We start from the raw sequence: 56,703 nt of genomic DNA on the forward strand, positions 1-56,703 counted from the left end.
GTGGACGGGTGGACGCTCACCCGTCCACGACCACCGCGGGGAGGGGGTCAGAGGAGGGTGTAGCCGCCGTCGACGACCAGCGCCTGCCCGGTGACGAAGCGCGAGGCGTCGGAGGCCAGGAAGGCGACGACGCCGTCCAGGTCGGACGGCTCGCCCATCCGCCCCATGGGCGTCAGCTCCTCCCAGCGCCGGCGCAGGTCGGGGTTGGCGTCGGTGAACTGCCGCGTCATGTCGGAGAGCATGTACCCGGGGGAGACGGCGTTGACGCGCAGCCCGCGCGCCGCCCACTCCACCGCCAGCGAGCGGGTCAGGTGCTCCACGCCGGCCTTCGCGGCGTTGTAGGCGGCCTGGTGCTGCGGCACGTTGACGATGCTCGCCGACATCGAGCCGACCGTGACCACGGCGCCGCGCCCGGCCGGCAGGGCGTGCCGGGCGAACGCCTGGCAGGCGAGGAACGTCCCGGTGAGGTTGACGTCCACGACCCGGCGCCACTGCTCCGGCGGCTGGTCCTCGGCGTCCGCCCACGCGGCGATCCCGGCGGCGGTGACGAGCACGCGCGGGGTGCCCAGGCGTTCGGCGACCGCGCCGAACGCCGCCCGCAGGTCGTCGGCGTCGGTGACGTCGGTGCCGCGCCCCAGCGCCGGCAGGCCCGTCTCGGAGGCCAGTTCGGCGCCGGTGTCCTCGACGTCGGCCAGCACGTCCAGCAGGGCGACGTGGCAGCCCTGCCGGGTCAGCGCCCGCGCCGTGGACAGCCCGAGGCCGCGCCCGCCGCCGGTGACGACGGCCACCGCCCCGGCCAGGTCGGGGTGGACGGCCTCGGCCCCGGCTCCCGCCCCGCTCACCGCTCCAGCCCCGCCTTGGCGAACGCCAGGGCGTCGCGGGCCAGCGCCCGGTTGTCCGTCCACAGGTCCCGCCAGATGGCCAGGGAGTTCGACAGCGTGGGGTGCACGACCCGCGAGGAGAACGACTCGAACGTCACGGTGCCGTCGTAGCCGACGTCCCGCAGGGCCGTGAAGAACTCCTGCCACGGCACGGTGCCGGTGCCCAGGGCCCCGCGGTGCGACTCGCCGATGTGCACGTACCCCAGGCGCCCGGCGTCGGCGGCCGCGTGCACGGCTTCGCGGAACGAGCTCTCCTCGATGTTCATGTGGTACGTGTCCACGTGGACGACGACGTTCGGGCGGTCGACGGCGGCGATGTAGTCGAGGGTCTCGGCGACGGTGTTGACGATGTTGGTCTCGTACCGGTTGCAGAACTCGATGCCCAGCGCGATGCCGGAGGCGGCGGCCTCGTCGGCCAGCCACGCGATGGTCTCGCGGGAGTTCTCCCGCCCCCGCTCGGTGGCCGGTCCGGCGTACTTGCCGAGCTTGGAGTAGATGACGCCGCACAGGGTGTCGCCGCCGACGTCACGGACGATGCGCAGGGCCTGCCCGAGGCGCTCGCGGCCGCGGGCGACGACCTCGGGGTCCTCGCTGGAGACGTCGGTGGACTCGTCCAGGCCGAGGGAGGCGCTGGCGCGCAGGCCGTGCTCGGCCAGCAGGCGCGCCGTCATCGCCGCGTCGAACCCGGAGGGGTCGATGGGGGCGAGCTCGACGAGGTCGTAGCCGGCCTCCGCGGTCGCCTCCAGGGCGGCGCGCGCCTCGTGCTCGGACCACCCGCCCGTCCAGACGAGGGCGTGCACGCCGTAGGTGATGCTCATGGTTCCTCTCCCGTGGTGCCGGTCGGTGGGGGGTTCGGGGCGGCGGGGTGGCCGCCGGGGACGCCGAGGACGCGGCGCCGCTCGGCGACGTCGGCGCGCGCGGAGAAGCGCTCGACGGAGGCGGCGGGCAGCGGGGCCAGACCGCCCGCGGCGTAGGCGGCGGCGCGGACGCGGGCGCCCTTGACGGCCATCTCGGTGACGGCGTCCACGGCGGCCGGGGTGGCGGCGTTGACGACGATCCCGTGGTTGCCGAGCAGCACGAGCTGCGGCACCTGCCCGTGCTCGGCGTGGTGGCGGGCCAGGGCGGCCAGGTAGGCGCGGCCGAGCTCGATGCCGGGGGAGGCGTAGGGCACGAACAGGGGACGGCCGACGACGACGGCCTCGTCGGAGTAGACGTGCCGGTCCCACGCGGTGGCGGCGTGGACGCTGGCGAGGACCCCGACCACGGCGGTGGGGTGGGTGTGGCCGACGAACGGCGTGGCGCACAGGCGCTGCACGGCCACGTGGACGAGCGTCTCGATCGACGCGCGCCGGCGCCGCCCGTCGTGCTCGCCGGCGTCCAGGGCGGCGGTCAGGGCGTCCTGGTCGGCGGCGGGGTCGTCGGCGAGCGCGAGCAGCGCGCCCGGGTCGACGACGACGAAGTCCGCGGCCGTCGCGGTGCGCATCGAGGACCCGGACGCCTTGACGACGACGCGGCCGTCGGGCAGCAGCTGGGAGGTGTTGCCCTCGGCGAGGACGACGAGGTCGCGCGCCGGGTCGCCGAGGCGGTGCGTCAGCGCCAGCAGCTCGGCGGGGACGAGGTCCGGTTCCCAGGTGGTGCTCACGCGGGCACCTGCCGCGTCCCGCCGGTCGCCCCGGCGGTGCGCCGGGCCAGCCGCCGCCAGCGCTGCGCCGCGTCGCCCCAGCGCTCGGCGGAGCCGGCCGCGGGCTCGACGACGCGGTGGCAGCGGGGGTCGGCGGCGACCAGGCGCCGCACGTCGGCGGGGCCGGCCAGCTCGCCGCGGGCGACCAGCTGCGCGCCCGCGTTGCCGGTGGCGGTGGCCTCCACGGGCCCCAGGCGAACGGGCAGGCCGGTGGCGTCGGCGGTGGCCCGCACGAGCAGCTCGTGCTGGGAGCCGCCACCGGTGACGGTGATCGAGGGCGCGCGCTGCCCGGTGACGCGCTCCAGGGCCGCGGCGGCGTCGCGGTGCGCCAGGGCCAGGGAGTCCACGACGCAGCGCGCCAGGGCGCCGGGGGTGGCCGGGACGGGCTCGCCGTGGCGGGCGCAGGCCGCCCGCAGGCGCGCGGGCACGTCCCCGGGGGCCAGGAAGCCGGGGTCGCCGGGGTCGACGAGGCTGCGCAGCGGCGGCTCGGCGGCCGCCAGCGCGGCCAGGTCCGCGGCGCTCAGGTGCAGGCCCTCGCGCGCCCAGGTCCGGCGGCACTCCTGCAGGAGCCAGTCGCCGGTGAGGTTGCGCAGCAGCAGGACCGTGCCGCCGTACCCGGCCTCGTGGGTCAGCTCCGCGTCCCGCGCGGCGGGGCCCACGAGGGCGTCGCGCCGCTCGGTCCCCAGCAGCGACCAGGTGCCGCACGACAGGAACAGGGCGCCGTCCTCGACGCCGGGGGTGGCGGCCACCGCGCTGGCGGTGTCGTGGGCGGCGGGCAGGACGACGCGGGTGCCGCGCAGGAGCCCGGCCAGGTCCCCGCCCGTGCCGCCGCCCACCGGCCCGGTGTCCGTGCCGGCGGGGACGACCTCGGGCAGCAGGTGCGCGGGTACGCCGAGCTCCTCCAGCAGATCCCGCACCCACGTGCCGGTGGTGACGTCGAGGAGGGCGCTCGTGGACGCGGCGGTGCGCTCGGTGACCACGGGCACCGGCGGAGCGCCGCGCAGCAGGTGGTGGAACAGGTCGGGCAGCATGACCAGCTGCGCCGCGTCCCGCAGCCGCTCGCGCTCGGCCGCGCTGCCGCGGGCGTCGGCCAGGAGGGCGAACAGCGTGCTGATCGGGGCCACCTGGGTGCCGGTCGCCGCGTACAGGCGCTCGCGGCCGACCTCGGCCACCGCCCGGTCCACCGCCGCCGACCGGCGGGGGTCGCGGTAGCAGGCGGGCTCGGCGGCCAGCGTCCCGTCGGCGCGCAGCAGGGCGTGGTCGACGCCCCAGCCGTCGACGCCGACGGACGCGGGGACGCCGTCGGCGGCGGTGAGCGCGGCCAGCCCCTCGCGCACCCCCGCCCACAGGGTCGCCACGTCCCAGCGCAGGACGCCGTCGACGGTCCGCGGGGCGTGCTCGAAGCGGTGGACGGTGCGGGTGCGCAGGCGCTCGCCGTCGAAGGCGGCGGCGACGACGCGACCGCTGCCGGCGCCGAGGTCGACGGCGGCCACGGTGGTGGCCGCGGAGCCGGTGGCGGGGCTCACGAGGTCCCGCCGTAGCGGCGGGTGGCGACCCCGTTGAGCAGGGCGGCGACGACGAGGACCACGCCGAGGGACAGCAGCTGGAACTGGGCGCCGGCGTTGCCCGGGACGGCGAGCAGGATGCCGGCGTTGAGCCAGACCACGAGCAGCGCGGCCAGCACGACCCCGCCGACGCGGCCGATGCCGCCGGTGATGGCGACCCCGCCGAGGACGGCGATGGTGATGGCCGGCAGGGCCATGCCGTTGCCGGTGGTGCCCGCGTCGGGGCGCGCGGAGGCGAACTGCGCCACGGTCACCACGGCCACCAGCCCGGAGATCGCCCCGGCGGCGACGTAGGCGCTGAACCGGGTGCGGCGCACGTCGATCCCGGCCCAGCGGGCGGCGACGTCGTTGGTGCCCACGGCGTACAGGCGCCGGCCCCACGTGGTGCGGGCCAGCACGACCCACACGAGCAGGGCGGTGGGCAGCAGGAACGTGAACACGCCCAGCGGCACGCGCGGGAACGCCTCCGGCAGCAGCGGGAGGTCGACGGCCGCGGCCGCGGAGTACAGCTGCTGCACGGGCTCGGAGTTGATGGGCTGCTGGCGGTTCACGACCAGCGCCAGCGAGCTGAACGCGTAGTAGGTGGCCAGGGTCGTGATGAGCGCCGGGAACCCCAGGTAGGCCACGAGCGCCCCGTTGACCGCGCCGCACAGCCCGCCGAACACCACGGCGAGCAGGAGCGCCGCGGGCAGCGGCCAGCCCCACAGCCCGTACGCGAACCCGAACACCATGCCGGTCAGCGACACGATCGAGCCGACGGACAGGTCGATGCCGCCGCGGCCGGAGGTGATGACCAGCAGTTCCGCCAGGCCCAGCATCACCAGCGGCACGGCGTTGATGAGGGTCGCGGCCAGGTAGCCGGTGTCGTAGGGCGCGGTGAGGTAGTTGCGCCGGCTGAGCGTCGTCATGGTGACCAGGACGGCCACGAGCAGGACGACGAGCAGCGCGGTGCGCTGGGTGAGCAGCACCCGCAGGGCCTTCGCGGGCAGGGACTCCGGCCGGTCGGTGCCCGCGTCGGCGGGGCGGGCGGCGGTGGCGGTCACGTCGACCTCCTGGTGCGCTGGCGGATCAGGTCGGTGCCGACCGCGACGATGATGGAGACGCCCACGAACAGCGCCGACAGCTGCGAGGGCCAGCCGAGCTGGGTGACCCCGGTGGCGACGGTCTGGACCAGCAGCGCTCCCAGGACGGTGCCGAGCACGGAACCGCGGCCACCGGTGATGGACGTCCCGCCGATGACGACGGCGGCGATGACGGCCAGCTCGGTGCCGGAGCCGACGTTCGCGGCCAGGCTGGAGGTGCCCTGCGCGAGGACGAAGCAGGCGGCCAGACCGGCCAGGACGCCGGTGAGGACGTAGGCGGACAGCACCCGCCGGCGCACGGCCACCCCGGCGAGCCGGGCCGCGTCCGCGTCGCCGCCGACGGCGTAGAAGTGCCGCCCGCCCGCGGTGTGCCGCAGGTACCACCAGGCCGCGGCGGCGAGCACGAGCGTGATGGCGAAGCTGTGCGGGACGCCGAGGGTGCGCCCGGCCTCACCGCGGCCGAACACGGCCAGGGTGGCGGGGATCCCCTCCACGGTGGCCGAGTCGAACACCCGCAGGCCGACGAACCGGAACAGGTTGAGGGTGCCGAAGGTGATGATGATGGCGTGCACGCGCCCGTAGGCGATGAGCACGCCGTTGACGAGCCCGAGCAGCCCCCCGACGGCCACGGACAGCGCCACGGCGGCCGGCAGCGGCACCCCCGTGGCGACCATCGTCTTGGCGACGACGACCGCGCTGACCATCACCGTGCTGCCGACGGACACGTCGATCCCGCCGGTGACGATGACGACGGTCATCCCGATGCCGATGAGCGCGACGGGCGCGGTGGCCACCAGCAGCGGGACGATCGAGCCGGCGGACAGGAACGCGGGCGTCGCCAGCCCCAGGACGAGCCACAGCACGGCGATCAGCGCGACGAGGACGACCTCCTGGCCGGTGACGGGCGGCGGCAGGACCCGCCCGCGCGAGGGCGCGCCGTGCGCGGGGGCGGCCGGTGCGGTGGCGGTCACGGCGCGACCTCCCCGGTGCTGGCCCCCGCCACGTCCCCCGCCACGTCCCCCGCCACGTCCCCCGCCACGTCCCCCGCCACGCCCCCGGCCCCCGCCGCGGCGGCCAGGACGTCGACCTGCGTGGCGCCGCGCCCGAACTCGGCGGTGGTGGTGCCGGCGCGCACGACCTGCACGCGGTCGGCGAGGCGCAGCGCCTCGGGCAGGTCGGAGGTCACGACGAGCACGGCGGTCCCCTCGTCGGCGAGTCCGGTGACGATGCGGTGGATCTCCTCCTTGGCGCCCACGTCGACCCCCTGGGTGGGTTCGGCGAGGACGAGGACGCCGGGGCGGTCCACGAGCTGGCGGGCCAGGACGACCTTCTGCGCGTTGCCGCCCGACAGCGCCGAGACGACCTGCCGCTCCGAGGGCGTCTTGACCGACAGGCGGCGCACCATGTCCCGCGCCACCTCGCGCTCGCGGGCCCGGTCCACCCACACCCGCGCCCGCGACAGCAAGCCGAGGTGGCCGGCGGAGATGTTGAAGGAGATCGGCTGGAAGGTGAACAGGCCCTGCTGCTTGCGGTCCGCGGGCAGCATCGCGATGCCCAGCGCCTTGGCGTGCGCGGGGTTGCGCGGGCGCACGGCGCGCCCGTCGACGACGACCTCGCCCGCGGTGGCGGCCGCGATGCCGTAGACGGTCGCGCCGATCTCGGCGACCCCGGAGCCGACGAGGCCGTAGAGGGCGACGATCTCCCCGGGACGGACCCGGACGTCGACGCCGGAGAACCTGCCCTCCAGCCCGAGGCCGCGCAGCTCCAGGCGCGGCGGGGCGTCGGCGACGGCGCGCTCGGCGCGCTCGGTCTCCACGAGCCCGCCGACCATGAGCTCTACGAGGCGGCGCACGGTGACCTCGCCGATGGGGTACGTGCCGGTGGTGCGCCCGTCGCGCATCACCGTCACCTCGTCGGCGATGAGCGGCAGCTCGTCGAGGCGGTGGGAGATGTAGACGATCGACACCCCGCGCGCGGTGAGGCGGCGCACGACGCCGAACAGGACCTCCACCTCCGCGTCGGTGAGGATGGCCGAGGGCTCGTCGAGGATGAGGACGCGGGCGTCGCCGGCGAGCGCCTTGGCGATCGACACCTGCTGCTGCTCGGCGATGGACAGGCTGCCGACGGCCGCGGTGGCGTACCGCTCGGGCAGGCCGAGCAGGGTCAGGAGCTCCACGACCTTCGCGTGCTGGGCGGCCCAGTCCACCCGTCCGCGCCGGCGCAGCTCGCGGCCGGTGAAGACGTTCTCGGCCACCGTGAGCTCCGCGAACAGCTGGGGCTCCTGGTAGACGGTGGCGATGCCGAGCGCCATGGCGTCGGCCGTGGAGGAGATGGTGACCTCCTCGCCGTCGACGGCGATCGTCCCGGTGTCGGCGCGCTCGGCCCCCGAGAGGATCTTGATCAGGGTCGACTTGCCGGCGCCGTTCTCCCCGACGACGGCGTGGACCGTCCCGGGGGCGACGACGAGGTCCGCCCCGCGCACGGCGCGCACGGCGCCGAACCGCTTGGTGGCGCCGCGGACGGCCAGGCGCGGGATCGGCCGCGCCCGGTCGCGCGGGTCGTGCGGGTCGTGCGCGGGGTCGGTTCCCACGGGTGCGCCTCCCGTCAGTAGTCGAACTCGCCGACGTTCTCGGTGGTGATGACCAGCGGCGGCCCGAGCAGCAGGGTCCCCGTCGACTCGTCGTACTCGACAGCGTCCAGGTCCTCGTTCACCTGGTTCGTCGCGGAGAACTCCGCGCCCTCGTGCAGCTGGACGCCGGCCCAGGCGGTCAGCCACCCCAGGGCCTCGACGTCCCACAGGACGCTGGCCGAGCTGGAGCCGTCCTCCAGGTAGGGCGCCATCGACTGGGGGGTTCCCAGGCCCACGGTGGAGACCTGCCCGATCCGGCCGGCGTCCCGGACCGCCTGCGCCACACCGGGTGCGGAGGAGGTGCACTCACCGACCAGGCCGGTCAGCGTCGGGTCGGCGTTCATCAGGTCGGTGGCCAGCTGGGTGGCGACGGCCTGGTCCTCCCCGGCGTACACGACGTTGGTGATCTCCGCCTCGGGGTACTGCTCCGCGGTGTACGCGCGCTGCACCTCGATCCAGCTGTTGAGGTTCTCCGCGGTCTCCCCGCACGAGACGATGGCGTAGCGCCCGCTGCCGCCCATCGCCTCCAGCAGCTGGTCGGTCAGCGTCTGCCCGATGCCCTCGGCGCTGGCCTGGTTCACGAACACCTCGCGCACCGAGCCGGGGGCGTCGGTGTCGGTGGTACCCACGGCGATGCCGGCGTCGGCGGCCTCCTGCAGCAGCGGCGCCATGGAGTCGGGGTCGTTGGGGGCCACGAACAGCACGTCGACGCCCTGCTGGACGTAGGAGCGCACGATGTCGGCCTGCGCCGCGGCGTCGGCCTCCACCGGGCCCTGGTACAGCCACGTGCAGCCGAGCTCCTCGCAGGCGGCCTGCCCGCCCGTGTTCATGGCCTCGAAGTACGGGATGCCCTGCAGCTTGGGGACGAACGCGACCGTGGGACCGCCGCCGCCGTCCTCACCGCCGCCCCCGCCACCTCCGCCGCCACCGGCGGACCCCCCGCTGCCCTCGCCGCACGCGGTGAGCACGAGCGCGGCGACCCCGAGCGCGGCGGCCGCCGCGCGGGTGCGTGTCGAGATCACGGTTCCTCCCTCCCCGGGCGCGACGGTGCGCCCGGAACGTTGACGGTGACGCCGGCGGCGGTCAGCGCCGCCACGGCGCCGGGGTCCGCCCCCGCCGTGGTCCACACGGCGGTGAGGCGGTCGGCGGGGATCGAGGTGCACAGCGACAGCCCGCCGAACTTCGACGGGTCGACGAGGGCGTGCACCTCCCGGCACGGCGCGGCCAGCACCTGCTTGGCGTGCGCCTCCTCGGCGGTGAACTCGGCCAGCCCCGCGCCGGGGGAGATGCCCGTGCCGCTGAAGAACCCGCGGTCGATGCGGCCGCGGCCGGCGAGCGAGGCGCCGACGTCGCCGACGAGCGAGAACGAGGGGCGGCGGACCGTGCCACCGGGCACGAGCACGGTCGCGTCGGTGCGCTCGGCCAGCAGGGTGGCGGTGCGCAGGCTGTTCGTCACGACGACGAGGCCGTGGCGGTCCAGCAGTCGGCCGGCGAGCAGGTGGCAGGTGGTGGAGGAGTCCAGGGCGATGACGTCGCCGTCGGCCACCAGCGGGGCCACGGCGTCGGCGACGGCCTCCTTCTCCGCGCGCCGCAGTCGCATCCGCGCCTCGAAGGGCCCCTCGTCCCGCGCGGCAGGGTCGGCGTCCCGCTCGACGGGCACGGCGCCACCGCGCACGCGGCGCAGCGCCGCGCGCGCCTGCAGCGCCTCGAGGTCCTTGCGGATGGTCACGTCGGAGACCCCCAGGCGCCGGGCGAGGTCGCGCACGCGGACCTGGCCGTCGGCGTCCAGCGCGCCCAGGATGGCGGCCGTCCGCGCCGAGTCCACCGGTGTCGTCACGTCGTCGCCTCCCGTCTCGTCGTCGAGCGCACCGGCGTCGTCGCCGGTGCGGGGCTGCCGCGTGCCGATCACCGTAGGGAGGGCGTGCGGGAGCGACAAGGTCCGCAAGGTCACGGAAGCGTTCCGACATCGTCCGGAACCCGTCCGGAACTCCTCCGGAACCCGCCGGGTGCCGTCGGGGCGGTCGGGACCGTCCGTCCGGGCCGTGCTCCCGGCGTGCCACCCTGGGCGCCGTGCCCGACCAGCCCGACCAGCCCGACCAGCCCGACCAGCCCGACCAGCCCGACCAGCCCGACCAGCCCGACCAGCCCGACCAGCCCGACCAGCCCGACCAGCCCGACCAGCCCGACCAGCCCGACCAGCCCACCGCGGCGACCGCCCCCGACGTCGGCGACGGCATCCTCGTCGTCGACAAGCCCGCCGGGTGGACCAGCCACGACGTCGTGGGCCGCTGCCGGCGGCTGCTGCGCACCCGGCGCGTCGGCCACGCGGGGACCCTGGACCCGGCCGCGACGGGCGTTCTCGTGCTGGGCGTGAACCGCGGCACGAAGTTCCTCACCCACCTCGTCGCCCACGACAAGGCGTACACGGCCACCGTGCGCCTGGGCGCCGCGACGGTGACCGACGACGCCGAGGGCGAGGTGCTGGGGGAGCCGGTGGACGCGACGGTCCTGGCGCCGGACGCGCTCGCGGCGGCCGTGGCGGCGCTGACCGGCCCGATCGCCCAGCGGCCCAGCGCGGTGAGCGCGGTCAAGGTGGACGGGCGGCGCTCCTACGCGCGGGTGCGCGGCGGTGAGGAGGTCGAGCTGCCGCCGCGGCCGGTCGTGGTCGCCCGCTTCGACGTCCTGGCCCGGCGCGACGCCGCCCCCTTCGTGGACCTCGACGTGGCCGTGGAGGTGTCCAGCGGCACCTACGTGCGGGCGCTGGCGCGCGACCTGGGCGCCGCGCTGGGCGTGGGCGGGCACCTGACGGCGTTGCGGCGCACCCGGTCCGGGCCGTTCGACCTGACCGCGGCGCGCACGCTGGAGGAGGTCGAGCGCGAGCCGCGCGTCGAGCCCCTGGCCGACGTGGCCCGCCGGCTCTTCCCGGTGCGGGAGCTGGACGCCGCGCAGGCCGCGTCGGTCGCGCACGGGGGTTTCCTGCCCGCCGGCGGTGCCGCGGGGCCGGTGGCGGCGTTCGGGCCGGACGGGACGCTCGTGGCGCTGCTGGGCGACACGCCCCGCGGTGCGAAACCCCTGCTCGTGGTGGCCCCGGCCTGAGGAGCGGGGACCGCTGCGCGCGTCCCGGCGCTCAGGCGACCGGGCCGCGCGAGCGGTGTTCCTCGAACACCGCGACGATCTCGGCGGCCGCGCGCTCCAGCTCCGCGATCTCCCCGGGGCCGAAGTCGTGGGGTTCCACGCCGATGACGCAGTGCGCCCCGACGACCTGTCCTTCGGGGGTCCGCAGCGGCACCCCCGCGTAGGCGCGGGCTCCCCCCTCCTCGGTGACCGTCGGCTTGTCGCGGTGACGGGGGTGGGTGCCGGCGTCCTGGACGACGTGGACGGAGTCCTCGACGACCGTGGTGGTGCAGAAGGACCACTCCGCGGGCAGGGCGCCGACCTCGGCGATCCAGCCGACCAGGCCGTGGCTGCCCGCGAAGAGCACCGAGGAGTCCAGCACGAGGCTCACGAGGCTGATGGGGAAGCCGAGCCGCTCGGCGGTGCGGGTCGCCACCTCGTCCAGGCGGCGCTTGAGCTCCGGGTGCTCGCCGTCCCAGGCGGCGACCGCCGTCAGGCGCGCGCGGTCGGTCAGCACGCCGGCCTCGTCCATGGTCCGCTCCTCGTCCTCGCGGCGGGCCCGCGCTGCTCGGAGACCCGCACGGCACACCCATCGGCACTCCCGGTGCCTCCCCGCAGGGCTGTCGCGCAGGACCACCCGGTCGCCGCGGGCGCCGGCGCACCGGCTGCCCGGAGGAGGGGGCGGGAGGGCGACGGGTGGACGGCCGGTGACGGGCACCGCCCGTCCGCCTCACCCGCTCGGACCCCTGCGCGCGGTGGCCGGTCGTGCCGATGATCGTGGACGTGGACGCAGCAGGGGTGAGGGCGGGCGCACCGGGCCGGTCCCCGTCGCCCGCGGTGGAGGCGCCGTCGGCGGTGGAGTGGCTGCGGCGCCTGGCCGACGTCTCCGGACCCGTGCGGGCGCTGGAGCTGTGGACGCAGGCCGCCCTGGCCACGGGGTGCCTGGGCATGGCGCTGGACGCCTCGCAGCTGCAGCGGGTGGCGGAGTGGCTGGTGGAGCACTGCGAGGACCTGCCGGTCCGGATGGCCGCCCGCAGCTGCCTCGTGCGGCTGCGCGTGCACCGGGTGCTCAACCCCGGCTGAACGCTCGCCTCAGCGCAGCTCCACCCGCACCACCTCGTACTCGGCGGTCGACGGGTCCTCGACCTCGAAGCGGCCGTTGACGAGGTACAGCGCACCGGCGGCGAGGATCCCCGTGGTCGGGCGGTCCAGCAGCGGGGAGGACACCTCGCCGACCACCAGGCCCGCACGCCCGCCGGGGGTCAGCAGGACGACGGCGGCGCTGTCGCCGGAGAAGCCGTTGACGACGTACAGGAACGGCCCGCGCAGGACGAGGCCGTCGCCGCCGGTGAGGTCGCGGCCGCCCACGGGCACGCGGACGCTGACCCCGGTGGCCGGGTCGACCCGGAACAGGTCCCCGGTGCTGCTCTGCGTCACCAGCAGCTCGCCGGTGGGCAGGGCGCGGATCCCATTGGCGTTGAACCCCTCGCCGTAGACGAGGTCCCCGGTGATCGGCAGGGTGCGCGCGCCGTCGGGCCCGGGCAGCGCCCCACCAGGTCCGAGGGGGACCACGACGAGCCGCTGGACGGCGGAGTCGGTGACGTGCACGGCGCCGGGGGTGACCTCGACGTCGTTGAGGAACCCGCTGCCGGGCACCTCCCAGCGCCCCAGCTCCTCACCCGTGGTGCCGTCGTAGGCGGTGACGGTGCCGGTCGCGCCGCCGGCGACCCACAGCCGGTCGGCGCCCTCCTCGTAGCGCATGCCGACCGCGACGCGGCCCTCGACGCCGGGCACGAACGGGGTGGTCGCGCCCGTGCGGAGGTTGCCGCGCACGACGCTGCCGTCGGCGCGCGAGCCGGCGTAGAACGTGGTGCCCGGGCCGTCGGCGATGCCTTCGGGCAGCGATCCGGTGGGCAGCGGCACGGTCGCGGGGAACGGGCGCCCGGGGGGCGACCACGCGGCGGTGGCCGTCTGCCCGGAGGGGGCGACCGGCGCTGCCGCACCAGCGACCGCGGGGGTGGTGACCAGCAGGAGGGCGGCTGCGGCCGCGACGGCGGCGGCGCGTCGCGCGGGAGGGGTCATGTCCGCACGGTAAGCGCGCGAGCGCGCAGCGCCACTCGATCACGGGGAACCCCGTTGACCGCGGGGAACAGCGCCGAGCACGATCACCGCGTGGACCGACCGCCGCGCCGCAGGGAGCTCGTCTACTACGTGGCGGTGAGCCTCGACGGGTTCATCGCCGCCCCGGACGGCTCCTCCGACGACTTCCCCCTCGAGGGCGACCACATGGACGTCGTCGTCGGCGAGTACACCGACGCGCTGCCCGGCCACGTGCAGCGCGCCCTGGGCGTGCGGGGCGACCTGTCGCGCTTCGACACCGTCGTCATGGGCTGGAACACGTACACGCCCGCGCTGGCGGTGGGGATCGACAGCCCCTACCCGCACCTGCGCCAGTACGTCGTCGGTTCACCGGAGCGCCGCACGGGCGCGGAGGTGACGCTCCTGCAGGACCCGGTCGCCCTGGTGCGGGAGCTGAAGGCCGAGGAGGGCGGCTCGGACGTGTACCTGGCCGGCGGCGGCCAGCTGGCCGGGTCGCTGCTGGAGGAGGTGGACCGGCTGGTGCTCAAGGTGAACCCGCTGCTGCTGGGGGACGGGATCCCCCTGTTCGGCCGGCGCGGGCACCGCGCCACCCCCCTGGAGGTCCTGGACCGGCGCGCGTTCACCTCGGGCGTCACGATCGTCGAGGCCCGGCCGCGGCGCTGACGGCCCCGGACGCGGCAGGACCCGCCGCGCCGGGTGGCGCGACGGGTCCTGCGGGCGGTGGGGGAGCGGGTCAGACCGCGACGGTCTCCTTCGTCGTCTCCTCCACGGGGCGGTGCGAGCGGTAGCGCTCCAGGTCGAGGATGCCCTCGCGCTTGGCGACGATCGTCGGCACGAGCGCCTGCCCGGCGACGTTCACGGCCGTGCGGCCCATGTCGAGGATCGGGTCGATCGCCAGCAGCAGGCCGACGCCGGCCAGCGGCAGGCCCAGCGTCGACAGGGTCAGCGTGAGCATGACGGTGGCGCCGGTCAGGCCCGCGGTGGCGGCCGAGCCCACGACGGACACGAAGGCGATGAGCAGGTAGTCGGTCACCGACAGGTCCACGCCGAAGAACCCGGCGACGAAGATCGCCGCGAGCGCCGGGTAGATCGCCGCGCAGCCGTCCATCTTCGTCGTCGCGCCCAGCGGCACGGCGAAGGAGGCGTACGAGCGCGGCACGCCGAGGTTCTCCTCGGTGACGCGCTGCGTCACCGGCAGGGTGCCGATGGAGGAGCGGGAGACGAACGCCAGCTGGATCGCGGGCCAGGCGCCGGCGAAGAAGCGCCCGACGGGCAGGCCGTGCAGGCGCAGCAGCACCGGGTACAGGACGAACAGGACGATGGCCAGGCCGACGTAGACGTCGGCGACGAACACGGCCAGCGGGCTGATCGCGTCCCAGCCGTAGCTGGCGACGGCGCGGCCGAGCAGGCCGACGGTGCCCAGCGGGGCCAGGCGGATGACCCACCACAGGACCGTCTGCACGACGGCGAGGGCGCTGCGGGAGAAGGTCAGGAACGGATCGGCCTTCTGCCCGACCTTGAGGGCGGCGACCCCGATGGCGATGGCGACGACGATCAGCTGCAGGACGTTGAAGCTCAGCGAGGTGGACGCCGAGCCGTCCTCGACGGAGGTGGAGGCCTGCAGGCCGGCGATGTTCACCGGGACGATGCCCTGCAGGAAGTCCAGCCAGGAGCCCGAGCGGCCCTCGTAGGTCGCGGCGTCGGCCGAGACCGAGGTGCGGTTGCCGGGGTCGGTGACCAGGCCGATGGCCAGGCCGATGCCGACGGAGACGAGCGCCGTGATCGCGAACCACAGCAGCGTCTGCCAGGCCAGGCGGGCGGCGTTGGTGACCTCCCGCAGGTTCGCGATCGAGGTGATGATCGCCAGCAGGACGAGCGGCGGCACGAGCGTGCGCAGCAGCGTCACGAACGTCGAGCCGATGGTGTCGAGGGTGGTGGTCAGCCAGTTCGGGTCGTCGGCCGTGCCGCCCATCGAGCGGGCGAGGCTGCCGAGGACGACGCCGAGGACGAGACCGATGAGGACCTGGACGCCGAACGGCGTCCTGCGCAGGGCGCGGAGCATGGAGGGACCTTCGGGTAGGGGTGAGCTGACGGACCGGTGCGCCGGTCCCCCTATCGGGAGCTCGCCGTCCGCCCGAGGTCGATGTGGCGCCGCTGGGTGAACAGCCAGCCCGCGCTCGTCGTCGTGTCCATGCCGCAGGACACAATGCCGCACGCCGGCCCCGTGTTCCCGCGCGGGCGGCCCCGCCGCGCCCGGGTGCCCCGGGTGGTCACCGTGCGCCGGGGCGGTCCTCGGCGAAGTCCGCCGGCCGGAAGCGTCCCTCGGACAGCCGCCTCTCGACCTGCTCCAGGCTGCGGCCGGAGAGCTCGGGCATCCGCAGGTACAGGAAGACGAAGGCGAGGACGTTGAACGCCGCGTACAGCCAGAAGGTCTGCCCGGTGCCGATCGTGTCGATGAGGCTCAGCAGCGTCAGGGTGATGAGCAGGTTCGTGGCCCACAGCGACGCCGACTGCGCGGCCGCACCGGCGGCGCGCGTCGCGAGCGGGTAGATCTCCGAGCCGGTCAGCCAGCCCATCAGCTGGATGCCCCCGGCGGTGAAGGCCATGAAGACCACCAGCGTGGCGATGATGTACGGCACGTGCTCCCGGCCGCTGTTGCCGGTGACGAAGAAGGTGCCCAGCACCGCCATCGCGAGGGCGGCTCCCGGCAGGGTGATGAGCGTCAGCCGCCGCCGGCCCACCCGGTCGACGATCGCCAGGCCGATGAGCTGCGTCACCAGGTAGGTGGCCCCGAGGGCGACCGAGACGCGCAGCGCCGTGCTGTCGGGGAAGCCGTTGTCGGTGAGGATCGTGGGGGAGTAGTAGACGATCATCTCGATGCCGGACAGCTGGGTGAAGACCGCCAGGCCGCACCCGACGACCAGCGCGGGCCGCACCCACGCCGCCCGCAGCCCCCGCCAGCCGCGGGTGCTCGCCTCCCGCTCGGCGTGGACCCGGTCGCCGATGTCGTCCAGCTCGCCGGAGACGTCCGCGCCGCGGGGGCGCACGCGTCCCAGCGCCTCGCGCGCGCGCTCGACCTGCTCCGCCCGCACGAGCCAGCGGGGACTCTCGGGCAGGCGGAGCATGAGGGCGAGCATGAGGGCCGACGGGACCGCGGCCGCTCCGATCGCCCAGCGCCAGTCGACCACCTCGCTGGCGCCGACGATCGTGGCGGTGAGGATCCCCGCCCCGATGGCGATCTGGAAGCACAGCACCAGGCGGCCCCGGTACTTCGTCGGCGCCAGCTCGGCGACGTACACCGGGGCGGTCTGGGTGGCGCCGCCCACGGCGAAGCCCAGCACCAGGCGCGCGGCGGCCAGCGTCACGGGGTCCGGGGCCAGGGAGGCGGCGAGGGTGCCCACGACGAACACCACCGCCACGACCAGCAGGGTGCCCCGCCGGCCGCGCCGCTCGCTGAGCCGGCTGCACACCAGCGCCCCGACGACGGCACCGGCCAGGATCGAGGCCGCGATCACCTGCTCCCAGCCGATGCCGATGCCGAACTCGTCGCTGATCTGCAGCAGGGCGCCGGAGATGATGCCCGTGTCGTAGCCGTACAGCAGTCCGGAGATGGCCGACACCAGCGCCACGACGACCACGGCGCCGGTCAGGCCGCCGCCCTCGTCCGCGCCGGGAGCGTGCTCGTGGGGTGGGGTCACGGGGGCCTCCGACGTCGGCGGTTCGGGGTCAGCGCGTCGCTCGCCCGGCGCGTCGCTCGACCGGCTCGTCCTCCGACGGCTCGCCGCCGGACCGGTTGGCGGCCCGACGGCGCCATGCAAGCACCCGGCCGGGCGCGGCGCCCGTCGGGACGCGGCGGTGGCGCGGCGGTGGCGCGCCCCGGGTGGTGCCGGCACCGCCGCTCGCCGCGCCCCGCCCCTGGCTCAGAAGAGCGTGTAGCCGCCGTCGGTGACCACCACCGAGCCCGTGGAGAAGGACGAGGCGTCCGAGGCCAGGTAGACGACGGTGGCCGCGACCTCGTCCGGGGTGGCGTAGCGCTGCATGGGGGCGTCCTCGATCCACATGCGCCGGAAGCGCGGCTCGTCCACCGGCGCCATCTCCGTCTTGACGTAGCCGGGGGCGATCGCGTTGACGCGGATCCCCAGCGGTGCCCACTCCGCCGCCAGCGACCTCGTCAGCTGGTGCACCGCGGCCTTGGAGGCGTTGTACGCCGGCTGCATCTGCGGCCGGTTGACGATCGAAGCGCTGATCGAGCCGACGTTGACGATGCTGCCGCCGCCGTGCTCGGCCATCCAGCGCGCCGTGACCTGGCTGGGCAGCCAGACGCCCTTGACGTTGGTCGTCATCACCTCCTCGTACTCGGCGTCGGTGACCTCCAGCGCCGGCCGGTGCACGCAGGCGCCGGCGTTGTTGACGAGGACGTGCAGCCCGCCGAGCTCGGCGGTGGTGCGCTCGACGGCGGCCTCGACCTCGGCGCGGGAGGTGACGTCCAGGCGCAGGCCCAGCGTCCGCCGTCCCGTGGAGGCCGCGATCTCCTCCGCCGCGGCGACGGAGCGCGCCTCGTCGCGGGCGGCGACGACGACGTCCGCGCCGGCCTCGGCGAGCGCCTGCGCGAACGCCCGGCCCAGCCCGCGGTACCCGCCGGTGACCAGGGCGGTCCGCCCGGTCAGGGAGAAGCGCTCCAGGACCCCGCTCACGCGGCACCGCCCGCGGGGGAGGTGGAGGACGTCGTGGTGGGGTGCACGACGACGACGGCCTTCATGCTCAGCGGGTCGGAGTCGGCGTTCAGCGCCTCCTCCACCTGCTCCAGGGAGTACCGGTGGGTGACCATGTCGTCCAGGTGCACCGCGCCGGACGTGGTCAGCGCGATCCCGCGGGGCCAGGTGTCCACGTAGCGGAACACCCCGGTGAGGGTGATCTCCCGGCTGGCGACCAGCGACACGGGGACGGGCATCTCGTCGGCGCCCATCCCGACCAGGACGGCGGTGCCGCCGGGGCGCACCGAGCGGATCCCGGACAGCACGGCCGGGGTGGCGCCGGTGCAGTCGACGAACGCGTCGGCGCGCATCGCCGCGAGCTCCTCGGCGTCGGCGACGGGGTGCAGGGCGCGGGTGGCGCCGAAGGAGGTGATGCGCTCGCGGCGCGAGTCGACGAAGTCGGTGACGACGACGTCGGTGGCGCCCCGCGCGCGCACGGCCTGCGCGACCATCGCGCCGATCGGCCCGGCGCCCGCGACGAGCACCTGGTCGCCGGGGCCGACCTGCGCCTTGTGCGCGGCCCAGATCCCCACCGACAGCGGTTCCAGCAGCGCCGCGGACTCGTCGGACAGGCTGTCCGGCACCGCGAACGCCATGTCGGCGGGGGCGGTGACGTACTCGCAGAACGTCCCGTCGACGGGCGGGGTGGCGTAGAACTCCATGAACGGGCAGAGGTTGAACCGGCCCGTCTTGCAGGCGCGGCACTGCCGGCAGGGGCGCTGCGGGTCGACCGCGACGCGCTCGCCGACGCGGGCCGCGTCGACGCCCTCGCCCACGGCGACGACCTGCCCGGAGATCTCGTGGCCGAGCACGAGGGGCTCGCGGACGACGAAGTCCCCGATGGCCCCGTGCTGGTAGTAGTGCACGTCCGAGCCGCAGACGCCGACCGCGGCGACGCGGACCAGCACCTCCCCGGGCAGCGGCCGCGGCACCGGCCGCTCCTGCAGCTCGATGACGCCCTTCTCGACCAGGACGCTGGCCCTCATCGTCGCCGGGACGTCCGGGACGGCTCGATCGCTCACTGTCGCTCTCCTCCATGCGTCGCGCGCGGGGTGCTGCGCCGGACCAGGGTGCCCGGTGCCGCTCTCGCCGCCCAGCCTCCCCCTCTTGTACAACGATGGAAGTCTGGGGCAGGGTGAGGGGACCCCTCGCACCCCGGTGCGCTCGACGACGAGCGGAGGACCAGGATGACCCGCACGACCACGACCCCCACCACCCCCGGCGCGCGCCGGTCCCGGCTGCGCTGGACGACCGCGGCGGCGGCCGCGCTGGCCCTGCTGGCCGCCCCCGTCGGCGCCGAGGCCGCCGGGCCCGCCGGGCCGCCGCTGACCGGCAAGCTGACGATGACCGGCGACGTGGGCGACTACGTGCCCGGCGTCGTCGACGACCCCGTGCACGACCCGACGATCTTCTCCGACCGCGGCACCCACTACGTGTTCTCCACCGGTATCGCGGACCCCGACGACCCGGGAGGGGTCTTCGTGCGCCGCTCCACCGGCACGCTGGCCGGTCCGTGGGAGAGCGTGGGCGCGATCCCCCTGCCGGAGTGGACGCGCGAGTACGGCGTCGCGCACCTGTGGGCCCCGCACGTCGTCGAGCGCGCGGGCGTGTTCCACCTGTACTACTCGGCCTCCAGCTTCGGCACGAACCGCTCGGCGATCGGCCACGCCACCAGCCGCACCCCCGGCGACCCGGGCAGCTGGGTCGACCACGGGCCGGTCCTCACGTCGGAACCCGGCGACGACTTCAACGCCATCGACCCGATGGTCTTCCGCGACGGCGGTACCTGGTGGATCGCCTACGGCTCCTTCTGGTCCGGGATCCAGCTGCAGCGGCTGGAGGGCATGGACACCCCGGTCGGTGAGCGGATCCGCCTGGCCAGCAACGCCGAGGTCCCGCCCAACGCGATCGAGAACCCGCAACTGTTCAAGCAGGGCCGCTGGTGGTACCTGACGACCGCGTGGGACCTGTGCTGCCGCGGCGCGGACAGCACGTACAAGACCGTCGTGGGCCGCTCGACCAGCCCCACCGGTCCCTTCGTCGACCGCGACGGCACTCCGATGACCGAGGGTGGTGGCGAGGTCCTGCTCGAGCGGCGCGGGAACCAGGCCGGGCCCGGCGCCCTGGACGTCGTGCGCGAGCGGGGCCGCTGGTACGGCGTGCACCACTACTACGACACCGGCACCGGCGGCACCATCCGCATGCAGGTGCGCGAGGTCGAGTTCCGCGACGGCTGGCCGTACTTCTCGTACGGGCCCGGCGACCGCTGAGGCGGTCGTGGGCGGGGGACCCGGAGGGCTGAGCGCGCAGGAGCTCAGCCCTCCGGGACCCGCCCGGCGTGCACCTGGACGTGGCCGCCGCGGAACTCCCGGGCGCTGACGTCCACCAGGTCAGCGCGCACGGCCGTCCACGGCCGCGCCCGCACGTCGGAACCGCCCAGCGCGCACGCCGCCCGCGCCAGCGGGCGCGCCCACCCGTGCGGCAGCCCCAGGTCGACGAGCACCACCCGCGCACCGGGGCGCGCGCACGCCAGCGCGGTGGCCCACGCCGCGCGCCACGGGCGCATCAGGGACAGCGAGTAGGTGAACAGGACCGCGTCCGCGGCCGCCGGCGCTCCCGGCTCACCCAGCGCGGCCCGCAGGTCGGCGGGCGCGACGGTCGTCGCGTCGGCGCGCAGCAACCGCACCCCCTCCCAGCGGTTCCGCTCGACCCGCCGTGCGGCCCGCCGCAGCATCGCGGGGCTGGCGTCCACGCCCACGACCCGCCCCCGCGGGCCGACAGCGGGGCACAGCAGCGGAAGGTCCATCCCCGTGCCGCAGCCGAGCACGAGGACCCGGTCCCCGGGGGCCGGCGCCAGGGCGGTGGTCCCCGCCAGCCGCCCCACCCGGTACAGGGGCCGCTCGCCGGACAGGACGTCGTACCCCGCGGCCAGCAGGCGGTAGCGGCCGAGGCCGCCGGCACCCTCCACCTCCGCCGTCAGCCCGTCCGCTCCGCCAGCCAGCGGGCGACCTGCCGGACGAACGCCCGCAGGTCCCCGGCGGCCGCCGGCACGGCGGCCGCGACCCGGTCGAGGTCCGTGCGGGCGTACTCGTGCACCAGCAGGTTGCGCATCCCGACCGCGGCGACCAGCGAGGAGGCCAGCGCGGGCTCGACGACCCCCAGCTCACCGGCTGCGGCGACCGCCTCGCGGTAGGTCGTCGGGGTGCGCCCGTGCGCTCCGGCGACGTGGCTGCACACCGCGACGACCGTGTCGACGCTGTGGGTCAGCATCCGTTCCAGCGCCAGGCGGAACCACGTGTCGGTCCGCAGGCGCTCCGCCGTGACCGGGCCCGCGCCGTCGAGCGCGGCGAGCAGTTCCTCCAGCAGGCGCAGCTTCGCCTGTACCGTGTCCGGTTCCAGCTCGCGCGGGCTCACGCGGACATCCTGCGCAGGTCGGCGGCGCGCATCCAGGCGGTCTCGTAGAACTCCAGGGCCGCGGCCATCTGCCGGCGGGCGAACAGGCCCGGTTCGGCCTCGACGAGCAGCCGCGCCCCCGTCAGCGCCCGGTGCCGGGCCGTCGGGGACGCAGCCGCCAGGTCCAGCACGTCGACGCCGTCGAAGCCTGTGAGGTCGACCAGGTCGCCGACCAGGCCGAGCAGGTCGGGGGAGGGCCCGGCTGCCCCAGGACCCGGCGGGGGAGCGCCCAGCACGGCGACGTCGACGTCCCGGGCCCGCGCCGGGTCGCGCGCGCCACTGCCGAACAGGGTCAGCAGCCGCACCCCCCACCGGGCGGCGACCTCCTCGAGGCGGCCGTCGCCGCCCGCCTCGAGGAGCCTGCCCACCGCCGCGCTCGCGTCCACGCGGCGATCGTAAGACGGGGGACCGCTCAGGAGCGGTGCTGCCGGTAGTACCGGATCAGCGCGGCGGTCGAGGGGTCCTGCGCGGCCAGCGCCTCCTCGTCGCCGGTCAGCGCCGGGGCGATCTCCAGCGCGAGCTTCTTGCCGAGCTCCACGCCCCACTGGTCGAAGCTGTCGATGCCCCACACGGCGCCTTGCACGAACGTGACGTGCTCGTACAGCGCGATGAGCTGGCCCAGCACCGACGGGGTCAGCGCCGGCGCCAGGACCGACGTCGTCGGGCGGTTGCCGGAGAACACGCGTGCGGGCACGACCGACTCGTCCGTGCCCTCCGCGCGCACCTCATCGGCGGTCTTGCCGAACGCCAGCGCCTTGGTCTGGGCGAAGAAGTTCGCCAGGAACAGCGCGTGCACGTCGGTGCCGCCGTCGCTGAGCGGGTGCGCCGGCTCGGCCACGGCGATGAAGTCGGCCGGCACGATCCGGGTGCCCTGGTGGATCAGCTGGTAGAAGGCGTGCTGGCCGTTGGTGCCCGGCTCGCCCCAGAACACCTCGCCGGTGTGGGTGCCCACCGGTGTGCCGTCCCAGCGCACCGACTTGCCGTTGGACTCCATCGTCAGCTGCTGCAGGTACGCCGGGAACCGGTGCAGCAGCTGCGAGTACGGCAGGACGGCGTGCGTGTGGGCGCCGAGGAAGTTCACGTACCAGACGTTCAGCAGGCCCATGAGGACCGGGACGTTGCGCTCGAACGGCGTCGTGCGCACGTGCTCGTCGACGGCGTGGAAACCGGCGAGGAACTCGCGGAAGCGCTCCGGGCCGATCGCCACGGCCAGGGACGTGCCGATGGCCGAGTCGACCGAGTAGCGACCGCCCACCCAGTCCCAGAACCCGAAGGCGTTCGCCGGGTCGATGCCGAACGCCTCGACCTTCTCCAGCGCCGTCGACACCGCCACGAAGTGCTTCGCGACCGCCCCGCGGCGCGCCTCGTCGTCGTCGGCCAGGGCGCCCGCGGCGGCCAGGCCGTCCCACAGCCACTGCCGCGCCAGGCGCGCGTTCGTCAGCGTCTCCAGCGTGCCGAACGTCTTGGAGGCCACGACGAACAGCGTCGTCTCCGGGTCCAGGCCGCGGGTCGTGCGCGCCACGTCCGTGGGGTCGATGTTGGAGACGAACCGGCACTCCAGGCCGTCCTGCACGTACGGCGCCAGCGCCTCGTACGCCATCACCGGGCCGAGGTCGGAGCCGCCGATGCCGATGTTCACCACCGTCGTGATGCGCTTGCCCGTGACACCCGTCCACGCGCCCGAGCGCACCGCGTCGGCGAAGGCGAACACCTTCTCCAGCTCGCGCTGCACGTCGGCGTCGACGTCCTGGCCCTCGACCACGAGCGGCGGCTGCGCGCCCGGCGGGCGGCGCAGCGCCGTGTGCAGGACGGCGCGGTCCTCGGTGACGTTGATGCGCTCGCCGGCGAACATGGCGCGCAGGCGCTCGCCGACGCGGGTCTCCTCGGCCAGCTGCAGCAGCAGGCGCAGCGTCTCGTCCGTCACGAGGTTCTTCGACAGGTCCACGTGCAGGTCGGCCGCGTCGAAGGTCAGGCGCTCGGCCCGGCCGGGGTCGTCGGCGAACCACGCCCGCAGGTCGGGGGTGGTGGCGGCGGCGTGGTCGGTGAGCGCCGCCCAGGCGCTCGTGCCGGCCGGGTCCACGGGATTCGTGCTCACTGCTGACCTCCAGGTCGCGCGGGTCTCGTCGGTGCTGCGTGTCGGTGCGTCTGGCTGCGTCGTCGTCGGCGCCCAGAACGCTAGCCAGCCGCCCGCCCGGGCGCCCGGGGACCCGTCCACCGGCCGCGGCGGCCCCGGCTGGCACAGTGGCAGCGTGCAGCGCTGGCGGGGTCTCGACGACGTCCGGGCGGCGCGCGCCGCCGACCAGGAGTGGGCCGCGCGCCCCTCGGTCGTCACCGTCGGCAACTTCGACGGCGTGCACCGCGGGCACCGCGCGGTCCTCGGGCGGGTCGTCGAGACGGCCCGGTCGCTGGGCGCGGCCGCCGTGGCGGTCACCTTCGAGCCGCACCCGCTGCGCGTGCTGCAGCCCGAGCGCGCCCCCGGCCTGCTGACGGAGCTGGAGCACAAGCTGGAGCTGCTGGCCGCCACCGGCCTGGACGCCGTGCTCGTCCTGCCCTTCACGCGCGAGCTGGCCGCCTGGAGCCCCGAGCGGTTCGTGCGCGAGGTCGTCGTCGAGGCGCTGCTGGCGCGCGCCGTCGTCGTGGGCCACGACGTGCGCTTCGGGCACCGCAACGCCGGCGACCTGTCGACGATGCAGGAGCTGGGCGCCCGCCACGGCTTCGAGGTCGTCGCGCTGGACGACCTGGGCGACCCCGCGCTGCCCGGCCGCGCGCCCGTGCCGCGCTGGTCGTCCACGGCCGTGCGCGAGGCGCTGGCGGCCGGGGACGTGCGCCGGGCGGCGGAGGTCATGGGGCACGAGCACCGCCTGACGTCCACCGTGGTGCACGGCGACCACCGCGGCCGCGAGCTGGGCTACCCGACGGCCAACCTCGACGGCGAGCGCCTGGAGCAGCTCGTGCCCGCGGACGGCGTGTACGCCGGGTGGCTGCGGCGCGCCGACGGGCGGCGGCTGCCCGCGGCCGTGTCCATCGGCACCAACCCCACCTTCGACGGGGTGCGCCGGCAGGTGGAGGCGCACTGCCTGGACGCCGGGCCCGACCTGGACCTGTACGGCGAGCGCGTGGACCTCGACCTCGTCGAGCGGCTGCGCCCGACGCTGCGCTTCGGCGACGCGGACGCGCTGGTGCGCCAGATGCACCGCGACGTGGAGGAGTGCCGCCGCGCCCTCGGGCTGACCGAGCGCGCCGACCGGGCCGACCGGGCGGGCTGACCGTCGTCGCCCGCGACCGCCCGTGGGGGCGGGCCGGGCCCGCGCTGGTAGCCTGGGGACCGCCGTTCTGCCGGCCGCGGACCCAGAGAGCCCGGGTGGACCAGCCCCGAGGCACCGCGCAACGAGTGATCAGGAGAGGTCAGTGCCGCTCGACGCCGACGTCAAGAAGAAGATCATCGCCGAGTACGCCACCAGCGAGGGCGACACCGGCTCGCCGGAGGTGCAGGTCGCCATGCTGACCCAGCGCATCCGCGACCTGACGGAGCACCTCAAGACGCACCAGCACGACCACCACAGCCGGCGCGGCCTGCTGCTGCTGGTCGGCCAGCGCCGCCGTCTGCTGCAGTACATGGCGAAGAAGGACATCAACCGCTACCGCTCGATCATCGAGCGCGTCGGCATCCGCCGCTGAGGCGAGCAGGGGCGGTCCCGCCGGTCGGGACCGCCCCTGCTGCCGTCCTGCCCCTCGCGGCCCCTCGCGGCCCCTCGCGGCGCGCGAGGGGGCCGCAGGCGGCAGACTCGGGGAGGCCCCGCACGGCGGGACCGCCCCCCGCACCACCCAGCACGACCCGAGCACACCCCCCGAGCACCCCGCAGCGTCGTGCCGGTCCTCGGTAGTGGCCTCCGGGCGCCCCGGCGCCCGTGGGCCTCGATCGAAGGCCGGACGGGAGGGGACCCCCTCCCGGCACGCGCGGGTGCTCCGAACGCAACGGAGGAGGAACCCGTGGAGGGTCCTGAGATCACCGCCGCCGAAGCCGTCATCGACAACGGCTCTTTCGGCACCCGCACCGTCCGCTTCGAGACGGGCCGCCTCGCCCGCCAGGCCGCCGGCTCCGCCGCCGTCTACCTCGACGACGACTCGTTCCTGCTGAGCGCCACCACCGCCGGCAAGTCCCCCAAGGACCAGTTCGACTTCTTCCCGCTCACGGTGGACGTCGAGGAGCGCAGCTACGCCGCCGGGAAGATCCCCGGCTCGTTCTTCCGCCGCGAGGGCCGCCCCTCGACCGAGGCGATCCTCACCTGCCGGCTCATCGACCGCCCGCTGCGCCCCAGCTTCGTCAAGGGCCTGCGCAACGAGGTCCAGGTCGTGGTGTCCGTCATGGCGCTGCACCCCGACGACGCCTACGACGTCGTGGCCATCAACGCCGCGTCGCTGTCGACCCAGCTGTCGGGCCTGCCGTTCTCCGGCCCCATCGGCGGCGTGCGCATCGCGCTCATCGACGACCAGTGGGTCGCCTTCCCGCGCTACTCCGAGCTCGAGCGCGCCGTCTTCGACATGGTCGTCGCCGGCCGCGTCGTGACCGCCGCCGACGGGTCGCAGGACGTCGCGATCATGATGGTCGAGGCCGAGGCGACCGAGGGTTCGTGGACCCTCGTCAAGGAGCAGGGCGCGACCGCCCCCACCGAGGAGGTCGTGGCCGCCGGGCTGGAGGCCGCCAAGCCCTTCATCGCCGAGCTCGTCCGCGCCCAGGCCGAGGTGGCCGCGACGGCCGCCAAGCCCACCGCGCACTTCCCGACCTTCCCGGACTACCAGGACGACGCCTACGAGGCCGTCCTGGCCGCCAGCTCGCAGGACCTGACGGCCGCGCTGCAGATCGGCGGCAAGCAGGAGCGCGAGTCGCGCATCGACGAGATCAAGGACGCCGTCAAGGCCCAGCTCGCCGACTCCTTCGCCGGTCGCGAGAAGGAGGTCTCCGCCGCGTTCCGCTCGGTGCAGAAGTCGCTGGTCCGCCAGCGCGTCCTCACCGACGGCGTGCGCATCGACGGCCGCGGCCTGGCCGACATCCGCACCCTGGGTGCCGAGGTCGAGGTCCTGCCCCGCGTGCACGGCTCGGCGCTCTTCGAGCGCGGCGAGACCCAGATCCTGGGTGTCACCACGCTGAACATGCTCCGCATGGAGCAGCAGCTGGACACGCTGTCCCCGGTGACGCGCAAGCGCTACATGCACAACTACAACTTCCCGCCGTACTCCACCGGTGAGACCGGCCGCGTGGGCTCGCCCAAGCGCCGCGAGATCGGCCACGGGGCCCTGGCCGAGCGCGCCCTCGTCCCGGTCCTGCCGGCCCGCGAGGAGTTCCCCTACGCGATCCGCCAGGTCTCCGAGGCGCTGGGCTCCAACGGCTCCACCTCGATGGGCTCGGTCTGCGCCTCGACGCTGTCGCTGCTCAACGCGGGTGTGCCGCTGCGCGCCCCCGTCGCCGGCATCGCGATGGGTCTCATCTCCGACACGGTCGACGGCGAGACCCGGTACGCGGCGCTGACCGACATCCTCGGCGCCGAGGACGCCTTCGGCGACATGGACTTCAAGGTCGCCGGCACCAAGGAGTTCGTCACCGCCATCCAGCTGGACACCAAGCTGGACGGCATCCCCGCCTCCGTCCTGGCCGGGGCGCTGACCCAGGCCCGCGACGCGCGCCTGCACATCCTCGACGTCATGGCCGAGGCCATCGACGCCCCCGACGAGATGTCGCCCACCGCCCCGCGGATCATCACCGTCAAGGTGCCCGTGGACAAGATCGGCGAGGTCATCGGCCCCAAGGGCAAGATGATCAACCAGATCCAGGAGGACACCGGCGCCGACATCTCCATCGAGGACGACGGCACGGTGTTCATCGGCGCGGTCGACGGCCCCTCGGCCGAGGCGGCGCGCGCGGCGGTCAACGCGATCGCCAACCCGACGATGCCCGAGGTCGGCGAGCGCTACCTCGGCACCGTCGTCAAGACGACGACCTTCGGCGCGTTCGTCTCGCTGCTGCCCGGCAAGGACGGCCTGCTGCACATCTCGCAGCTGCGCAAGCTCGCCGGCGGCAAGCGCGTGGACAACGTCGAGGACGTCGTCTCCGTCGGCCAGAAGGTCCAGGTGGAGATCGCCGAGATCGACCCGCGCGGCAAGCTCTCCCTCGTGCCCGTCGTGGCCGAGGAGGAGACCGCCGGTGACGCCGGTGACGCCGCCGCGGCCACCGAGCCGGCCGACGCCTGACGTGCCCGACCGCACCGCACCGGGTCCCGCCGAGCTGCCGACCACGGCGGCCGGCGGGGCCCCGGTGACGACGACGCTGTCCGAGCAGGACGGTGCGGTGGTCCGCCGCACCGTCCTGCCCTCGGGCGTGCGCGTCCTCACCGAGTCCGTGCCCGCCCAGCGGTCGGCCACCGTCGGCTGCTGGGTGGGGGTCGGCTCGCGCGACGAGGACGACGGCCACCACGGCTCCACGCACTTCCTCGAGCACCTGCTGTTCAAGGGCACCGAGCGGCGCGACGCCATGGACATCGCCACCGCGTTCGACGCGGTCGGCGGGGAGGCCAACGCCGCCACGGGCAAGGAGCACACGACGTACTACGCGCGGGTCCTCGACGAGGACCTGCCGATGGCCGTCGACGTCGTCACCGACATGGTCACCAGCGCCGTCCTCGACGAGGACGACTTCGCCTCCGAGCGCGAGGTCATCCTCGAGGAGCTGGCGATGAACGACGACGACCCCGGCGACGTCGCCCACGAGCGCTTCGCCGAGCTCGTCCTGGGCGACCACCCGCTGGCCCGGCCCATCGGCGGTACCCCGGAGACCATCCGCGCCGTCGGCCGCGACGACGTGTGGGCGCACTACCGGCGCCACTACCAGCCCTCCCAGCTGGTGTTCACGGCCGCGGGCGGTCTGGACCACGACGAGGTCGTGGAGACCGTCGAGCGGGAGCTGGCGCGCGCCGCCGGCACCCTGGGCGAGGCCGCGCCCGCGCCGCGGCGCACCGGCGGCACCAGCGGCGGTCTCACCGCCTCGCAGGTCCTCGTCGTGGAGCGCCCCACCGAGCAGGCGCACGTGCTGCTGGGCACCACCGGGCTCACCGCCACCGACGAGCGGCGCTTCACCCTGTCGGTCCTCAACGCCGTCCTGGGCGGCGGCATGAGCAGCCGGCTGTTCCAGGAGGTCCGCGAGAAGCGCGGGCTGGCCTACTCGGTGTACAGCTTCGCGGCCAACTACGCCGACTCCGGCTACGTCGGCCTGTACGCCGGCTGCTCGCCCGCCAAGGCGGGGCAGGTGGCCGAGCTGATGCTCGCCGAGCTCGTCGGCCTGGCCGAGCGCGGCCTGGACACCGAGGAGCTGCAGCGGGGGATCGGCCAGCTGGCCGGCGGCCTCGTGCTGGGCCTGGAGGACTCCGGCGCCCGGATGAACCGCCTGGGCAAGGCCGAGCTGGTGCACGGCGTCTTCCTCGACCTGGACACCGTCCTGGCGCGGGTGCGGGCCGTGACGGCCGACGACGTGCAGGCGATGGCCGCCGAGATCGTCGGGCGGCCGCGGGCCGTCACCGTCGTGGGTCCCTTCGCCGACGACCGCGCCTTCCGCGGGGTGCTCCCGTGAGCGTCGGCCCGGGCGCCGGCGAGCTGCGGCGCCCGCCGCTGCGGGTCGCGGTGGTGGGCGCGCGCGGGCGGATGGGGCGCGAGGCCGTGCGCGCCGTCTCAGCCGCCGAGGACCTGGAGCTGGTCGCCGAGATCGGTCGCGGGGACGACCTGCGCGACGCCGTGGGCGCCGACGTCCTCGTCGACCTCACGGTGCCGTCGTCGGTCATGGGCAACGTCGAGTTCGCCCTCACCCACGACCTGCACGTGGTCACCGGCACCACCGGCTGGGACGCCGAGCGCTACGAGACGCTGCGCGGCTGGTCGGCCTCCGCGCCGCACCTGGGCGTGCTGGTCGCCACGAACTTCGGCCTGGGCGCCGTCCTGGTCATGCAGTTCGCCCGGCAGGCCGCCCGCTTCTTCGAGTCGGTGGAGGTCGTGGAGACCCACCACCCCGGCAAGGTCGACGCGCCCTCCGGCTCGGCCGTGCGCACCGCGCAGCTCATCGCCGCGGCGCGCGCCGAGGCCGGGCTGGGCGACGTGCCCGACGCCACCGAGCAGCAGCTGGACGGCGCGCGCGGCACCGTCGTGGACGGCATCCACGTCCACGCCCTGCGGGTGCGGGGGGCCACGGCCCACCAGGAGGTCGTCCTCGGCGGGCCGGGGGAGACCCTGACCCTGCGCGACGACACCTACGACCGGGCCGCCTACATGCCCGGGCTGCTGCTGGGGGTCCGCGAGGTCGTCTCCCGCCCCGGGGTGACGATCGGCCTCGAGCACTACCTCGACCTGGGCTGAGGCGGCCGCCGTGCGCACCAAGGTGGTCATCGCGGTGTCGGTGGCCGCCCTGCTCGTCTACTTCGTCCTGCTGGGCCGGCTCGGCGTCCTGCTGCTGGGCACGGGGGACTGGGCCGGTGCCGCCCTCGGCACCGCGCTGCTGGCCTTCCCGCTCGTCGGCGCGTACGCGGTGTGGCGGGAGATCTCCTTCGGCCGCGCCACCGAGCGCCTGGGCCGCGAGCTGGCCGAGCGCGGCGAGCTGCCCGTGGACGACCTGCGCCGCACCGCCAGCGGCCGCGTGGACCGCGCCGCGGGGCAGGAGATGTACGAGCGGTACCGCGGCGAGGTGGAGGCCACCCCCGGTGACGCGGGCGCCTGGTACCGCCTCGCGCTGGCCTACGACGCGGCCGGGGACCGCCGGCGCGCCCGCGCGGCGGCCCGGCACGCCGTGCGCCTGCACACCGGGGGCTGAACGCCGGGCGCTGACCGGCGCTCACCAGCCGAGACGGCGGGTGACCTCCTCGACGTCCAGGCCCAGGACGGCGCTGCGCGCGGGCCGGCCGGCGGGACCGGCGTCCCGGGCGTCGGACGTGTGGACGGTCAGGACGCGCTCGGCGGGGTCGATCAGCCACACCTCACGCACTCCCCGGCCCAGGTAGGAGGGGATCTTCGCGCGGCTGGCGTCGTCGGGGGAGACGATCCCGACGACGACCTCGGCGGTGGGCAGGTACAGGCCCAGGTCCGCCTCGTCCTGCTGACGGACCAGGCCCAGGTCGGGCACGCGGAAGTCGTCCTCGACACCGAGGTTGAACTCCGTCAGCGCCACGAGTCCCGCAGCGCTCGCAGGACCGTCCAGGACGACGACGAGGCGGGCGGCCAGGCGGCCGTGGCTGGCGTGGGCGTGCGGTGCCACGTGGTGGGTGCCGTTCCAGACCTCGTCGCGCTTGTCCAGGCCCAGAGCGCGCCGACGCTGCAGCCAGTCGTCCAGGACGCCGCCGTGGGCGACGATCGTGGTCGCGCTCATGCGGTCATCGTCCCAGCCGGGAGCTCGGGGGCGAGGGGGTGGAGCGGTTCGCCACCGCTGGAGCGTCCCCCGCCGCCTCAGTCCTCGCGCGCCCGCCGCGTCGCGCGGTCGTTCGCCTTCCGGATGCCCTCGACGAGCTCGTCCTTGCTCATCCGCGAGCGCCCGGGCACGCCCAGCCGCTTGGCGACGTCCTGCAGGTGGGCCTTGGTGGCGTTGGTGTCCACCCCGCCGGCGGTGGGGCGGTCGGTGTCGCGGCCGCCCTCGGCCTGCGCGTCGGAGGGGCCCTTGCGCCCGCCCTCCTTCGGCTCCCAGTGGTCGCCGACCTTCTCGTGCGTGTGCTTCAGCGCGCTGTAGGCGGTGCGGTGGGCGCGCTCGCCGTCGCCGTACGTGTCCTCCGCGGAGTCCAGGGCTGCCGCGTACGTGCGCTGGGCCTTCTCGTCCGAGCGCTGCAGCGTGCTGGGCAGCTCGTCCTGGGCCGGCTGCCCGGACCCGGTGCTCTTGGGCATGTTCTCCTCCGTCGCGGTGCTGGTCCTGCTCCGGTGCAGTACCCGCCGAGGCCGCCTCCCACACGCCGACCGGACGGCGGTGGGGGCGCGCGCGGCCGGCGCACGCCCCCACCGGTCCCCGTCCGGCCGTCGTCCCGGTGGTCAGGCCCCCGGCGTCAGCACCGTCTTGACCCACCCGGGTTCGCGGCGGTCGAAGCGCTCGTAGGCCTCGAGCGCGTCCTGCGCCAGCGGGAGGTCCTGGGTGAGGACGGTGGAGGGGTCCACCAGCCCGGAGGCGACCAGGTCGAGCAGCGGCGGCAGGTACCGGCGGTGCTCGCAGTTGCCCATCTTCAGCACGAGGTTCTTGTTCATCGCCTGCCCGATGGGGAAGCTGTCCATCGTCGGCGGGTACACCCCGATGATCCCGACGGTGCCCGCCTTGGCGATGGCCTGCACGTACCACTGGGCGGCCTGGGAGGGGGCGTCACCCGGCTTCCAGGTGTCGCCCCGCTGGTTCGTCTCCGGCGCGTTGCCGGCCACCTCGGCCGCGAACCGCTCCGCCTGCTGCTCCGAGGCCTCCGCGGCCGGACCGCTCACGGGGCGCTCGGAGTCGACCCCGACGGCGTCGATCACCCGGTCCGGGCCGACGCCGCCGGTGATGTCCCGCAGGACGGTGACGGGGTCCTCGGTGTTGAAGTCGACCGTCTCGGCGCCCAGCCGGCGGGCGGCGTCCAGGCGCGAGGCGATGCCGTCGACGACGACCACCCGCCCGGCGCCCTGCCGGAACGCGGACAGGACCGCGAACAACCCGACGGGGCCGGCGCCGAAGACCGCGACGGTGTTGCCGTCGCGGACCTCGGCGAGCTTCGCCCCGAACCAGGCGGTGGGGAAGATGTCCGAGATCATGATGGCCTGGTCGTCGGTCACGGAGTCGGGGACCCTGACGGGCCCGACGTGCGCGAACGGCACCCGGACGAGCTCGGCCTGCATGCCGTCCAGGCCGCCGGCGGCCTCCGGCCCGCCGAAGAACGTGGTCCCGGCGGTCCTGCCGCCCGGGTTGGCGTTGTCGCACTGGGAGTAGTACCCGGCGCGGCAGTACGAGCAGGACCCGCACGCGACGGTCGACGGGAGCACCACGCGGTCACCGGGCCGCAGGTTGCGCACCTGCGGGCCCACCTCCTCGACGACCCCGACGGCCTCGTGGCCGAGGACCGTGCCCTCGCGCATGCCGCTCATGGTGCCGCGCACGAAGTGCAGGTCGGTCCCGCAGATCGCGCTCGTGGTCACCCGCACGACGGCGTCGTACGGGTCCTGGATCCTGGGGTCGGGCACCTCGTCGAGCCGGATGTCGCCGACCCCGTGCCACACGACCGCCTTCACGAGCTCTGCCCGGGGTGCAGGAGGACCTTGGTCCAGCCGTCCTCGCGCGCGTCGAACCGCGCGTAGCCCTCGGCTGCCTGGTCCAGGCCCAGCTCGTGGGACACGATGAACCCGGGCGTCGCGCGGCCGGCGACGATGAGGTCGCGCAGCTGGCGGTTGTAGCGCATGACGGGCGCCTGACCGGTGCCCATGGACTGGCCCTTGGTGAAGAAGGTGCCGTAGTCCCAGCCGATGCGGCCCTGCTGGGCGCCCTCGGTGGCCGCGCCCGGGTCCTGGGGCATGTAGACGCCCACGACGCCGGTGCCGCCGGTGGCGCGCACCACCTGCACGAGGTTGTCCAGCACCAGCTCGGGGTGCTCCTCGCCGGAGGGGTCGTGGGCCTGGTACCCGACGGCCTCCACGCCGCGGTCGACGCCGCGGCCCCGCGTGGCCTCGGTGATCTGCTCGACCGGGTCGGCCCGCGAGAAGTCCACCGGGACCGCGCCGATGCTCTCGGCCAGCCGCAGCCGGTCGGCCTCCTTGTCGACGACGAACACCCGCGCGGCGCCCTTGATCAGGGCGCTGTGGGCGGCCATGAGCCCGACGGGGCCCGCGCCGAACACCGCGACGTCGTCGCCGGGGACCATCCCGGACAGCTCCACCCCGTGCCAGCCGGTGGGGAAGATGTCCGAGAGCATCGTGAAGTCGTTCTCGTGCTCGGTGCCCTCCGGCAGCTCGAGCAGGTTGAAGTCCGCGAACGGCACGCGCAGGAACTCCGCCTGCCCGCCGTCGTAGGGGCCCATGTTGGCGTAGCCGTAGGCCGCGCCGTCCATGCCCTCGGTGGGGTTGGTGCGCAGGCAGAACGACGTCCAGCCGTGCACGCAGTTGCGGCAGGTGCCGCAGGCGATGTTGAAGGGCACCGAGACCCGGTCGCCGACCTTGACGCGGTCGACGCCGTCACCGACGGCCTCGACGATCCCGGTGTTCTCGTGGCCGAGGACCTTGCCCTCCTCGACGCTGGTGCGCCCCTCGTACATGTGCAGGTCGGACCCGCAGATGTTCGTCGTGGTGATGCGCACGACGGCGTCCGTGGGGTTCTCCACGCGCGCGTCGGGGACCTCCTCGACGGCGACGGTCTTCGGGCCTCGGTAGACGACAGCCTTCACGATCCTCCTCCTGGGGGTTCCTGGCTCTGGTGGGGGAGCGGGTCAGTCGGCGACGGTCTGCCGCTCGGGCACGACGAACACCGTGACCCGCTCCGTCTTGATCTGCTCCGGCGGGTAGGGCCGGCCCTCGTACTTCTGCGACAGTTCGTCGATCCGGTCGCGGGCGGCCTGCCCGCGCTCGACGTCGCCGGCCGTCCCGCGCACCTCCGCGTAGCGGTAAGGGTTCTGCTCGTCACGGATGGCGATGGTCACGCGGGCGTCGCGCTCGAGGTCGAGGAACTTCTGCCGGTGCACCTCGGTGTTGACGTACAGCCGGCCGCCGTCGACGCCGACCCAGACGTACTGGGTCTGGACGCGTCCGCTCGGCAGCAGCGTGGACATGGCGGCGAAGTTCGGCCCGCTCGCCAGCTCTTCGGTCGTGGGGTGCAGCTCCGGACCGTCCTTCGTGTCAGCCACACCGACCGCCTACCCACCGGCGCCGGTGCCCATGCGCTCCGGTGGGGACGCGTCCCCGCCGGGCGGGTCGGGCGCGCTGGGCAGCACGCGGGGCTGGAGCGCCGACGGAACCCCGTCCGTGCCTCCGCCGAGCACAGCACCGCCCACCCCGGGACCCGCTGGCGGGCGCTGCGCCGCGTCAGTCCCTGCCCGTGGCGCACCACCGCGAGCGCGCCGTCCCGGGACGGCCTGGGAGGCTGCGCGGATGCGGCGAGCGGCAGGAGAGGTCGTGCGGTCACGGCTGCGCACCGGTGCGGCAGCGCTCGTGGTGGGGATCCTGGCCGCGGGGTGCCAGTGGCCGCGTGACGTCGACGGCACCCTGGAACGAGTGCGTGGTGGCACCCTGCGCGTCGGCGTGGTCGAGGCGGATCCGTGGGCCAGTGCCACTGGTCCGCAGCCGCGGGGAGTGGAGGTGCGGCTCGTGCAGGACCTCGCCCACCAGGTGGACGCCGAGGTGGCCTGGGTCCCCGGCGCCACGGCGGAGCTGGTGTCCGGCCTGCACGACGGGGCGCTGGACCTGGTCGTCGGGGGGCTGACGGACCAGGACCCGTGGACGGCGCAGGTGACCTTCACCCGTCCCTACGTCACCACCCGTTCCGTCGTGGCCGTGCCGGAGGGTGAGCCCGCCCCGGAGGACGTGGAGGGCCGCACCGTGCGGCTGGAGGCCGACTCGCAGCTGGAGGGCCTGCTGCGGGCCGCCGGCGCCGAGCCGCAGGTCGTGCCCGACGCGGGCGAGGGCACCGGCCCGGTGGCCGTGGAGGACTGGCAGCTGGACCTGCACGGGCTGCGGGAGACGGAGGTGGAGCTGCGCTCGGACCAGCACGTGTGGGCGGTGCGCCCGGGTGAGAGCGGCTGGCAGGTGGAGGTCGAGCGGTTCCTGCTGCGCCTGGACCCCGCCCGTGTGCAGCGGCTGCTGGACGAGGAGGGTGCATGAGGGTCTACGCCGATCACGAGATGCCGCCCGAGATCGAGCGGCTCTACCGACGCGCGGTGCGCCTGGAGTGGTGGACACTGGCCTACCTGGTCAGCGCCGTCGCGCTGATGGGGCTGGTGCTGGGTCAGTCGCAGGCCATGAAGGCCGCCTGGGTGGAGGACCTGCTCAGCCTGCTGCCCCCCATCGCGTTCCTCGTGGCCTCCCGCTTCCGGGAACGCGGGGCCAGCCAGCGCTTCCCCTACGGCTTCCACCGGGTGGTCAGCGCCGCTTACCTCATCGCCTCCTTCGCGCTGCTGGTGATGGGTGCGCTGCTCTTCGCGGACTCGGCGTCGCGGCTGGTGACCCGGGAGCGCCCGTCCATCGGGCTCGTCGAGGTCTTCGGGCAGCAGGTGTGGCTGGGCTGGCCGATGATCGCCGCCCTCGTCTGGAGCGCGGTACCGGCGGTCGTCCTCGGCCGCGTGAAGCTGCCGATGGCGGCGGAGCTGCACGACAAGGTCCTCCACGCCGATGCGCAGATGAACCGCGCCGACTGGATGACGGCGGTGGCCGCCATCATCGGCGTCCTCGGCATCGGGGCGGGGCTGTGGTGGGCCGATGCGGTGGCCGCCGTCGTCATCTCCCTGGACATCACCCGCGACGGCTTCCGCAACGTCGAGGCGGCCTTCGCCGACCTCATCGACCGCATCCCCACCAGCCCCGGCGAGCAGGAGCCGCTGCAGGTCATCGAGGAGGTGGAGCAGCACGTCCGGTCCCTGGCGTGGGTGCGTGAGGCCGAGCTGCGCCTGCGCGAGCACGGCCACCTCATCACCGGCGAGGTGTACGTCGTGCCGGAGGAGGCGGGGACGCTGCTTCCCCGCCTGGTGCAGGAGGCCATGGCAGACCTGCAGCGGCTCGACTGGCGCCTGCGGGAGGTCGTCCTGGTGCTCCTGCCCGAACTGCACGACGAGCACGGGTCGCTGCCGCGGCGAGGGAGCCGCTGAGTGCCCGGACCCACCGGGCGCCCCGCCTCCGGCGACGGGGGCGCCGGCCACCCCTGGCTCCTCGATCGCGGCGAGCGCGGCAACGGCGCCACCGTCCTGCCCGCCTGGAGCGGCGGCAACCTGGTCCGGCCCCTCGTGGACGGGGTGGCGTACTTCCGGGGGGTGGCCGCCGCGCTGGAGGGTGCCGGCGAGGGTGACGTGGTGTTCTTCGCCGATTGGCAGGGCGACCCGGACGAGCTGCTGACCGGTGACGGGCCGACGATCGCGCAGGCGCTGTCGGCGGCCGCCCGCCGCGGGGCGCTGGTGAAGGGCCTGGTGTGGCGCTCGCCGTGGGACGTCCTGAAGGTCCTGCCCGAGCGCAACCGCTACCTGGCCCAGCACGTGGAGGGTCCGGGCGCGGAGGTCGTGCTGGACCAGCGGGTGCGCACCCTGGGCAGCCACCACCAGAAGTTCCTCGTCGTGCGCCACGCCGCCCGCCCCGCCGACGACGTCGCCTTCGTCGGCAGCCTGGACTTCGGCCACTCCCGTCGCGACGACGCCAGGCACCGCGGGGACGCCCAGACGATGGCGTTCGGGCGCCGGTACGGCGAGCGTCCGTCCTGGCACGACGTGAGCGCGGAGGTGCGCGGCCCGGCGGTGCGGGACGTGGAGACGGTGTTCCGGGAGCGGTGGGAGGACCGCGCGCCGCTGTCCCTGCTGCCGTGGCAGCTCGTGCCCGATCTCGCCCGGCGCCTGCTGCGGCGCCCCCCGGGCCTGCCGGCGCAGCTCCCGGCGCCGGATCCCGCCGGTTCCTGCGCGGTGCAGCTGCTGCGCACCTACCCGCACCGCCACCCCCGCTACCCCTTCGCCCCGCACGGGGAGCGCAGCACCGCCCGCGGGCACGCCAAGGCCCTGCGCCGCGCGCGGCGGCTGGTGTACGTGGAGGAGCAGTTCCTGTGGTCGGAGCAGGTGGCGGAGACGTTCGCCGGTCCACTGCGGGAGAACCCGGACCTGCACCTGGTCGTGCTGCTGCCGCGGGAGCCGAAGCGCGGCGGGCCGCTGGCCGGGCCGCCGCTGCTGCTGGGCCAGGTCCGCGCGCTGCGGGTGCTGCGGGCGGCCGGCGGTGGACGGGTGCACGTCTTCGACCTGGAGAACCACGTCGGGGAGCCGGTGTACGTGCACTCCAAGGTCACCGTCGTCGACGACGTGTGGGCCTGCGTGCGCAGCGACAACCTCAACCGCCGCTCCTGGACCCACGACTCCGAGCTGTCCGCCGCGGTCCTCGATGCCGAGCGCGACCTCCGCGAGCCCGCCGACCCGGCCGGACTGGGGGACGGGGCGCGCCGCTTCGCCCGGGACCTGCGGCTGCGGTTGCTGCGCGAGCACCTCGACCGGGCCGAGGGCGACGACGCGGACCTGCTGGGACCCGACGACGTGGTAGCGGCGCTGGAACGCAGCGCCGCCGCGCTGGACGCCTGGCACGACACCGGCCGCCGCGGTCCCCGTCCGGCGGGGCGGGTGCGGGTCCACCGCGATCCGGTGCTGCGGTGGTGGCAGCGGGCGTTCGCGGCACCGCTGTACCGCCACGTCCTCGACCAGGGCGAGCGCTGAGGTCCCCGCTGTCCACAGGTCGGCGGGGTGGGTGGACGTCGAACGACCTCCGCCCGTGCGCGCCGGCGGCGCCTCAGCGCGGTCCGCTCGCCCGGTGCAGCGGTTCGCGCCCGGGCGGCTGCACGGGCCGCGGCAGCAGCGGCAGGCGGGGGACGATCTTGCGCCGCAGCGGCTCGGCCGACGTGACGACGACCTCCTCCCCGGCGTGGACGAGGGCGATCTCGCCGTCGACGCAGTGCGGCAGCGAGTACACGACCTCGTCGGTGTGCACCTCCACGCGCAGCGTGTGCCCGTGCCAGCGCAGCGAGAACGCCAGGCGGGTGATGCCGCTGGGCAGCTGGGGGTCCAGGTGCAGGCGCCCGTCGGTCTCGCGCAGCCCGCCGAACCCGTTGACCAGCGCCACCCACGTCCCGGCCAGCGAGGCGATGTGCAGGCCGTCGGCGGTGTTGCGGTGCAGGTCGCGCAGGTCCACGCCCGCGGCCTCGTAGGCGTAGTCGTGCGCCAGTTCCAGGTGCCCCGTCTCGGCGGCCACGACGGCCTGGACGCACGCCGACAGGGAGGAGTCGCGCACGGTGCGCCGCTCGTAGTAGTCGGTGTTGCGGGCCTTCTCCTCGGGCGTGAAGCGCTCGCCGAACCAGAACATCGCCATCGCGAGGTCCGCCTGCTTGATGACCTGGCGCCGGTACAGGTCGAAGTACGGCCGGTGCAGCAGCAGCGGGTACGACGACTCGTGCTCGAAGTCCCACTCGGGCAGGCGGGTGAACCCCTCCGACTGCTGGTGCACGCCCAGGTCCGCGTCGTAGGGCACGTAGGCGGCCTGGGCGGCGTCGCGCCAGCGGGCCACCTCCTCCAGGTCCACGCCCAGCCGCCCGGCCGCGTCGAGGTTGCGGGTGGCGGCCGCCGCCGCGGAGCGCAGGTTGTGCGCCGCCGCGAGGTTCGTGAACACGTTGTCGGCCACCACCGCCGTGTACTCGTCGGGGCCGGTGACGCCCACGACGTGCCACTTCCCGTCCCGGTCGTGGTGTCCCAGCGACATCCACAGCCGGGCGGTCTCGACGAGGAGGTCCAGCCCGATCTCGTCCTCCAGCCGGGTGTCCCCGGTGACGACGCGGTAGCGCTCGACGGCCGCGGCGATGTCGGCGTTGACGTGGAACGCCGCCGTCCCCGCCGGCCAGTACCCCGAGGTCTCCTGGCCGCTGATGGTGCGCCAGGGGAACGCCGCGCCCCGCAGCCCCAGCTCCCGGGCCCGCTGGCGCGCCTGGTCCAGCGTCGACCAGCGCCAGTGCAGCGCGTCCCCGGCCGCGTCGGGCGCGGTGTACGTGAGCACCGGCAGCACGAGGGCCTCGGTGTCCCAGAAGCAGTGCCCGTCGTAGCCGGGACCGGTCAGGCCCTTGGCGGCGATGCCGCGCCGCTCGGCGCGCGCCCCGGCCTGCAGGACGTGGAACAGCGCGAAGCGCACCGCCTGCTGGATCTCCGCGTCGCCGTCGACCTCGACGTCCGCGGCGCGCCAGAACTCGTCCAGGTAGGCGCGCTGCTCGGCGAGCAGGCCCTCCCAGCCGGTGAACTGCGCGCCGCTGAGGGCGCCGGCGACCTGGTCGCGCAGGGCGGGCGCCGAGCGGCGCGCCGACCAGCCGTAGGCGACGTGCTTGACCAGGCGCACCGGCTGCCCGGGCTCGACGGCCGCCACGACGGTGGTGCGCGCCCAGTCGTCGGCGCTGTCGGTGTCCACCGTGACGCGCACGTCGGTGTCGACCTCGTTGACCATGCCGGCGGCCAGCCGCAGTCCGCTGGCGCGGGTCTCGTGCAGCAGCACCGCGCCGCGGCCGTTGGTGTGCCGGCCGATCGCGACCAGCGGGTGGTCCAGCACGGCGGACACCCGGGGGTCGCCGCTGCGGTGCGGCAGCGTCTCGTTGGCGACCAGCTCCGACTGCAGCGTCAGGCGCGCCGGGCGGTCCACCGCCTCGGCGGTGAACTCCACCGCGGCGACGGCCCGCTGCGTGAAGGACACCAGGCGGGTGGAGCGGATCCGCACGCGCTGCCCGGCGGGGGAGGTCCAGTCGACCTCGCGCACCAGCGTCCCGGCGCGCAGGTCCAGCCGGCGCTCGTGCCGGTGCAGCGTCCCGTACCGCAGGTCGAACGGCTCGTCGTCCACCAGCAGCCGCACCAGCTTGCCGTCGGTGACGTTGACGACCGTCTGCCCGACCTCGGGGAAGCCGTACCCGGCTTCCGCGTGCGGCATCGGGCGCTCCTCGTAGAAGGAGCCCAGGTAGGTGCCCGGCATGCCGTGCGGCTCGCCCTCGTCGAGGTTGCCGCGGAAGCCGATGTGGCCGTTGGACAGCGCGAACACCGACTCGGTGCGCGCCAGGTGGTCCAGGCTGAACTCCGGCTCGCGCACGCACCAGGGGTCCACCGGGAACACCGGCGGGGTGGAGCGGTCGCGCTGCTCGGCCTCGTTCTCGTCGGTCACCGCGCCCCCTCCAGCAGCTCGGCCAGGTCCTGCACGACGACGTCCGCGCCGTTCTCCCGCAGCGCCGCGGCCTGGCCGGCGCGGTCGACGCCGACCACGTGCCCGAAGCCCCCGGCGCGGCCGGCGGCCACTCCGGACAGGGCGTCCTCGAACACCGCCGCGGCCTCCACGTCCACGCCCAGCAGCTGCGCGGCGCGCACGAACGTGTCGGGGGCCGGCTTGCCGGCCAGCCCCTCCTCGCGCAGCGTCACGCCGTCCACGCGCACCTCGATCAACGCGTCCAGGCCGGTCACCTCCAGCACCTGCCCGGCGTTGGCGCTGGAGGACACCAGCGCCGTGCGCGCCCCGGCCGCGCGGGCGGCCTCGAGGTAGCGGCGCGAGCCCTCGTACACCTCGACGCCGTCGGTGGCGATCCGGTGCAGGACGTCGGCGTTCTTGCGGTTGCCCAGCCCGTGCACGGTCGCGGCGTCCGGGCCGTCGTCGGGCGAGCCCTCCGGCAGCGCGATCCCGCGGCTGGCGAGGAAGTCGCGCACCCCGTCCAGGCGCGGCTTGCCGTCCACGAACGAGAGGTAGTCGGCCTCGGGGTCGAAGGGGCGCAGGTCCTCGCCCGGCCCCGCCTCCCGGCTGCCCAGGAAGCCGTCGAAGGTGTCCTTCCAGGCGGCGTTGTGGACGGCGGCGGTGTCGGTGAGCACCCCGTCCAGGTCGAAGAGCAGGGCGGTGACCCCCTCGGGCAGTCCCAGCACGCGCGTCTCCTCCACGCTCGACGCCACCCCCCGGCCGGGGGTGGACCGCGGGCGACGCTACGCACCCCGTCCGCCGCCTGCAGCCGGGGACACGCGCATGGACCCCGCCGGATCCGGGTACTCCACCGGCATGGACGAGCGACGACTGCGCGACGACCGTCCGCGGGTGCAGCGGGACCCCGGCGGTGACGAGCCGGGGCACGTGCCCCCGGAGCAGCCGCGCGGGCGGACCGGTACCGAGGCGCGCACCGCGCGGTCCCCGCTGCGGCTGCGGCTGGTCCTGGCCGTCTTCGGGCTCGTCGTGTGCGGGCTGCTGTCGGCCTTCTGGCTGACCGGGGCCGGGCCCGGCGGGGCGCGCGGACCGGGGATCGTCCTGGCCGTGCTGGCGGTGGTCGCCGTCGTGGACATCGTCGTGGTGAGCCGCCGGCTGCGGACCCGGGCCCGCTCCCGCCGCTGACCGGCTCCGTCAGCGGCGGGTCAGCCGCGACCAGCCGCGGCGCGCGCTGGCCCACCCGCGCAGCACCGTCCCCGCCGGCGGCCGGGACAGGGTCGACCACAGGTCGGCCACGGCCGCGTTCCAGGGCCCGTCGGCGTAGGTGGGGTAGGGGTGGGTGGAGGCGACCAGGTCGCGCACCCGCAGGCCGCGCGTCAGCGCGAGCTGCAGCTCGGCGAGGACCTCCCCGGCCCGCGGGGAGACGACCGTGGCGCCGCGCACGCGCCCGCCGCGGTCCACGACCAGCCGGGTGAACCCCTCCGCGCGGTCGTCCGCGACAGCCCGGTCGACGTGCCCGGCGCCCAGCTCAAGCAGCCGCCAGCCGTCCGGCAGCGGCCCGCCCGTGGGCGTCCCCGTGGCCGCGACCTCCGGGTCGGTGAAGGTGGCGCGCGGCACGTGCGTCTCGGCGCGCCGGCGCAGGCCCAGCAGGGCGTTGAGCGCCGCGGTCGTGCCGTCGACCCCCGCGGTGTGGGTGTAGCGGGGGCGGGCGGTGACGTCCCCGGCGGCCCACACGCGCGCCGAACTCGTGCGCAGCCGCTCGTCGACGACCACGGCCCCGCGCTCGTCGAGCGCCACCCCGGCGTCCTCGCAGCCCAGCCCGGCGGTGCGCGGGACCCGGCCCGCCGCCACCAGCACCGCGTCGACCTCCACGGTCACCCCCTGCGGCGCGCCCGTGCCCACCTGCACGCGGACCCCGCCGCCGGGCGAGGCGTGCGCGCCCGTCACCGCCGCCGACGTCAGCACCCGCGCGCCGTCGGCCTCCAGGGCGGCGCGGACCACCGCCGCCGCGGCCGGGTCCTCCGCGGGCAGCAGCCGCTCCCCGGCCTCCACGAGGACCACCTCGCGGCCCAGCCGCGCGAGCGCCTGCGCGAACTCGCACCCGCTGCTGCCGCCGCCCAGCACGACGACGCGCCCGGGCAGCCGCGGTGCGTCCCACAGCGTCTCGTGGGTCAGCAGGTGCCCCGGGTCCAGCGCCGCGACCGCCGGCGGCACCGCGGGCGCCGACCCCGTCGCCAGCACCGCCCGCTCGAACCGCACCCGCCGCCCGTCCACCACGGCCGCGCCGGGCCCCACGAGCCGCACCTCGCCGCGCGCGACGGTGACGCCCCGCGCGCGCAGCGCCTCCGGGGAGTCCACGGGGGCGATGCGCCGCACCGCCGAGCGCACGTGCTCCAGCACGGCCGCGTCGTCGACCGGTCCCGGCGCGCCCAGGCCGTAGCGCTGCGCCGCGCGGGCGGCGCTCACCGTCCCGGCCGCGGCCAGCAGCGCCTTGGACGGGACGCACCCCGTCCACAGGCACTCCCCGCCCGTGCGGTCCCGCTCGACGAGCAGCACGCGCGCCCCCAGGTCCGCGCCCGTGCGCGCCGCGAGCATCCCGGCCGTCCCGCCGCCCACCACGAGCAGGTCCCACGGGCGCTCGGCGCCCCGCCCCGGGAGCGGGGCGGGCGCCGGCGTGGTCGCGGGGGAGGGCGCCGGACCGGTCGTGGCCGTCATGCCCCGACGGTAGGGCCGGCCGGCCGGCCCGGCCCGGCGGACCGCGTGCGACCGCGCGCACCGGGGTAGGGGGTGGGTGTGTGGTTCGACTCCGTCTCCGACGTCCTGCGCGTCCTCGCGGTCGGGGCCTGCGCCTACGCGACCCTCGTGCTCGTCCTGCGGGTCTCCGGCAAGCGCACCCTTGCGAAGCTGAACGCCTTCGACCTCGTCGTCACCGTCGCCCTCGGCTCGACGCTGGCCACCGTCCTGCTGAGCGCCGACGTCGCCTGGGCGGAGGGCGCCACCGCCTTCGCGCTGCTCGCCGCGCTGCAGTTCGCGGTCGCCTGGGCGACCACGCGCGCACCGCGGCTGCGCGCGGCGGTCACCGCGCGCCCGACCCTGCTGCTGCGGGACGGCGTCGTCGACGAGGACGCCCTGCGCCGCCAGCGGGTGACCCGCGCCGAGGTGCAGCAGGCCGTCCGGGCCAGCGGTTCCGGCAGCCTGTCCGCGGTGGCCGCCGTCGTCCTGGAGAGCGACGGGACCCTCAGCGTCGTCCCGGCCGCGGACCTCGGGGACGCCTCGGCCCTGGCCGACGTGCCCGGCGTCCGGGGTGCGCCGCGCGGGGACCGGTGAGGAGGATCCGGCGAGGGCGTTTGCGCGGGCGGGGGGCGGGTAGCCCGAGAGCGTCAGCCCGCCCACGACCCGAGGAGGCAGACCGTGGCGAGCACGGCGCGAGAGATCATGACCGGCGGCACCGAGTGCGTCGGCGAGAACGAGTCGATCCGGCAGGCGGCCCGGAAGATGGCCGACCTCGGGGTGGGGGTGCTGCCGATCTGCGGTGAGGACGACCGCCTCAAGGGGATGCTCACCGACCGCGACATCGTCATCAAGGCCGTGGCCGAGGGCATGGACCTCGAGACGACCACCGCCGGGCGGTTCGCCCAGGGCGAGCCCGTGACCATCGGTGCCGACGACAGCGTCGACGAGCTGGTGCGGACGATGACCGAGCACCAGGTCAAGCGGCTGCCCGTCATCGACGGCCACCGCCTGATCGGCATGGTCACCGAGGCCGACGTGGCGACCCACGCGCCGCAGGAGAAGGTCATCGACCTGGTGACCAAGGTCTACGCCAACGGCTGAGGCGTTCGCGGCCCGGGACCCGCTCGCGCGGTGTCCCGGGCCCGACGTGCCCGGCACCCCGACGTCCCCGAGGAGGACGACATGGCCGACGCCACCCACCGCAGCGCGGGGGAGCTCGTCGACGAGCTCACGTCCGACACCGCCCGGCTCGTGCGCGCCGAGGTGCGCCGCGGGCAGCGCGAACTGCTCGACAAGGCCCGCGAGGCCGGGAGGGGCGCCGCCCTGCTCGGCGGCGCCGCCGTCCTCGGTGCCCTCGCCGCCGGCACGTCCGCGGCCTTCACCGTCCGCGCGCTGGGCAAGGTGCTGCCGGCGCCGGCCGCCGCGCTCACGGGGACGGTGCTCTACGGCGCCGGAGCCGCGGCCCTCGGGGCGGCGGGCCTCGCGGAGCTCAAGCGCGTCGGCTCGCTGCTGCCGCAGGAGACCATCGCCAGCGTCCGCGAGGACGTCCGCGCCGCCCGTTCGGCCGCCGGCGCCCCCGGTCCGACCGGTGGGCGCGCCGGGAGCTGACCGCCGGGGACCCGGCCCACCGGCCGGTACCCCGGCTCCGGTGCCGGGGCCGTGACGCCTCACCCCGCGGCAGGAGCACCGCCTCCCGGGTCGAGCAGCAGCCGGTGCACCGGGCTGAGCAGCACCCGCTGCCAGCGGGGGACCCGCGGGTCGCGGTGGACGCGCAGCCGCCCCGGTGGGCGGGGGCCCCGGCGCCCCCCGTCGTACCAGGCGTCCAGCGCCGCGGCGGCGCGGGCGACGGCGTCCAGCGCCCCCCGCGGGTCGAGGAGGGCCGCGCCGTCGCCGGCGGCACCGTCGAGGTGCTCGCGGAGCAGCCGCAGCCGCAGGTCGCGGGCGAAGGTCCGCGCGCCGTCGCCCAGGCCCGCCGGGCCGCGCGGCTCGCGGTCGTCGCGCCGCGCGTCGAGGACCGCGACCGACAGCTCGGAGTCGTGGGTCCACGAACGGCGGTCGAGGTCGTCGCTGCGCACGGCGGCCCGCACGTCGTCGACGACCAAGACCTTGGAGTGCACGTGGACGGCGTGGCCGTCCGCGCTCTCGACGTCGTAGACGTGCACGCGGCCGGGGGCGGCCGCCCGCAGCAGCCGCAGCGTGCGGACCTGCCCGAGCAGGAGCGCCGGTGCGCAGACGGGGTCGTCGCGCTCGAGGAGGCGGGGCACCAGCACCAGGAGCTGCAGCCCCGGCTGGGCGCGCAGGGCGCCGGCGAAGACCCGCGCGACCTCCTCCGACCAGAGGAACTGCTCCTCCACGTGGACCAGGCACCGGGCCCGCCGCAGCGCCTTCGCCGTGCCCGCCGCGACGCTGAACTCCCCGCGGGGGGCGAAGGGGTAGCGCGGCCGGTGCCGCGGGTAGGTCCGCAGCAGCTGGACCGTGCAGGGACCGGCGGGGTCGGGGGCGGGTCGTTGCGGCGGGAGGGTGTCCCGTCGACCCCGCCGCAGGCGCCGCACCACGTCCGGCACGGCCTGCCAGGGCAGCAGCGAGAGCGGGGCCGGGTCCTCCCACCGCTCGCGGAACACCGTCTCCACGTCCCGGACCGCCGGGCCGCGGACCTCCACGTGCGCGTCGTGCCACCTCGGGTTGCTGCCGTAGCGGCGGCCGAACGTCAGCGGCTGCGGGTCCCCGCGGTGGGCGCCGCCGTCGCGGCGGCTGTGCCCGACGTCGATGCTGCCCACGAGGGCCACGTCCCGCCCCGGGGTGTCGCGGTGGCGGACGACGAAGAACTCCTGGTGGTGGCTGCCGAACGGCTCCACGCGCTGGTCGAGGCGGACCTGCAGGCCAGGGCCGCGCAGCCGCCGGGCCAGGCGCCGGCCAGCGCCTCGGCGACCGCTCGGAAGTACTCCCGACCGTCGACCAGCGGGGCGACGTGGTTCCCCCCGCTCCAGGCCGGCAACCGGGTCGCGGGGTTCCCGCGCTCCGCGGCCGACAGCAGCCACGTCCCGGTCGGACCGGGGGGCGCCGCGCGCTCCGGCCACAGGACCCGGGATTCCGCCCCCGCCGTCACGGGCGCCTCACGTCGCCGGTCGAGGCGTCCCAGACGAGCGAACCGCCCTCGAAGTCGCTGCGCAGGCCCCCGGGGACCTCGTACTCGTCGCTGACGGGGAACCCCAGGGGACCGGACTCCCACCCGGTGTCGCCCCACGCGGACTGGATCGCGCCGCGCACGACGTGCGCACCCGTGGCGGGGGACCAGTAGACCGACCCGCCGAGGAAGTGGCTGTAGGCGCCGCGGCCGTCGGGCGTCGTCAGCTCGTCGGAGGTGGGCGGCCCCAGGGGGCCGTCCTCGCCGCCGGTGGCCAGCCACTCCTCGCGGATCGCGCCGGTCACCTCGTGCTCGGTGGGGACCGGCCCGTCGACGACGTCGAGCGTGCCGTCCGCGGCGCGCTCCAGGGTCGCGATCCCCAGCCGCCGCGGGTGCGGGAACTCCCCGCCGCGGTTCTCACCCAGCCAGAACGACGCGTACGCCACGCGCAGGGTCCCGTCGGCGTCGACGAACCCGTTGGACCCGCCCGGCCCCTGGACCGTGCCCTGGCTGGCCAGGAGGGGTCCGGCCGGTTCCGGGCGCGTGCACGGGGCGGTCGGGCCGTCCGGGCAGACGGCGTAGCCGGTGGCGTAGTTGCTGCGGCCGCTGTCGTCCAGGACGCCGGAGTAGTTGGCGGAGTAGAACAGGTACGTGGTGCCCCCGAACGCCACCATCGACGGGTTCTCGACCGTGCTGCCCTCCCAGGCGGCGTCGCGGTTCGTCTCCAGCAGGGTGACGGGTTCCGCGCCCGGCAGGGGGCGCCCGTCGTCACCCAGCTCGACGGCCTGGATGGACGACTCGCGCACGTCGAGCTTCCCGGACGCCTTCCACAGCAGGTGCGTGCGTCCCGTCGCCGGGTCGCGCCACGGCTGCGGGTCGATGGACCCCTGCGGGTCGCGCTCCACCGGCTGGCACTGCAGGGGGGAGTCCCCGGTGGTGTCGCGGAACGGTCCGGCGGGTCCCGGGCCCTCGGCGACGGTGAGGCAGAACCGGTCGGGCGCGACCCGCACCGCGGAGTACGCGTACCAGGTGTCCCCGATCGGCAGGACGCCCGGCGCCCAGTAGTCGCGGTCCATCCACGGGCCCTGCTGGTGCGGCAGCCCCCACGAGGCCCGGCGCACGAGGGCGTCGTTGGTGTCGTACGTCGGCCACGGGTCCATCCCCGCCTCGCGGACCTCCACGGGGATCGCCTCGTCGGCGAACACGTCGTAGCCGGGAGCGCCGGGCGGGCCGTCGTCGGTGTAGCGCTCGCGCACCGTCCAGGTCACCAGGTCGGTGCTCGTCAGCACCGGCAGGTAGCGACCGCCGACGGGGGAGGCCCACGCGTAGTACGTCCCCTCGTGCAGCAGGACGTCCGGGTCGCCGAAGTCGCCGACCCAGGTCGTGCCGGGTTCGAACCACCCCTCCTCCGGCGGCCCGTCGCCACCGCCGACGACGGCGCCGGGGGTGGCCGGCGCGGCCGTCAGCGACGGCTCGGGGTCGGCGCCGGGGCCGTTGCCGGACCCGCCGCCCCCGCCGCCCGTGCCCCCACCGCTCGTGCACGAGGCCAGCACGAGGGCGGCCGCCGCGGCCGCCAGCGTCCCGCCGCGACGTCCGCGCGGCCCCGTCCCCCGGCGCCCGGACACGGTCAGCCCGCCGGCAGTTCCCCGAGCGTCACGCTCAGGGTCTGCTCGTCCCCGTCGCGCAGGACGGTGACGTCGACGGTCTGCCCGACCTCCAGGTCCGCCAGGACGGTGGACAGCCCCGCGGTGCTGCGGATCTCCTGCCCGTCGACCTGCGTGATGACGTCCCCGGGGCGCAACCCGGCCGCCTCGGCGCCGCCGCCGGGCTCGACCGCCACGACCCCGGCGCCGGCGGGCTGGCCGGAGGGGTCGGCGACGGTCGTGACGGTCACGCCCAGCGCGGCGCGGTTCGTGCTCGTGACCTCCCCGTCGCGGACGAGCTGCTCCGCGATGTCGGCGGCCGTGTTGGCCGGGATGGCGAAGCCGATCCCGGGCGCCGGCGCGTTCCCGTCCTGCGAGGCGTTGGTCGCCGCGAGCGTGGGGATCCCGACGACCTGCCCGTCCATGTCGACCAGGGCCCCGCCGGAGTTCCCGGGGTTGATGGCGGCCGACGTCTGGATCGTGCCGGGGAGGACGGCGCCCGCCGGCACCGCCTCGCTGGGCGGTTCGGTGACGGTGCGGCCGGTGGCCGACACGATGCCGTTCGTGACGCTGCTGGACAGCCCGAGGGGGTTGCCCATCGCGAGGACGAGGTCGCCCACCTCGACGGCGTCGGAGTCGCCGAGCTCCGCGGGGCGCAGGTCCGGCGCCCCCTGCACGTTGACCACGGCGAGGTCGTTCTCCGGGTAGGTGCCCACGAGGGTGCCGGGGTAGGAGGTGGGGGAGGTGGCGAACGTGACCTGGAACTCCGTCTCCTGCCCGACGACGTGGGCGTTGGTGACGATGTTCCCCTCCTCGTCGAGGACCACGCCGCTGCCCAGGCCCGTGCTGGTCCGGATCTCCACGACCGAGGGCAGCACGTCCGCGATGACCTGCTGGTAGGCGTCCTCGAGGACCTGCACCTGCGACCCGCCGGACGGGCTCGAGGAGGACGGGGAGGACGACGCCGTGGACGTCTCCGCCGACGCGGCACCCGGTTCCGCGGCGTCCCCGCCCCCCGCGGTGCACCCCGCCAGCACGACGGGCAGCAGCAGCCACGCCGCCGTCCGCGCCCGGTCCCCGCGTCCCGCCCTCACCGTCGCCACCACGGCGCGTCCTCCCGTCCTCGTCCCGCCCACCGGCCCGGCCGCGCGGTGTTCCCGGCCGCCACCCTGCCTCACACGGCCAGGTACGGCAGCACGTAGCGCCGGTAGTACTCGATGACGCGGGACTGGTCGCGCTGGCCGGAGTGGACCATCGGCGTGACGCCGGCGTCGAGGAGCTGCTGCACCGCGCTGACGTGGTTGCCGGGGCTGCCCTTGGGCCAGGAGGCGTAGACCTGCTCCAGCGGCCACCGGCGGGCCGCCTCCGCCTGGATCTCCACCGGGTTCGGCTCGTACAGCAGCGCCGGGTCCCACGGGTCCACCGTGAACCGCCACAGCTGCGCGGCGTGCTCGAGGTCGAACTCGTCGACGTTGACGAACAGCTCGCCCAGCTTGGTCATCGTCCCCGGGTCCCTGCCCGCGTCGCGCGCCCCCCGCTCGAACGCGGCGACCAGTTCCGGGTCGGAGAAGTCCGCGGCGGCCCCGATCCAGCCGTCGCCGTACCGGCCGGCGTTGTAGGCGCTCTTCGGTCCGCTCGCCGCCAGGTAGATCGGCACGGGCTGCTCCGGCAGGTCGTACAGGCGGAACTCGCGCGTCTCGTAGAAGTCGCCCTGGAACGTCACGCGCTCACCCGTCCACAGCTGCCGGATCAGCTCGACCGCCTCGACGAGCCGCGCGGCACGCTCCTCGTACGGCCCGAAGCGCCCGGTCGCCGCCTCCTCGTTGAGCGCCTCGCCCGTCCCCAGCCCCAGGAACACCCGGCCGGGGGCGAGGATGCCCAGGGAGGCCCACGCCTGGGCGACCTCGCTGGGGTGGTAGCGGTACGTGGGACACGTGACGCCCGGCCCGAAGGTCGCCTGGCTCGTGACCTGGCTCAGCAGGCCCTGGGTGATCCACGGGTGCATCGAGTGGCCCTGGTCGTCCTGCCACGGCTGGATGTGGTCGCTGGTCCACAGCCACCCGAACCCGGCGGCGTCCGCCTCGTGCCCCCAGCGCACCAGGTCCTGCGTGCGGAACTGCTCGTGGGACATGACGTAGCCGACGGGGTAGCTGCGGCGGGAGCCGTCGTCGTGGTGCTGCGGCGCCGCGTCCCGTCCGGGCGCCGCCGCCGCGGGGACCGTGCCCCCGAGCGCGGCCGCGCCCAGCCCGGCGGCACCACCCACCACGCCGCGGCGGCTGATGCCGCTGCGCGCGGTCCGTCCCCGGTCCTCCTGCGCGTCCATGGTCGTCCTCCGCTCGCCGTGGTCGAGGACCCGGGCGGCTCCCCACCCCCTCCTGCCCCCGCGCGCGGTGGGTGAAACACCGCCCGGTGGACCTGTCGGGTTCCCGTGCCGGTGACCGGGTGCGCCAGCGGCCGCCTTGCCGCGCGGGCGGGGGTGGGCCAGCCTGTGGGCGGTGCCGTCGTGCAAACGTCCGCGACGGGGGCGCGGGTGCGTTCCAGGTCGCGGGGAGGTGTCGGCGTGTCCGGGTTCGTCGGTCTGCTGTCGGCGCTCGCCGTCGCGGTCGCCGGGACCGGTGCGCTGCACCTGCTGGCCCGTCGGACGGCGGTCTCGCCGGACGCCGTGGTCGACCGGCCGTTCCTCGCCGGGTTCGCGCCCGAGGAGCACGCCCTGTCGCGGTTCCACGTGCGCTGGTACCCGGTGACGGTGGTGTTCCTGGCGTTCGACGTCGAGATGCTGTTCATGTACCCGTGGGCCCTCGTCGTCGCCGACGCCGGGGTCGGAGCCGTCGTGGAGATGTTCGTCTTCCTCGGCGTCCTCCTCGCCGGCGTGCTCTGGGCGTGGCGCGAGGGGGTGTTCCGGTGGGTGTGAGGGCCGGGAGCCACAGGGACGGTCTCCTCGCGCGGTGGGCGCTGCGGCGGGTGCACGTCCTGCTCCTCGAGGCACCGGGGTCGGCCGTGCTGCGGATGCGCGCGGAGGCCGCCGTCGCCCGGCGCGGCTGGGTCGTGGCCGACGCGGCGCCCGAGGCGGACGCGCTCCTGGTCTGCGGTGCGCCGGGGCCCGACCTCGCGGCGCTCGGCGGGACGGTCTGGGACCAGCTGCCGGGCCCGCGCGCCCGCGCCACCGTCACCGACCGCGCCGAGCTCGGCGCGGCGCTGGACGACGTCGCGCGGTCCCTGCTCGACACCGAGCGGCAGCGCGCGGAGGCCCGCGACCGCCCGGGACCGGCGGCCGGCTGGGACGAGCAGGACGGCGAGGAGCAGGACGGCGAGGAGCAGGACGGCGAGGAGCAGGACGGCGAGGAGCAGGACGGCGAGGAGCAGGACCACGGGGGGATGGACCACGGGGAGATGGACCACGGGGAGATGGAGATGTCCGGTCCCGCGGGCACACCGCTCGCCGGGGGCTGGGACGGTGACCGCGACGGGCTGGAGATGGACGTCCTGCACGTCCGCCTCGGCGGTGCGCTGCGGCACTGGCCGGCCGGGGTGGTCCTGCGCTGCACCGTGTCCGGCGACGTGGTCGTCGAGGCGGAGGTGGAGCTCCTCGACGCGGTGCCCAGCGCCGCGCGCACGGCGGTCGAGCTGGCCGCCGTGGACTGCGACGCCGCGGCCGCCGTCCTCGCCCTGGCCGGCTGGCACTCCGCGGCCCGCGCGGCGGTCCGGGCGCGCGACGCGCTCCTGACCCCCGACGCGCCCCCGGACGCGGAGCGCGCCGCCGGCGAGGCCGCGCGCCTGGCGCGCCGGGTGCGGCGCTCGCGGGCGCTGCGCCTGCTCGTCGGGGGGCTGGGGGCGGGAGGCGCGGCCGGCGGGGACGTCGTCGAGCAGGTCGCGGCGCGGCTGGACCGCGCGCACGCCCTGCTCACCGCGGCCGCGGCGCCCGTCGTCCCGTCCCGCGCGCCGGGCGACCTGCCCGGCCTCGTCCGCGGCCTCGACCTGGCGGCGGTGCGGTTGCTGGTCGCCGCGGCCGACGTGCACCCGGTCACCGCGCCGCGTCCGGCGGGGGTGCGCGGTGGGTGACCCGGTGGCCGTCGTGCAGGCGTCCCCGCTGTGGGCCCTGGCCGTGGTCCCGGGCCTGCTCCTGCTCGCCGCCGCGGGCGCCGCGGTGGCGTCCGCGCTCGACGCCCGCGGCGCGCGCTCGGCGGGGCCCGCGGGGCCCGCGGGGCCGGCGGTCGCGGCGGCCCTGGCGGCGCCGGCGGCCGAGGCCGCGCGCCTGCTGCGGCAGCGGCGGCGCACCACCGTGGCGGCGGACCGGCCGCTGTGGCGGGCCGGCGTCGGCGGACCCCTCGTCGCGGCCTGCCTGATGGTCGCGGTCGTCCCGCTGGGCGGCTGGACCCTCGCCGACCTCGGCGTCGGGATCGTGTGGGTCAACGCGGTGGACGTCCTGCTGTGGGCGCTGGTGTGGCTGGCCGGCTGGGGACCGAACAGCCTGCCCGCGCTCGTGGGCGGCTACCGGTTCCTCGCCCAGGCCCTCGCCCACGAGCTGCCGCTGATGTTCGCCCTCACCGCCCCGGCCGTCGCCGCCGGCAGCCTGCGGCTGGCCGACGTGGTCGCCGCCCAGGGGGACCGGTGGTTCGTCCTGGAGATGCCCGTCGCGTTCGCGCTGTTCTGCGCCGGCGTCCTGGCGTTCTCCGCCCGCGGGCCCTTCGCGCACCCGTTCGGCCTCGACGTCGCCGGGGGGCCGCTGGCGGAGCTGTCCGGGGTGGACCGGCTGCTGCTGCTCGCCGGCCGGCACGCGCTGCTGGCGGCCGGTGCTGCCGTGGCGGTCACCTTGTTCCTCGGCGGCGGCGCGGGCCCGGTGCTGCCGGCTCCGGTGTGGGTCGCCGTCAAGACGTTCCTCCTCCTGCTCGGGCTGCACGTCCTGGCCCGCGCGGTGCCGCTGCTGCGCGCCGACCGGCTCACCGAGCTGGGCTGGGTCGTGGCCCTGCCGCTGGCGCTGCTGCAACTGCTCGTGACGTCGATCTCGGTGCTGGGGTGATGCTCGTGGACGCCGACCCGCTGACCGGAGCCGTGTTCTGGGTGCTGGGCGCCGTCGCCGTCGCGGCGGGCGTCGCGGTGTTCCGCACCTCCTCGATGGCCCGCGCCACCTACGCGCTGGCCGTGTCCTTCGTCGCCGTGGGCGCCGCGCTGCTGCTGCTGCGCTCGGACTACCTGGGCGTCGTGACCGTCCTCATGATGGTCATGGAGATGGCCGTCATGGGCGTCTACATGGTGATGTTCATGGGGATGAACCCCGCCCTGATGCCGATGAGCATGGTGCACGGGCGGCGCACGGCGCTGGCGGTCTCGACGGGCGCGTTCGTCGTGCTTGCCGGCGGCGCGCTGCTCGTGCCGTGGCCCGGACGGGCCGGGCCGGTCCCGGCGGACGCGACCGTCGCGCTCGGCGAGGCAACGATGGGGTCGCACATGCTCGTCATGCTCGCCGTGAGCGCCGTGCTGTTCGCCACGATCGTCTCGGGGGTGGTCCTGACCCACCCGCGCAGCCGCTACGACCGGTTCGGGGACGACCTGCGCGGCCCGGCGCGCGACCCGCAGCCCGGCGGCGTCGGGCGGGGGGAGCACCGGTGACCCTGGAGGCCGTCCTCGTCGTCGCCGCCGCCCTGTTCTGCACGGGGCTGTACGGCGCGCTGTCCCAGCAGGTCGTCGTCATGGTGATGATGGGCCTGGAGCTCATGGTCAACGGCGTCCTGCTCGCGGCGGCCGGGCTGTGGTGGTTCCTGGCGCCCACGCCGGACGGGCAGGTGCTGATGCTCGTCGTCGTGGCTGCGATGACCGTCGAGATGGCCCTGGGCTTCGCCGTCGCCACCCACTGGCACCGCCGGCGGGGCACGGACATGACCGACAGCGCGACCGACCTGTCCGACACCCGCGGGCCGGGGACCGGGGACGCCGCGTGACCGGCGCGCCGTCCGACCTCGGGCTCGACCTCGGGCTCGTCCCGTCCTCCCTGGGCCTGGACGCGCTCTCGTGGCTGCTGCTGGGCACTCTCGGCGTCGTCACGGCGCTGGTGCTGGTGTTCGCCTCGGCCGACGTGCGCGCCTCCCGGGGGCGCTTCACCGGCCTCGTCCTGCTGTTCGCCGCCGCGGCCGCCGTCACCGCCACCGCGCGGACGCTGCCCGCCCTGCTGCTCGGCTGGGAGGTGATGGGGGCCGCCTCCTACGCCCTCGTCGGGTTCCGCTGGCGCGAGGAGCACCGGGTCTCCGCGGGTCTCGTCGCCTTCTGCACCACCCGCGCGGCCGACCTGGGCCTGTACCTGGCGGCCGCCGCGGCGCTCGCGGGCGGGGCGGGGCTGTCGCTGGCGGCCCTGCCGGCGGCCTCGCCGGGGTGGCGCGACGTCGCGGCGGCGGGCGTCCTCGCCGCGGCCCTCGGCAAGTCCGCGCAGCTGCCGTTCTCGGCCTGGCTGTCCTCGGCCATGCGGGGTCCCAGCGCCGTCAGCGCCCTGCTGCACTCCGCGACGATGGTCGCGATGGGCGGCTACCTGCTGCTGCGCCTCGAGCCGCTGCTCGCCGCGACGGGGTGGGCGGCCTCCGCGGCCGCCTGGGCCGGTGCCCTCACCGCCCTCCTGCTCGGCCTCGTCGCGCTGGTCCAGCGCGACCTCAAGCAGCTCCTCGCGGCCTCCACCGCCGCCCAGCTCGGGTTCGTCGTGCTCGCCGCCGGGGTCGGCGCGGTGGCCGGGGGAGCGGCGCACCTCGTGGCGCACGCCGTCGTCAAGGCGCTGCTGTTCCTCGCCGCGGGGGCGTGGCTGACGTCCCTGGGCACCAAGCGGCTCGCCGACCTGCGCGGTGCCGGGCGCCGGCACCCCCTCGTCGGGGCGGCCGCCGCGGTCGGCGTCCTCGCCCTGGCGGGCGTGCCACCGCTGTCGCTGTGGGCGAGCAAGGACGCGGCGCTGGCCGCCGCGCTGGAGCAGCGGCCCGCGGTGGCGGCCGTCGGCCTGGCCGCGAGCCTCGCCGCCGCCGCCTACGCCGCCCGGGTGCTGCTCGTGCTGCACCGCCCGACGGGTCGCGAGGCCCTGGACACCGAGGAGCGCGGCACGCGCCGCGTCCCGCGCCGCGCGGTCGCCGTGCTCGCCGTCCTCGCCGTGCCCGCCGCCGGGCTCGCCGTCCTCGTCCTCGGCCCGTGGGGCGCGCACCTGCGCGCCCGCCTGGGCGGCCCGGCCCCCGGGGCGGTGGAGCTCGCCGCCACGGGGGTGGCCTCGCTGGTGGTGCTCGGCCTGGTCGCCGCCCGCGACCGGACCGGCGCCCGGCCGGCGGGTGCGGTGCGCGACCGGCTGGGCGGGTGGCTGGGCGGGTGGCTGGGCGGGTGGCTGGGCCTGCCCGCCGCGACCGGCGCTCTCGCGCGCGGCGCGCTGCGGTGCGCGGACGCCCTGGCGCGCCGGGACGACCGCGTCCTGGCACGCGCCGTCGACGGGGTGCCGGTGGCCCGCCTGGCCGGCGCCCTGGCCCGCCTCGACGACAGCGCGGCCGCGCGCTCGCTCGACGGGCCCGCGACCGGCGCGGACCGCCTGGCGGTGCTGGCCGCGCGCGCCGACGACGGCGTCGTGGACGGCGCGGTCCGGTCGGTGGCCGCCGGGGCCCGGCGGGCCGCCCGCCTCGCCCTGCGGCCCCAGGGCGGCCTCGTGCACCGCTACTACGCCCAGGCCGTCGCCGTGCTGGCGGCGCTCGCCCTCCTCCTCGTGCTCCTGGTGGTCCCGTGATGCTCAGCCTCGTCGTGCTCTGGCCGCTGCTGGCGGCGCTCGCCCTCCTCGCCGCGCGCCGGGCCCCCGCCGTCGCGGCGCGGGTCGGGTTCGTGGTCGCCACGGGTGTGGAGGTGCTGCTCGTCGCGGTGCTGTGGGTGGCCGACCCGGGGCCGGGCGCGGCCGGCCCGTCCGGGTTGCGGTTCGAGGAGCGCGTGGACTGGATGCCGGGCATCGGCAGCAGCTACCACCTCGGCCTCGACGGCCTGTCCCTGCCGCTGGTGGCGCTGACCGCCGTGCTGTTCTGCGCGTGCGCGGTGCACGGCGTGCGCGACGACGACCGCCCCGCGGCGCGGTCCGCGCTGTTCCTGGCGCTGGAGACGACCTGCCTGGGCGTGTTCGCCGCGCAGGACCTCCTGCTGTTCTTCCTGTTCTTCGACCTGTCGATCGTCGCGATGTACTTCGTGGTCTCCGGGTGGGGGCACACCGACGGCGCGCACGACGCGCGCCGCTCCGCGCTGCGCTTCTTCCTCTACACGTTCACCGGCAGCCTGGCCCTGCTGCTGGGTTTCATCGGCCTGTACCTGGCGTCGGAACCGCGCACCTTCGACATCGCGGAACTGCGCGCCGCCCCGCCGCTGCAGGACGAGCCGGTGACCGGTGCGCTGGTCCTGGCGGCCGTCCTCGTCGGGCTGGCGGTCAAGACGCCGACCGTCCCGTTCCACACCTGGCTGCCGCCCGCGCACACCGACGCCCCCGCCGCCGGTTCCGCCGTCCTGGCCGGGGTCCTGCTGAAGATGGGCACCTACGGGTTCGTGCGCATCGCGATGCCGCTGCTGCCGCAGGGCTGGCGGGACGCGGCCTGGGTGCTGCTGGTCGTCGGGATCGCCTCGGTCCTGCACGGCGCGCTGGTCGCGCTGGCGCAGACGGACGCCAAGCGGATGGTCGCCTACACCTCGGTGAACCACATGGGCTACGTCGTCCTCGCCGTCGCCGCCGCGGGGTTCACCGGCGCCGACGCCGCCGCGCGCACCGTCGCCGTCAACGGCGCCGTCGTCCAGATGGTCAGCCACGGCCTGCTCACCGGGGCCCTGTTCCTGCTCGTCGGGACGCTGCACGAGCGGCGCGGCAGCTACGACCTCGGCTCGTACGGCGGCCTGGCCGGGCCGGCACCGCGGTTCGCCGCCCTGTTCGCGGTCGCCGCGTTCGGCTCGCTGGGGCTGCCGGGCCTGTCCGGGTTCATCGCCGAGTTCCAGGTGTTCACCGGGGCGGTCGCGGCCGTGCCCGTCGCCGCGATCGCCCTGCCGGGAATCCTCCTGACGGCGGCCCTGCTGCTGCGGGCGCT

55 protein-coding genes (1 of these 55 only partly in view) are annotated in these 56,703 nt (G+C 75.9%); 24 read left to right on the forward strand and 31 right to left on the reverse strand.

What is annotated here, in order from left to right:
• Positions 1-47: 47 nt before the first annotated feature.
• The 9 genes from ACRYMY_RS10285 to ACRYMY_RS10325 are packed head-to-tail and all read right to left on the reverse strand — an operon-like array spanning position 48 to position 9,747.
• Positions 48-842 (reverse strand): SDR family oxidoreductase, encoded by a 795-nt coding sequence (locus ACRYMY_RS10285; RefSeq protein WP_432547166.1) that lies wholly within the window; start codon positions 840-842, stop codon positions 48-50.
• The gene (locus ACRYMY_RS10290) at positions 839-1,699 is read right to left on the reverse strand and encodes a sugar phosphate isomerase/epimerase family protein (RefSeq protein WP_432547167.1); all 861 of its coding nucleotides are present in this window, start codon (positions 1,697-1,699) and stop codon (positions 839-841) included. The genes ACRYMY_RS10285 and ACRYMY_RS10290 overlap by 4 nt, the downstream gene beginning before the upstream one ends.
• Positions 1,696-2,523, reverse strand: a complete 828-nt coding sequence (locus ACRYMY_RS10295) for a class II aldolase/adducin family protein (protein WP_432547168.1) — start codon at positions 2,521-2,523, stop codon at positions 1,696-1,698. The genes ACRYMY_RS10290 and ACRYMY_RS10295 overlap by 4 nt, the downstream gene beginning before the upstream one ends.
• Positions 2,520-4,088, reverse strand: a complete 1,569-nt coding sequence (locus tag ACRYMY_RS10300; protein WP_432547169.1) for a rhamnulokinase — start codon at positions 4,086-4,088, stop codon at positions 2,520-2,522. The genes ACRYMY_RS10295 and ACRYMY_RS10300 overlap by 4 nt, the downstream gene beginning before the upstream one ends.
• A complete protein-coding gene (locus ACRYMY_RS10305; RefSeq protein ID WP_369052906.1) occupies positions 4,085-5,170 on the reverse strand; it encodes an ABC transporter permease in 1,086 nt (361 codons plus the stop codon). The genes ACRYMY_RS10300 and ACRYMY_RS10305 overlap by 4 nt, the downstream gene beginning before the upstream one ends.
• Positions 5,167-6,180, reverse strand: coding sequence for an ABC transporter permease (locus tag ACRYMY_RS10310; RefSeq protein ID WP_432547170.1), 1,014 nt, complete (start codon positions 6,178-6,180; stop codon positions 5,167-5,169). The genes ACRYMY_RS10305 and ACRYMY_RS10310 overlap by 4 nt, the downstream gene beginning before the upstream one ends.
• Positions 6,177-7,799 carry a sugar ABC transporter ATP-binding protein gene (locus ACRYMY_RS10315; RefSeq protein ID WP_432547171.1) on the reverse strand — a complete coding sequence of 541 codons (1,623 nt, stop codon included), beginning with the start codon at positions 7,797-7,799 and terminating at the stop codon, positions 6,177-6,179. Before ACRYMY_RS10315 ends, ACRYMY_RS10310 begins: the two co-directional genes overlap by 4 nt.
• Positions 7,800-7,813: 14 nt before the next feature.
• The gene (locus ACRYMY_RS10320; protein ID WP_432547172.1) at positions 7,814-8,860 is read right to left on the reverse strand and encodes an autoinducer 2 ABC transporter substrate-binding protein; all 1,047 of its coding nucleotides are present in this window, start codon (positions 8,858-8,860) and stop codon (positions 7,814-7,816) included.
• Positions 8,857-9,747 carry a DeoR/GlpR family DNA-binding transcription regulator gene (locus ACRYMY_RS10325; protein WP_432547173.1) on the reverse strand — a complete coding sequence of 297 codons (891 nt, stop codon included), beginning with the start codon at positions 9,745-9,747 and terminating at the stop codon, positions 8,857-8,859. The genes ACRYMY_RS10320 and ACRYMY_RS10325 overlap by 4 nt, the downstream gene beginning before the upstream one ends.
• A 326-nt stretch (positions 9,748-10,073) precedes the next feature.
• On the opposite strand from ACRYMY_RS10325, the gene truB reads away from it, so the two are divergent.
• The gene (truB, locus tag ACRYMY_RS10330) at positions 10,074-10,934 is read left to right on the forward strand and encodes a tRNA pseudouridine(55) synthase TruB (protein WP_432547220.1); all 861 of its coding nucleotides are present in this window, start codon (positions 10,074-10,076) and stop codon (positions 10,932-10,934) included.
• Between the two features lie 31 nt (positions 10,935-10,965).
• On the opposite strand, the gene ACRYMY_RS10335 is transcribed toward truB, so the two are convergent.
• Complete coding sequence (locus ACRYMY_RS10335; protein ID WP_432547174.1) at positions 10,966-11,484, reverse strand: GAF domain-containing protein; 519 nt, start codon at positions 11,482-11,484, stop codon at positions 10,966-10,968.
• 251 nt (positions 11,485-11,735) lie between these two features.
• Between ACRYMY_RS10335 and ACRYMY_RS10340 the strand changes: the two genes are divergently transcribed.
• On the forward strand, positions 11,736-12,035 hold the full coding sequence (locus ACRYMY_RS10340; protein WP_432547175.1) for a hypothetical protein: 300 nt from the start codon (positions 11,736-11,738) through the stop codon (positions 12,033-12,035).
• Positions 12,036-12,044: 9 nt separating this feature from the next.
• On the opposite strand, the gene ACRYMY_RS10345 is transcribed toward ACRYMY_RS10340, so the two are convergent.
• Positions 12,045-13,034 carry an NHL repeat-containing protein gene (locus ACRYMY_RS10345; RefSeq protein ID WP_432547176.1) on the reverse strand — a complete coding sequence of 330 codons (990 nt, stop codon included), beginning with the start codon at positions 13,032-13,034 and terminating at the stop codon, positions 12,045-12,047.
• A 90-nt stretch (positions 13,035-13,124) separates the two neighbouring features.
• Here ACRYMY_RS10345 and ACRYMY_RS10350 point away from each other — a divergent pair, with 90 nt between their 5' ends.
• The gene (locus ACRYMY_RS10350) at positions 13,125-13,715 is read left to right on the forward strand and encodes a dihydrofolate reductase family protein (protein WP_432547177.1); all 591 of its coding nucleotides are present in this window, start codon (positions 13,125-13,127) and stop codon (positions 13,713-13,715) included.
• A 70-nt stretch (positions 13,716-13,785) separates the two neighbouring features.
• Here ACRYMY_RS10350 and ACRYMY_RS10355 read toward each other — a convergent pair whose 3' ends face one another.
• From ACRYMY_RS10355 to ACRYMY_RS10370, 4 genes are all read right to left on the reverse strand, one after another.
• Positions 13,786-15,114, reverse strand: a complete 1,329-nt coding sequence (locus tag ACRYMY_RS10355) for a dicarboxylate/amino acid:cation symporter (protein ID WP_432547178.1) — start codon at positions 15,112-15,114, stop codon at positions 13,786-13,788.
• 208 nt (positions 15,115-15,322) lie between these two features.
• Complete coding sequence (locus ACRYMY_RS10360; protein ID WP_432547179.1) at positions 15,323-16,870, reverse strand: sugar porter family MFS transporter; 1,548 nt, start codon at positions 16,868-16,870, stop codon at positions 15,323-15,325.
• 102 nt (positions 16,871-16,972) lie between these two features.
• Positions 16,973-17,746: an SDR family NAD(P)-dependent oxidoreductase gene (locus ACRYMY_RS10365; protein WP_432547180.1), complete on the reverse strand. Its 774-nt coding sequence runs from the start codon at positions 17,744-17,746 to the stop codon at positions 16,973-16,975.
• Positions 17,743-18,792, reverse strand: coding sequence for an NAD(P)-dependent alcohol dehydrogenase (locus tag ACRYMY_RS10370; protein ID WP_432547221.1), 1,050 nt, complete (start codon positions 18,790-18,792; stop codon positions 17,743-17,745). The genes ACRYMY_RS10365 and ACRYMY_RS10370 overlap by 4 nt, the downstream gene beginning before the upstream one ends.
• A gap of 201 nt (positions 18,793-18,993) precedes the next feature.
• Between ACRYMY_RS10370 and ACRYMY_RS10375 the strand changes: the two genes are divergently transcribed.
• The gene (locus ACRYMY_RS10375) at positions 18,994-20,076 is read left to right on the forward strand and encodes an arabinan endo-1,5-alpha-L-arabinosidase (RefSeq protein WP_432547181.1); all 1,083 of its coding nucleotides are present in this window, start codon (positions 18,994-18,996) and stop codon (positions 20,074-20,076) included.
• A 44-nt stretch (positions 20,077-20,120) separates the two neighbouring features.
• Here the strand turns inward: ACRYMY_RS10375 and ACRYMY_RS10380 are convergent, their stop codons facing one another.
• Genes ACRYMY_RS10380 through pgi form a run of 4 tightly spaced genes read right to left on the reverse strand, consistent with a single transcriptional unit; the run spans position 20,121 to position 23,354 of the window.
• Positions 20,121-20,774, reverse strand: a complete 654-nt coding sequence (locus tag ACRYMY_RS10380; protein WP_432547182.1) for a class I SAM-dependent methyltransferase — start codon at positions 20,772-20,774, stop codon at positions 20,121-20,123.
• Positions 20,775-20,782: 8 nt separating this feature from the next.
• Positions 20,783-21,220 carry a type VII toxin-antitoxin system HepT family RNase toxin gene (gene hepT, locus ACRYMY_RS10385; RefSeq protein ID WP_369052925.1) on the reverse strand — a complete coding sequence of 146 codons (438 nt, stop codon included), beginning with the start codon at positions 21,218-21,220 and terminating at the stop codon, positions 20,783-20,785.
• Positions 21,217-21,645 (reverse strand): nucleotidyltransferase family protein, encoded by a 429-nt coding sequence (locus tag ACRYMY_RS10390; protein ID WP_432547183.1) that lies wholly within the window; start codon positions 21,643-21,645, stop codon positions 21,217-21,219. Before ACRYMY_RS10390 ends, hepT begins: the two co-directional genes overlap by 4 nt.
• A gap of 26 nt (positions 21,646-21,671) precedes the next feature.
• Positions 21,672-23,354, reverse strand: a complete 1,683-nt coding sequence (pgi, locus tag ACRYMY_RS10395; protein WP_432547184.1) for a glucose-6-phosphate isomerase — start codon at positions 23,352-23,354, stop codon at positions 21,672-21,674.
• Between the two features lie 154 nt (positions 23,355-23,508).
• Between pgi and ACRYMY_RS10400 the strand changes: the two genes are divergently transcribed.
• The 6 genes from ACRYMY_RS10400 (at position 23,509) to ACRYMY_RS10425 (ending at position 30,104) form a co-directional block, all read left to right on the forward strand.
• Complete coding sequence (locus ACRYMY_RS10400; protein ID WP_432547185.1) at positions 23,509-24,525, forward strand: bifunctional riboflavin kinase/FAD synthetase; 1,017 nt, start codon at positions 23,509-23,511, stop codon at positions 24,523-24,525.
• Between the two features lie 142 nt (positions 24,526-24,667).
• Entirely contained in the window at positions 24,668-24,937 is a 270-nt protein-coding gene (gene rpsO / locus ACRYMY_RS10405) for a 30S ribosomal protein S15 (RefSeq protein ID WP_242129612.1), read from the forward strand.
• A gap of 312 nt (positions 24,938-25,249) precedes the next feature.
• The gene (locus ACRYMY_RS10410; protein ID WP_432547186.1) at positions 25,250-27,505 is read left to right on the forward strand and encodes a polyribonucleotide nucleotidyltransferase; all 2,256 of its coding nucleotides are present in this window, start codon (positions 25,250-25,252) and stop codon (positions 27,503-27,505) included.
• Position 27,506: 1 nt separating this feature from the next.
• Positions 27,507-28,877, forward strand: coding sequence for a M16 family metallopeptidase (locus tag ACRYMY_RS10415; protein ID WP_432547187.1), 1,371 nt, complete (start codon positions 27,507-27,509; stop codon positions 28,875-28,877).
• The gene (gene dapB / locus ACRYMY_RS10420) at positions 28,874-29,653 is read left to right on the forward strand and encodes a 4-hydroxy-tetrahydrodipicolinate reductase (protein ID WP_432547188.1); all 780 of its coding nucleotides are present in this window, start codon (positions 28,874-28,876) and stop codon (positions 29,651-29,653) included. Before ACRYMY_RS10415 ends, dapB begins: the two co-directional genes overlap by 4 nt.
• Before the next feature lie 10 nt (positions 29,654-29,663).
• Complete coding sequence (locus ACRYMY_RS10425) at positions 29,664-30,104, forward strand: hypothetical protein (protein WP_432547189.1); 441 nt, start codon at positions 29,664-29,666, stop codon at positions 30,102-30,104.
• 21 nt (positions 30,105-30,125) lie between these two features.
• On the opposite strand, the gene ACRYMY_RS10430 is transcribed toward ACRYMY_RS10425, so the two are convergent.
• The 5 genes from ACRYMY_RS10430 to ACRYMY_RS10450 form a co-directional block, all read right to left on the reverse strand.
• Positions 30,126-30,656: a Uma2 family endonuclease gene (locus ACRYMY_RS10430; protein WP_432547190.1), complete on the reverse strand. Its 531-nt coding sequence runs from the start codon at positions 30,654-30,656 to the stop codon at positions 30,126-30,128.
• A gap of 77 nt (positions 30,657-30,733) precedes the next feature.
• Positions 30,734-31,162, reverse strand: a complete 429-nt coding sequence (locus ACRYMY_RS10435; protein ID WP_432547191.1) for a ChaB family protein — start codon at positions 31,160-31,162, stop codon at positions 30,734-30,736.
• 141 nt (positions 31,163-31,303) lie between these two features.
• Positions 31,304-32,521, reverse strand: a complete 1,218-nt coding sequence (locus ACRYMY_RS10440) for a zinc-dependent alcohol dehydrogenase (RefSeq protein WP_432547192.1) — start codon at positions 32,519-32,521, stop codon at positions 31,304-31,306.
• Positions 32,518-33,666, reverse strand: a complete 1,149-nt coding sequence (locus tag ACRYMY_RS10445; protein ID WP_432547193.1) for a glutathione-independent formaldehyde dehydrogenase — start codon at positions 33,664-33,666, stop codon at positions 32,518-32,520. The genes ACRYMY_RS10440 and ACRYMY_RS10445 overlap by 4 nt, the downstream gene beginning before the upstream one ends.
• 42 nt (positions 33,667-33,708) lie before the next feature.
• Positions 33,709-34,122 carry a TIGR03618 family F420-dependent PPOX class oxidoreductase gene (locus tag ACRYMY_RS10450; protein ID WP_432547194.1) on the reverse strand — a complete coding sequence of 138 codons (414 nt, stop codon included), beginning with the start codon at positions 34,120-34,122 and terminating at the stop codon, positions 33,709-33,711.
• Positions 34,123-34,366: 244 nt separating this feature from the next.
• Here ACRYMY_RS10450 and ACRYMY_RS10455 point away from each other — a divergent pair, with 244 nt between their 5' ends.
• From ACRYMY_RS10455 to ACRYMY_RS10465, 3 genes are read left to right on the forward strand one after another with little or no spacing between them, the layout of a single operon-like run.
• On the forward strand, positions 34,367-35,095 hold the full coding sequence (locus ACRYMY_RS10455) for a transporter substrate-binding domain-containing protein (protein ID WP_432547195.1): 729 nt from the start codon (positions 34,367-34,369) through the stop codon (positions 35,093-35,095).
• Positions 35,092-36,075: a cation diffusion facilitator family transporter gene (locus ACRYMY_RS10460; RefSeq protein WP_432547196.1), complete on the forward strand. Its 984-nt coding sequence runs from the start codon at positions 35,092-35,094 to the stop codon at positions 36,073-36,075. The genes ACRYMY_RS10455 and ACRYMY_RS10460 overlap by 4 nt, the downstream gene beginning before the upstream one ends.
• The gene (locus ACRYMY_RS10465) at positions 36,076-37,665 is read left to right on the forward strand and encodes a phospholipase D family protein (RefSeq protein WP_432547197.1); all 1,590 of its coding nucleotides are present in this window, start codon (positions 36,076-36,078) and stop codon (positions 37,663-37,665) included.
• A gap of 73 nt (positions 37,666-37,738) precedes the next feature.
• Here ACRYMY_RS10465 and ACRYMY_RS10470 read toward each other — a convergent pair whose 3' ends face one another.
• The gene (locus tag ACRYMY_RS10470; RefSeq protein WP_432547198.1) at positions 37,739-40,132 is read right to left on the reverse strand and encodes a glycoside hydrolase family 65 protein; all 2,394 of its coding nucleotides are present in this window, start codon (positions 40,130-40,132) and stop codon (positions 37,739-37,741) included.
• The gene (locus ACRYMY_RS10475) at positions 40,129-40,875 is read right to left on the reverse strand and encodes a beta-phosphoglucomutase family hydrolase (protein WP_432547199.1); all 747 of its coding nucleotides are present in this window, start codon (positions 40,873-40,875) and stop codon (positions 40,129-40,131) included. Before ACRYMY_RS10475 ends, ACRYMY_RS10470 begins: the two co-directional genes overlap by 4 nt.
• A 97-nt stretch (positions 40,876-40,972) precedes the next feature.
• Between ACRYMY_RS10475 and ACRYMY_RS10480 the strand changes: the two genes are divergently transcribed.
• Entirely contained in the window at positions 40,973-41,332 is a 360-nt protein-coding gene (locus ACRYMY_RS10480; RefSeq protein WP_432547200.1) for a DUF6343 family protein, read from the forward strand.
• 9 nt (positions 41,333-41,341) lie between these two features.
• On the opposite strand, the gene ACRYMY_RS10485 is transcribed toward ACRYMY_RS10480, so the two are convergent.
• A complete protein-coding gene (locus ACRYMY_RS10485) occupies positions 41,342-42,862 on the reverse strand; it encodes a dihydrolipoyl dehydrogenase family protein (protein WP_432547201.1) in 1,521 nt (506 codons plus the stop codon).
• 78 nt (positions 42,863-42,940) lie between these two features.
• Here ACRYMY_RS10485 and ACRYMY_RS10490 point away from each other — a divergent pair, with 78 nt between their 5' ends.
• The 3 genes from ACRYMY_RS10490 to ACRYMY_RS10500 all read left to right on the forward strand — a co-directional run bounded on the left by ACRYMY_RS10490 (position 42,941) and on the right by ACRYMY_RS10500 (position 44,488).
• Complete coding sequence (locus tag ACRYMY_RS10490; RefSeq protein ID WP_432547202.1) at positions 42,941-43,474, forward strand: DUF421 domain-containing protein; 534 nt, start codon at positions 42,941-42,943, stop codon at positions 43,472-43,474.
• 108 nt (positions 43,475-43,582) lie between these two features.
• Positions 43,583-43,981, forward strand: a complete 399-nt coding sequence (locus ACRYMY_RS10495) for a CBS domain-containing protein (RefSeq protein WP_432547222.1) — start codon at positions 43,583-43,585, stop codon at positions 43,979-43,981.
• Between the two features lie 81 nt (positions 43,982-44,062).
• On the forward strand, positions 44,063-44,488 hold the full coding sequence (locus tag ACRYMY_RS10500; RefSeq protein WP_432547203.1) for a phage holin family protein: 426 nt from the start codon (positions 44,063-44,065) through the stop codon (positions 44,486-44,488).
• A gap of 59 nt (positions 44,489-44,547) precedes the next feature.
• Here ACRYMY_RS10500 and ACRYMY_RS10505 read toward each other — a convergent pair whose 3' ends face one another.
• The 4 genes from ACRYMY_RS10505 to ACRYMY_RS10520 form a co-directional block, all read right to left on the reverse strand.
• Positions 44,548-45,735 (reverse strand): phospholipase, encoded by a 1,188-nt coding sequence (locus ACRYMY_RS10505; RefSeq protein ID WP_432547204.1) that lies wholly within the window; start codon positions 45,733-45,735, stop codon positions 44,548-44,550.
• Positions 45,736-45,982: 247 nt separating this feature from the next.
• On the reverse strand, positions 45,983-47,629 hold the full coding sequence (locus ACRYMY_RS10510; RefSeq protein ID WP_432547205.1) for a family 43 glycosylhydrolase: 1,647 nt from the start codon (positions 47,627-47,629) through the stop codon (positions 45,983-45,985).
• A gap of 2 nt (positions 47,630-47,631) precedes the next feature.
• On the reverse strand, positions 47,632-48,750 hold the full coding sequence (locus ACRYMY_RS10515; protein ID WP_432547206.1) for a S1C family serine protease: 1,119 nt from the start codon (positions 48,748-48,750) through the stop codon (positions 47,632-47,634).
• 71 nt (positions 48,751-48,821) lie between these two features.
• The gene (locus ACRYMY_RS10520) at positions 48,822-49,970 is read right to left on the reverse strand and encodes a TIGR03557 family F420-dependent LLM class oxidoreductase (protein ID WP_432547207.1); all 1,149 of its coding nucleotides are present in this window, start codon (positions 49,968-49,970) and stop codon (positions 48,822-48,824) included.
• A 237-nt stretch (positions 49,971-50,207) separates the two neighbouring features.
• Between ACRYMY_RS10520 and ACRYMY_RS10525 the strand changes: the two genes are divergently transcribed.
• The 7 genes in view from ACRYMY_RS10525 to ACRYMY_RS10555 are tightly spaced (at most 50 nt apart) and all read left to right on the forward strand, a layout consistent with a single transcriptional unit that may run on beyond the window.
• Complete coding sequence (locus ACRYMY_RS10525) at positions 50,208-50,558, forward strand: NADH-quinone oxidoreductase subunit A (RefSeq protein ID WP_432547208.1); 351 nt, start codon at positions 50,208-50,210, stop codon at positions 50,556-50,558.
• Between the two features lie 50 nt (positions 50,559-50,608).
• Positions 50,609-51,706 (forward strand): hypothetical protein, encoded by a 1,098-nt coding sequence (locus ACRYMY_RS10530; protein WP_432547209.1) that lies wholly within the window; start codon positions 50,609-50,611, stop codon positions 51,704-51,706.
• Positions 51,699-52,664: an NADH-quinone oxidoreductase subunit H gene (locus ACRYMY_RS10535; protein ID WP_432547210.1), complete on the forward strand. Its 966-nt coding sequence runs from the start codon at positions 51,699-51,701 to the stop codon at positions 52,662-52,664. Before ACRYMY_RS10530 ends, ACRYMY_RS10535 begins: the two co-directional genes overlap by 8 nt.
• Entirely contained in the window at positions 52,664-53,254 is a 591-nt protein-coding gene (locus ACRYMY_RS10540; RefSeq protein ID WP_432547223.1) for an NADH-quinone oxidoreductase subunit J, read from the forward strand. The genes ACRYMY_RS10535 and ACRYMY_RS10540 overlap by 1 nt, the downstream gene beginning before the upstream one ends.
• A complete protein-coding gene (gene nuoK, locus ACRYMY_RS10545) occupies positions 53,251-53,583 on the forward strand; it encodes an NADH-quinone oxidoreductase subunit NuoK (RefSeq protein ID WP_432547211.1) in 333 nt (110 codons plus the stop codon). The genes ACRYMY_RS10540 and nuoK overlap by 4 nt, the downstream gene beginning before the upstream one ends.
• Positions 53,580-55,379, forward strand: coding sequence for a proton-conducting transporter transmembrane domain-containing protein (locus ACRYMY_RS10550; RefSeq protein WP_432547212.1), 1,800 nt, complete (start codon positions 53,580-53,582; stop codon positions 55,377-55,379). Before nuoK ends, ACRYMY_RS10550 begins: the two co-directional genes overlap by 4 nt.
• Positions 55,379-56,703, forward strand: the 5' portion of a protein-coding gene (locus ACRYMY_RS10555; protein WP_432547213.1) for a complex I subunit 4 family protein. The gene runs 184 nt beyond the window's last position; the window shows 1,325 of its 1,509 coding nt (coding positions 1-1,325); the start codon lies at positions 55,379-55,381; its stop codon lies off the right edge, out of view. The genes ACRYMY_RS10550 and ACRYMY_RS10555 overlap by 1 nt, the downstream gene beginning before the upstream one ends.

This window comes from Kineococcus haloalkalitolerans (genome assembly GCF_050871905.1).
Classification (GTDB): Bacteria; Actinomycetota; Actinomycetes; order Actinomycetales; family Kineococcaceae; genus Kineococcus.

Bases quoted from the DNA above. Each gene is read 5' to 3' on its own strand.
- ACRYMY_RS10290 (WP_432547167.1), bottom strand. From the start codon at position 1,699: ATGAGCATCACCTACGGCGTGCACGCCCTCGTCTGGACGGGCGGGTGG.
- ACRYMY_RS10335 (WP_432547174.1), bottom strand. From the start codon at position 11,484: ATGGACGAGGCCGGCGTGCTGACCGACCGCGCGCGCCTGACGGCGGTC.
- ACRYMY_RS10345 (WP_432547176.1), bottom strand. From the start codon at position 13,034: ATGACCCCTCCCGCGCGACGCGCCGCCGCCGTCGCGGCCGCAGCCGCC.
- ACRYMY_RS10355 (WP_432547178.1), bottom strand. From the start codon at position 15,114: ATGCTCCGCGCCCTGCGCAGGACGCCGTTCGGCGTCCAGGTCCTCATC.
- ACRYMY_RS10370 (WP_432547221.1), bottom strand. From the start codon at position 18,792: ATGAGGGCCAGCGTCCTGGTCGAGAAGGGCGTCATCGAGCTGCAGGAG.
- ACRYMY_RS10375 (WP_432547181.1), top strand. From the start codon at position 18,994: ATGACCCGCACGACCACGACCCCCACCACCCCCGGCGCGCGCCGGTCC.
- ACRYMY_RS10430 (WP_432547190.1), bottom strand. From the start codon at position 30,656: ATGAGCGCGACCACGATCGTCGCCCACGGCGGCGTCCTGGACGACTGG.
- ACRYMY_RS10435 (WP_432547191.1), bottom strand. From the start codon at position 31,162: ATGCCCAAGAGCACCGGGTCCGGGCAGCCGGCCCAGGACGAGCTGCCC.
- ACRYMY_RS10455 (WP_432547195.1), top strand. From the start codon at position 34,367: ATGCGGCGAGCGGCAGGAGAGGTCGTGCGGTCACGGCTGCGCACCGGT.
- ACRYMY_RS10460 (WP_432547196.1), top strand. From the start codon at position 35,092: ATGAGGGTCTACGCCGATCACGAGATGCCGCCCGAGATCGAGCGGCTC.
- ACRYMY_RS10480 (WP_432547200.1), top strand. From the start codon at position 40,973: ATGGACCCCGCCGGATCCGGGTACTCCACCGGCATGGACGAGCGACGA.
- ACRYMY_RS10485 (WP_432547201.1), bottom strand. From the start codon at position 42,862: ATGACGGCCACGACCGGTCCGGCGCCCTCCCCCGCGACCACGCCGGCG.
- ACRYMY_RS10495 (WP_432547222.1), top strand. From the start codon at position 43,583: ATGACCGGCGGCACCGAGTGCGTCGGCGAGAACGAGTCGATCCGGCAG.
- ACRYMY_RS10500 (WP_432547203.1), top strand. From the start codon at position 44,063: ATGGCCGACGCCACCCACCGCAGCGCGGGGGAGCTCGTCGACGAGCTC.
- ACRYMY_RS10520 (WP_432547207.1), bottom strand. From the start codon at position 49,970: ATGGACGCGCAGGAGGACCGGGGACGGACCGCGCGCAGCGGCATCAGC.
- ACRYMY_RS10540 (WP_432547223.1), top strand. From the start codon at position 52,664: ATGCTCGTGGACGCCGACCCGCTGACCGGAGCCGTGTTCTGGGTGCTG.